Genomic DNA, 56,700 nt, shown 5'->3' on the forward strand with positions numbered 1-56,700 from the left:
GATCGGTGTCAGGCGGGCGTTCGGGTGTGTATGCATGGGGGGTGAGGTCTGGGGCTGTTGGGTCGCACCACAACCCTGTCGGCCTCACACCCCTTTGTCAGCCGGAACAACCTGGTGGCACTGCACATCTAGGTCATGCTCCAGCCCGTGGCGATGGCACCAGGCCACCACAGTGTTGACCAGCAGCATGGCCACGGTCATCGGTCCGACCCCACCCGGCACCGGCGTGATGGCGGCCGCCAGGGGCTCGACCGACTCGTAATCCACATCGCCGCAGAGCTTTCCGTCCAGCCGGTGGATGCCCACATCCACCACCACGGCCCCAGGTTTCACATGCATCGCGCCGATCAGTTGGGGGCGGCCGGCCGCCACCACCAGCAGATCGGCCTGGCGGGTTACCTCGCCAAGGTGATGGGTGCGCGAATGGGCCATGGTGACGGTGGCATCGGCCGCCTGGAGCATCAGGGCCATCGGCTTGCCCACCAGGATGCTGCGGCCGACCACCACCGCCTGGGCACCGGCGATGGCCACATCGGCGCTGTGCAGCAGGGCCATCACCCCGGCCGGCGTGCAGCTGCGTGGGCCCCGCTCCCCCTTCAGCAGCCGACCCAGGTTGAGCGTGTGCAGACCATCGGCATCCTTGTCCGGGTCGATGGCCGCCAGCAGCGGTTCCTCAGACAAGCCTTCCGGCAGCGGCAGCTGCAGCAGGATGCCGTCCACCGTCGGGTCAGCATTGAGGCGCCGGATCAGGGCCAGCACCTCTTCGGCCGGGGTGTCCGCCACCAGATGGGCGCCGTGGCTGCTGATGCCGACGCGGCCACAGGCCTTTTCCTTGTTGGCGACATAGACGCCGCTGGCGGGATCATCCCCTACCCGCAGCACCGCAAGGCCAGGGGCCCGTCCCGCCACCGCCAGGCCTTCGCTGACCACGGCGCTCAGGCGCCGTTCAATCTCCGCCGCCAGTCGCCGGCCGTCGAGAAGGGTGGCCATGGGAGAACGCGCTGCCGACCCCCAGCATGCACGCAGCAACTCCCTGATGGAGGTTCCGCGCCTATTGGCTAGCGTGAATGGATGAAATCGGGGCTGCGGCGGATCAGGGGACTCTGGCGCCAGTTGCTGCGGCTCGAGCGTCCTCGCCAGGCCCTGGTGGCCTGGCGGAGTGGGGGTTCGCTGCTCGTCCTGCTGCTTTGCCTCCTGGTCGCCCTGCTCTCGAGTTGGCCCTGGTTGGTGGAGCCGAGCCTGCGGCCCGGAATGGCCGCCCCTTTCACCGTGCGTGCGCCGGCCGATGCCACGGTCATCGACAGCACCGATCTCGAGCAACGCCGCAGCCAGATGCTGCCCCGCAGCCAGGTGCAGGTGGTCGACCCCCAGGTCAGCGAGGCCCTGGTGCAGGGGCTGGAGCAGCGGCTGCAGAATGTGCGCGAGAAGGTGGCCGACGACCAGCCCCGCCCCGATTCGCTCAACCTCACCGAAGACGAACGTCTCTGGCTGACGGGGCTCACCCCGCCCCAGCTGGTGGCCTGGAAGGTTTCCCTGCGCCAGGCCCAGAGGCGCATGCTCAGCCAGGGGGTCGTAGCGAGTCTTTCGGAGGGCCAGCTGCTGCAGGCCGCGGAGCTCCAGCTCAACAACCTCCAACCACCGGCCCGCAGCCTGGGCAGCCGCCTGCTGGCCAGCAGCCTGCAGGGACGCACCAACCTGCGCGGTGACAGCTTCCTCAGCCAGCGGCGGATCGAAGACCTGCTCACCCGCCAGGGGCTGCCGACGATCCGGGTTCGCAAGAACGACCTGATCACCCGTCAGGGGGAGGCGATCAGCCCCCAGTCCTTCGATGTGCTGGAACATTTCGACCTGGTCAATCACCGCCCCCGCCCCGTGGCCTGGCTGGTCCGCTTCAGTGAAGCCCTCGCCGCCTGCGGCGTGATGCTGCTGGTGATGCGCCGCTGGCGGGCCAGCCTCGAACCGCGTCAGGCCCTGCTGGCGCTGGCGATGCTGGTGCTCGTGCAGGGCTGCAAGCTCTGGTTGGGTAACCAGGTGAGCCCCCTGGCCCTGCTGGTCCCCCCCACCCTGCTCCTTTCCCAGGGCCTGGGCACGGCGGCCGGCCTGGCCTGGCTGGCCGTGGCCGCCATGCTCTGGCCGGTGCCGGTGCAGGGCCTGCTGGTGCCCCAGCTGGGGGTGGCGGCCCTGGTGGCGGCGATCGCGGCCGTGCTTGCCGGGCGCCAACGCAACCGGGCCCAGCTGCTGCAGCTGGCCCTGTTGCTCCCGGTCGGTGCCGTGCTGCTGCAGTGGCTGTTGATCCAGATATTCAACCTCCGCGCCCTCGACACCATCCCGGGACCGTTCAGCGGCAGTGATCTGCTCCAGGAAGCCCTGCTGGTGACGGGGCTGCTGATGGCGGGTCTGCTGCTGGCGCCCTTGGTGGAAAGCTTCTTCGGCCTGCTCACCCGGGCCCGGCTGATGGAACTGGCCGACCTGGAACGTCCCCTGCTGCGGCGACTGTCGATGGAGGCGCCGGGCACCTTCGAACACACCCTGATGATCTGCGGCCTGGCGGAGGAGGGGGCCCGCGCCATCCAGGCCGATGTCGATCTGATCCGCACCGGCGCCCTCTATCACGATGTCGGCAAGCTGCATGGCCCCCATTGGTTCATCGAGAACCAGGAGCACGGCGCCAACCCCCATGACGAACTCGACGACCCCTTCGCCAGCGCCGCCATCCTCCAGGCCCATGTCGACGAGGGCCTCAAGCTGGCCCGTCGCTACCGGCTTCCCCGTCCCCTGGCGGATTTCATCCCCGAGCACCAGGGCAGGCTCAAGATGGGGTACTTCCTCTACCAGGCCAAGGAGCGGGATCCAACGGTCAGGGAAGAGCAGTTTCGCTACCGCGGCCCTGCCCCCCGCAGCCGCGAGACGGCGATCCTGATGCTGGCCGATGGCTGCGAGGCCGCCCTGCGCTCCCTGCCGCCGGGCACCAGTGAGGCGGAGGCCCAGGCGATGGTGCGACGCCTCGTCGAAGCCAGGCAGAACGATGGCCAGCTCGATGGCAGCGGCATCTCCCGGGCCGAGCTGGAACTGGTGATCAGGGCTTTTGTGCGGGTCTGGCGGCGCATGCGCCACCGGCGCATTCCCTACCCCATCTCGCCCCGCAAGGCCTTCAGCGCCTGAACCAGCGGCCTGCCACCAGACCGACGCTCACCGCCACCATCCCCCCCAGCAGGCTGATCAGCACCACAGCCAGGGCTTCATCGGGGCGCCCGCGGCGCAGGGCCAGGCTGATCTGCAGCATCCAGCTGCTGAAGGTGGTGAGCGATCCGCAGAAGCCGATGCCCCCCAGCAGCATCAGCCTGGGGCGGGGGGCCGGCTGCGCCGCGATCACGCCGATCAGGAACGTGCCGAGCAGGTTGGCGATCAGATCGAACGCGATCAGCCCGGCGTGACCCCCCACCAGGCCCTTGCCCAGGTCCTCTAGGTGCCAGCGCAGCAGGGCTCCGGGCACGGCTCCGGTGGCCACCAGCAGCAGGTCCCGTGCCTCGCGGCGCAGGGCTGCAGGACCTCCGTTCGGGGACGTTGCCATGGCCTGTCCTAAGAGCTGCCCAGGGCCAGGCCGGCCCCCACGGCCAGCAGTCCCCCCAGCACCGAACCGCCACAGAGCAGGACGGCCTCCCTGCGTTGGTGCCGCTCCAGGGTGTCGTGCAGTTCGGCGATCCAGGTGGAGAAGGTGCTGAAGCTGCCAAGGAATCCCGTGCCCAGCAGCAGCAGGGGGCGCTCGGCCGCCACCCCGCAGCTGGCCTCCAGACTCACCAGCAAACCGATGGAAAAACAGGCGATCAGATTCACGCCGAAGGTGCCCCAGTGTTTGCGGGGCAGCATCGGCTCGAAATGGTTGACGACCCGGAAGCGCAACCAGGCCCCCGGCACCGCTCCGATCGCGACGAACAGGGCGTCATTGCCCACGGCCGTTGCCATCTCAGCCCTGTCCCCGCGGACCACGGCCCCAGCGCTCTCGTCCGTCCAGCAGGGCCCGCAGCTTGCGCTCCAGCACCACCGACGCGGGCACCAGGGTGATCAGGTTGGCGACGATCACCGGTCCATCGGCCTTGAGCAGTCCGTAGGCGGCCCAACCCAGTATTCCCAGGGTGAACAGGCCATACATCCGCAGCGAGATGGCGCTGGTGTCGCCGCTGCGCACGGTCTTCACGGCCTGGGGAAAAAGGCTGAGGGTGGTCAACGAGGCGGCCCCGTAACCGAGGGCACTCACCGCGAAGGACTCCATTGGCGCTGGCCGCTGTTGCGTGCAGCATGACGACATTCCGCCCGTTCCGCCGTGGTCTTGAGCTTCCGCGAACTGCAGGGGCAACTGCAGGCCCCCTGGGGCCGGGAGCATGGCGACGCCTGTGCCGGCGGGACCGGTGCGGACTTCGATCTGCTCATGGTGCCGTCGCTCACCATGGATCCCTCCCAGCTGGCCCTGGTGACGGGCGCCCACCACTACGAGGAGCGTCAGCTGTTCTCACTGATGCGGCTCCGCAATCCCGGGGTCCAGGTGGTCTACGTGACCAGCAAGCTCCTGCCGGAGTTGGTGGTGGACGCCGTCCTGGAGCTGATGCCCGGGGTCCCCACCTCCCATGCCCGCCGCCGGCTGCACCTGTTCGACACCGACGACGGCTCAGCCCGACCGCTCACCCAGAAGCTGCTGGAGCGTCCGGCCCTGCTGGGGCGGATCCGGGAGCGGCTACGGCCTGGCCGCAGCTTCATCAACTGCTACGTGGTGACGGAGCTGGAGAAGACGCTCTCTGAACGCCTGCAGGTGCCTTTGCTGGGCACCGATCCGGCCCTGGGCTACTGGGGCACCAAGGCCGGCAGCCGGGAACTGTTCGCCCGCTGTGGCGTTCCCCATCCCCCCGGCAGCGGGCTGGCCCATAGCCCCGGGGATCTGGCGGAAGCGGTGGCTGATCTCTGGGACTCCCACCCCGAGCTGGGCAGTTGCGTCGTCAAGCTGAACGAGGGCTTCAGCGGCGAAGGCAATGCCCGGCTGGCTTTCACCCCCCTGGCCCTGGCCAGTCTCTCCAGGCGGGAGCGGGTCGCCCGACTCGCCGAGGCCCTGGAGGCCCTGCCGATGCCGGCGGCCGCCTGGAAAGAGCTGCTGGCCCAGCAGGGGGCCCTGGCCGAGGCCTGGCTGGAGGGTGGCGAGGTGCTGCGTTCGCCGAGCGTGCAGGGCACCATCCATCCAGGGGGGATGGTGGAGGTGCTTTCCACCCATGAGCAGATCCTCGGTGGCGCCGGCGGCCAGACGTATCTCGGCTGCTGCTTCCCCGCCGACGAGCCCTACCGGGTGGCGTTGATGCAGCACGGCCAGGCCGTCGGGCAGGCTCTTGCTGCTGAAGGGGCCCTGGAGCGCTACGGGGTCGACTTCATCGCCCGTCGCTTCGGGGAGGTCTGGGATCTGCAGGCCATCGAGGTCAATCTGCGCCACGGCGGCACCACCCATCCCTTCATGGCCCTGCGGGCGATCACCGCCGGCAGCCTCGAACCCGCCACGGGTCGTTTCCTTTCCCCCACCGGCCAACCGTTGCACTACCGCGCCACCGACAACTTCAGCGACCCCCGCCTGCGGGGCCTGATGCCCCTCGACCTGATCGACATCGTGGCCGAGGCCGGCCTGCACTACGACCCCGCCCGCTTGCAGGGCAGCGTCTTCCATCTGCTGGGCTGCCTCTCGGAGTTCGGCAAGCTGGGCATGACCTGCATCGGCCGGGATCCGGAGCAGGCCTCGGCCGTCTACCGGTCCACCGTGGCGGAACTGCTGGCCGGCGCCAGCGTCCGCAGCGGGGCTCCCCTTCCCCTCTCTGTCGGCTGACGGCCAGGCCCGCGCAGGGCAGGATGGGTCAGCACAGGGGGCGCATGGTCTCGATCACCGACCGCGACGACGACGGCGAACGGCTTCAACCGCCGGCGCCCTCCGGCCCGCCGATCTGGACCGGCTGGTTGCAGATCGGACTGAGCACCATGCTGACGGTGCTGTTTCTGGTGATCCTGAGCAAGGCGCAGGAGCAGAGCCAGCGGCTGATGCGGCTGGAGCAGCGCCTGCAGGGATTGGAGAACAGCCGGGCCCTCGATCGCACCTCCGTGCTGGAGGAGCAGCAGCGGGCGATGGTGGGACGCCTGCAGACGCTCGAGACCAGCGCCCAGCGGCTCGAGGCCCTGGAGCGGCAGCAGGAGCAATGGCGGTCCGCCCTGGCTGACATGCAGGGCCGGGCCGTGCGGCGCCCCCAGGCGGATCCGGACTTTTTTCCCGCTGTGCCGCTGCCGTCCTCAGGCCCCGCCGGCCGCCCCAGCCCTCCGGCCGCCGACCGCGGCGATGGTGGCGTTCTGCGCCCCCCAGCGCCTGGAAGCCCCTGAGGGACCAAGCCTCAGCCCTTCACCGCATCACCACTGGCACTGGGCAGGATGTAGCGCTGCAGCAGCACGAACAGCAGCAGCACCGGCAGAATCGAGACCACCGAGCCTGCGGCGACCAGGCGCCAGTCAAGGGAGAAACTGCTGGCCAGCTGCTGCAGGCCCAGGGGCAGGGTGTAGAGATTGGGGTCGTCGAGAATGATCAGCGGCCAGAGGAAATCACTCCAGGTGCCGATGAACACGAACATCGCCAGGGTGATCAGGTCGGCCCGGGCCGCCGGCAGCATCACGTTCCACCATTCACCGATGGGGGTGCAGCCGTCGATCCGGGCCGCCTCCTCCAGTTCCACCGGCACCGCCAGGAAGCTCTGGCGTAGCAGAAAGATGCCGAAGGCCGTGGCGGCCTGGGGCACGATCAGGGCCCAGAGCGTATTGCGCAGACCGATCTGCACCATCAGCAGGTACAGCGGGATCATCACCACCTGGAAGGGGATCAGGATCGTGGCCACCACCAGGGCCAGCACCAGGCCCCTGCCGCGGAAGCGCATCCGCGCCAGGGGGTAGGCCGCCAGGGAGCAGAACAGCAGGTTGGCCAGCACCGCCAGGGCGCTGACGATCGTGCTGTTGAGCAGGTAAGTGCCCATGGGATTGGCGGCAAACAGGCGCCCGTAGGCCTCCAGACTCGGCTGACTCGGCAGCAAGGCCGGGGGGCTGGTGAAGATGTTCTCCGCCGGCCCCTTGAGGGAGGTGCTCACCAGCCAGAGCAGGGGCAACAGCAGCAGCACAGCCACCAGCAGCAGCAGGGCGAGCTGCAGGCCCGTGGCCAGCGAGGAGCGGTTGGGGGCGTTCACAGACGCGGCAGTTCCGCCACCGGAAGTGGGGTCCTCTGGGGGTGAAGCGGGGAGCGCTGGCTGCCGGAGACGAGCCGGTTGAGGGCGTTGACGAAGGCCTGGGCTGCCGCCACGACGATGTCGGTGTCGGCGGCATGGCCCGAATAGAGCACCCCCTGGTGGCGCAGCCGGATGGTCACCTCGCCCATGGCATCGATGCCTTCCGTGACGGACTTGATGCTGAACTCCACCAGTTCATTCGGCACCTGGGCCAGGTGGTTGAGGGCCTGGCAGACCGCATCCACCGGTCCGGTGCCGATGGCCGCCTCGGTCAGGTCGATGCCGTCCCCATCCCGCAGGGTGACGGTGGCGGTGGGCTGCAGGTTGGTGCCGCAACTCACCTGGACCGATTGCAGGACGTAGCGGGGGCCGTCCTGTTGCTGCACCTGCTCGCTGACGATCGCTTCGAGATCCCGGTCGGTGATCTCCCGCTTGCGGTCGGCCAGCTCCTTGAAGCGGGTGAAGGCGTCGTCGAGATCGTGGCGCTCCAGGGTGTAGCCGAGCTCCTCCAGCCGGGCCCGGAAGGCGCTGCGGCCTGAAAGCTTGCCGAGGGAAATCCGGTTGTCGGCCAGGCCAACCGTGCGGGCATCGATGATCTCGTAGGTGAGCCGGTTCTTGAGCACGCCGTCCTGGTGGATGCCGGACTCATGCGCGAAGGCATTGGCACCCACGATCGCCTTGTTGGGCTGCACGGCCATGCCGGTGAGATTGGAGACCAGGCGGGAGGTCTTGGTGATCTCCTCGGTGCGCACGTTGGTGAGGGAATCGCGCTGCTCGGCCGGCCGGCCCAGGAACGGGTTGAAGTAGCTGCGGCGCACGTGCAGGGCCATGACCAGCTCCTCCAGGGAGGCGTTGCCGGCCCGTTCGCCGATGCCGTTGATGGTGCACTCCAGCTGGCGGGCGCCGTTCTTGACGGCTTCGAGGAAATTGGCGACGGCAAGGCCCAGATCGTTGTGCCCATGCACGGAGATCACCGCCTGGTCGATGTTGGGCACCGAGCGGTTGATGCCGGCGATGATCTCGCCGAATTCCGATGGGGTGGTGTAGCCCACCGTGTCGGGGATGTTGATGGTGGTGGCCCCCGCCTTGATTGCCGCCTCGATCACCTCATGCATGAAGGCGGGATCACTGCGGCCGGCGTCCTCACAGGAGAACTCCACGTCCTCCACCAGGGAGCGGGCGTAGGCCACCATCTCCGCGGTGATGGCGATCACCTCGGCGCGGCTCTTGCGCAGCTTGTGCTCCAGGTGGATGTCGCTGGTGGCAATGAAGGTGTGGATGCGCCGGTGGGCCGCCGGGGCCACGGCCTCGGCGCAGGCCTTGATGTCGCCGCTGGCGGCGCGGGCCAGGCCGCAGATCACGGGCCCATCCGGGGTGCCCACGGTGGCGGCGATCCGCTGGACGGCGTGAAAATCGCCGCTGCTGGCGAACGGGAAGCCGGCCTCGATGATGTCCACCCCCAGGCGGGCCAGCTGCTGGGCGATCGCGAGCTTCTCCTCAAGGTTGAGGCTGGCGCCAGGGGACTGCTCCCCGTCGCGGAGGGTGGTATCGAAGATCAATACCCGGCCGGGATCGCGGGCCATGGAGTTAAGCGGAACAGCTATGAGTTAGGGCCACTCTAGGGGCCGGACGGCCCCGTTCAAAGAGCGGAACGTACAGTGGCCGCACAGAGGTTTCCCCATGGCCGCAGGCGATCTGGCCCTGGTGTTGCATGCCCATCTCCCCTACGTGCGATCGGGAGAACCCGGCTCACTGGAGGAGGACTGGTACTTCCAGGCGCTGCAGGAATGCTACCTGCCGCTCCTGGCCGTGCTGGAGCGGGCCGCCGCCGATCCAGAGCAGCGGCCGAAACTCACCCTCGGCCTCTCCCCCACCCTCCTGTCGCTGTTGAGCGACAGGGCCCTGAACGGCCGTTTCCCAGCCTGGCTGGCCCTGCGCCGCACCCTCCTCGACCAGGTGGATCCGGACCTGGCGCTGCCGGCCCGCCAGCTCCAGGTGACGCTCGCGGCCATCGAAGCCCAGTGGCGGGAGCTGGGGGGGAGCCTGCTGCCCGGGTTCCGGCGCCTGCAGGAGCAGGGCGTCCTCGACCTGATCACCTGCGGCGCCACCCACGGCTATCTGCCCCTGTTGCGGGAGTCGCCGGAGGCGGTACGGGCCCAGCTGCTCACCGCCGTGCGCGAGCATCAGCGGCTGCTCGGTGTGCGCCCCTTGGGGATCTGGCTGCCGGAGTGTGCCTATTACGAGGACCTCGATCGGCTGCTGGCGGAGTGCGGCCTGCGCTATTCCCTGCTCGACGGCCACGGCCTGCTCCATGGTCTGCCCCGTCCCCGCTACGGGGTCTATGCCCCGATCTGTTCCACCGCCGGGGTGGCCTTCTTCGCCCGCGACAGCGAGTCGACCCTGCCCGTCTGGAGCGCCAGCCAGGGGTATCCCGGCGACGGTGCCTACCGGGAGTTTCACCGCGACCTGGGCTGGGATCTGCCGGAAGAGGCGCTGGGCGCCCAGGGCATCCACGACCGGCGCCCCCTGGGGCTCAAGCTGCACCGGGTCAGCGCCCAGGGCTGTCCCCTGGAGTTGAAGCAGCCCTACGATCCGGAACGGGCAGCCCAGAAGGTCAAGGAGCACGCCGCGGCCTTTCTGCGGGGCCGCTCCGAGCAGATCGCCCGCCTGGCCGCCACGATCGAGCCGCCACCGCTGCTGGTGGCGCCCTTCGATGCCGAACTGTTCGGCCACTGGTGGTTTGAAGGGCCCCAGTTCCTGGCCGAGCTGTTTCGCCAGGGCCCGGCGATGGACGTGGGCTTCACCCACCTGCGCGATGTGCTCAGCGAGAACCGGAGCCTGCAGGTCTGCCGCCCGGCTCCCTCCAGCTGGGGCCAGGGGGGCTATCACGACTACTGGCTGAACGACACCAACGCCTGGGTCGTGGCCGAGTGGCAGCGCGCCTCCCGCGCCATGGTGCACCGGGTCAACCGGGGGGTGGGCAGCACGGAGCAGCGCGCCCTGCTCACCCAGGCGGGGCGCGAACTGCTGCTGGCCCAAAGCTCCGACTGGAGCTTCATCCTGCGGGCCGGCACCACCACCGGCTTGGCCCGCGAGCGGATCCGCCGCCACCTGGATCGTTTCTGGCGCCTGATCGATGCCCTTGAGCACGGCACCGCACTGCCCCGGGAATGGCTGGTGGGGGTGCAGCGGGAAGATGGGCTGTTCCCACAGCTGAATGCAGCCGACTGGGCGACGCGGGCGTAGGAGCCCTTTAGGCGTTGCAGAATCGCTCTCGATGAGAGAATTTCCGCGGTCTTGGAATCATCGATGAATGCCGACGGGGCGAATGTCCAGATGCTTACCTTTGTGCCGCTTTCGAATGGAGTCAATCAATAGAAAGTCAGCAAAGTAGATCCTTCTCCAACCACCAACCTCTCCGCAGGCCTTGCGACGGATCATGAAGTTGAGCGTGTCTATCTCTCCCAGCGCAAAGTTAGGTGAGGGAGAAAGGACGCTGTGGTCATCCATTTCGCTTGGGCCTACGACGTAGTCAACATCTGGAGCTTCGAAGCCGGCCAGCATGGCCCCCAAGGCATGGGGGTAAAGGATATTGTCATCATCAAGAAAATAGACATACTTAGCCTTTGATGCGGCGAGGGCGACGTTTCTCTGGTGGTTGCCAGAGCAATGAAATGGCTTGGTCGAAATATAGACGAGTCGCTTGTCAGCGTAGCTGGAAACCAGTCTTTCAACGTCTGGATCATGGCCGTCAGCCACGATAAGGTGCTCCCAGTCCTGAAACTCCTGAGCGCGAACGGAGGCAATCGCTTCTGCTAATGCATCCAGGCGTTTGAAGGTTGGCGTGATGACGGTGATTGCACAGGATTGATGAGCAAGTAGGTTATTCAGCCTCAACTTGAGCATGCAGAGAGTGCGACCGGTCCAAAAGGCTGCCCTGGGTCTGTGGGTCCGGATATGGGCCGGTACCATGGCAATGGCTATCACAAGCCCAGTCGCGAGCTTGTGAAACTGCGTCTTGCGAAACTGCATTGATTTAAAGACTTGCCGTGGGCAGATTATGGCACCGTAGGTACGGCGGTAACGCCATTGATCCCTGGCGGTCCGATCCAATCAGAGGATCTGATCCAGGAAGCGCCGGGTGCGCTGGTGGGAAGGGTTGGTGAAGAAGACCTCCGGTTCGGCCTCCTCCACCACTTCGCCATCGGCCATCAGCACCACCCGGTGGGCCACATGGCGCGCAAACTTCACCTCGTGGGTGACCACCACCATGGTGATCTCCTCGGCGGCAAGGTTCTGCATCACCTCCAGCACTTCCCGCACCATCTCCGGGTCGAGGGAACTGGTGGGTTCATCGAACAGCAGGATGCGAGGCTCCATGCAGAGGGCCCGGGCGATCGCCACCCGCTGCTGCTGGCCGCCCGAGAGCTGGCCGGGATACTTGCCCGCCTGTTCGGCGATGCCCACCCGCTCCAGCAGGGCCCAGGCCTGCTGCTCCACTTCGGCCTTCGGGCGCTTGCGGACCAGCACCGGCGCCAGGGTGAGGTTGTCGAGCACGGAGAGGTGCGGAAACAGGTTGAACTGCTGGAACACCATCCCCACTTCGCGGCGGACGGCGTCGATGTTGCGCAGGTCGTTGGAGAGCACGATCCCATCGACGGTGATGCTGCCCTTCTGGAAATCCTCCAGGGCATTGAAGGTGCGGATGAAGGTGCTCTTGCCCGAACCCGAAGGGCCCATGATCACCACCACCTCGCCGCGTCGCACCGTCAGGTTGGCTCCCCGAAGGGCCTGGAATCCGTTGGGGTACCACTTCTCGACGGCTCGCGCCTCGATCATCAGTTCGCTGCTGGGTTGGCTCATGGGGCGGGATGCGGGATCAAAGCGGGGGAGGTGGAAAAGGGGGAACGCTGCTCAGGTGGCGGAGGGCAGCGCGTGGGGATCGAGGCGACGCTCCAGGGCCCGGCTGCCCAGTCCGAGGGCAGCGCAGCAGCCCCAGAACAGCAACGCCAGGGTGAGGTACACCTCACCGTTCCGGCCCAGGAAAGCCGGGTTGGCCATCACGGTGCGGGCCGTGCCGAGCAGTTCCAGCAATCCGATCAGCGACAGCAGGGTGGTGTCCTGAAGGAGTGAGATGAACTGGCCCACGATGGCCGGCAGGGCCACCCGCAGGGCCTGGGGCAGCACCACGTGCTGGAGCGCCTTCGGATAGGACAGGCCGAGGGAGCGGGCGGCTTCCAGTTGGCCCCGCGGCACGGCGGCCAGGCCGGAGCGCACCGCCTCCGCCAGGTAGGCGGCGGCGAAGAAGGTGAGCACCCAGGCGGCCCGCCAGATCCGGTCGGGCGCCAGGCCGCCGGGCAGCAGGAAACCGAGGATGTTCTGGCCCAGGAACAGCAGGGTGATCAGGGGGGCACCGCGGATGAACTCGATGTAGAGCACGGAGCCCCAGCGCAGCAGGGGGAGGTCGCTGCGGCGCCCCAGCGCCAGCAGCACACCGATCGGGAAGCACAGCAGGATGGCGAAGCTGGAGGCCAGCAGGGTGAGCATCAGGCCGCCCCATTCGGAAGGGGAGACGGTCACCAGGCCCAGGCCGCCACTGATCAGCACCATGCCCACCAGGTAGAGCACCGGCCACACCAGGGCCGCCAGCCGTTGTCCTGCGGGCGAGAGCCTGGCTCCGAAGCGACCGGCCAGCCAGCGGCAGACCACCAGCAGCACGGTGAGCCCCCACCAGCGGCCGGCGATGGCGAGGCTCAGATCCAGGGCTAAGGGCAAAGCCAGGGCGATCAGGCTGAGCAGCACCACGGCCAGTCGGTCGTTGCGGGGCCAGAGCACGCCGGTGCGGTCGGGCCTGGGGTGGGCCCTGATCAGGCCCCAGGTGGCGCCGCTGGCCGCGATCAGCAGGGCGGTAAGCAGCCAGAGGCGCCACTGTTGCTCCACCGGGTAGCGGCCCACGGCGAACAGGGTGCTGTTCACCTTCACCACGGCCCACTGGGCCTGGGTGAAGGCCCAACGCAGAAATCCGATGGCCCCCAGGCTGATCAGGCTGATCAACACCAGGCTCAGCGCCGCGTCGGCGCGGGTGGCGAACAGTTCGGCGCGAAGGCGCCGCAACAGGTGCTTCATCTCAGCGCTCCCGGATCTGCACAAGCCGGTTCAAACCGTTCATCAACGCTGAGATCAGCAGGTCAAGGGTGAGGTAGGCCGCCAGCAGCACGAGGATCACCTCCACCGCCCGGCCGGTCTGGTTGAGGGTGGTTTCGGCCACCGAATAGAGATCGCTGTAGCCCACGGCCACCGCCAGCGACGAGTTCTTGGCCAGGGAGATGTATTGGGTGTTCAGGCCCGGCACGATCACCCGCAGGGACTGGGGCAGCACGATGCGGCGCAAGGTGGCGAACCAGTTCAGGCCCAGGGAGGAGGCCGCCTCCCACTGTCCCTTGGGCACCGCCGCGATGCCGCCCCGCACCACTTCGGCGATGAAGGCTCCCGAGTAGACGATCAGGCCGGTGAGCAGGGAACCGAACTCGACGCTCAGGCGCACCGGCGCCTGCCACACCCCGTTGACGAGGCTGGGGCCCATCCAGCGCAGTCCCTCGCCCAGCCCGGCGATGTAAAGCCCCGACTTGGCCAGCACCACCCCGGGGAGCTGGATCGCCGCCACGCCGTTCGGCAGGGTGAGGAACACCACGAAGTACCAGAACACCAGCTGCAGCAGCAGCGGGATGTTGCGCACCACCTCCACGTAGACCCGGGCCAGCCGCCGCAGCAGGCCGTTGTGGCTGAAGGAGGCCATCCCCACCAGGGTTCCCAGCAGGGTGGCTCCCACCAGACCCACCAGCACCGCCCGGATCGTGTTGACCAACCCGGCCGCCAGGGCACGCCAGTAGGGCAGCTGGGCATTGAAGGGAAGCACCGATTCCGAGATGTCGAAGCCGGCTGGCTGCTGCAGCCAGCGCCAGCTCAGCAGCAGCCCGGCGGCGGTGAGGTTGCGCACCAGATTGCCCAGCAGGAAGGCGATCAGCAGCAGCACCAGCAGGCCCACCACGGCCTGCACCAGCCAGGGAACGACGCGGCGGTCGCGCCACCAGGGCGGCTTGGGGGCAGGCAGGGGCGATGGGCTCGGGTCGGCGGGGGGGACCGGCGCCATCAACGGAAGGGCGGAGAGTAGATCAGGCCGCCATCCTTCCACTGGCGGTTGAGGCCCCGGTCAAGCTTGAGGGCCGACGCGGGGCCCACATTGCGATCAAAGATCTCGCCGTAGTTGCCCGCCGCCTTCACCGCCTTGACCACGAAGTCGGGCGGCAGGCCCAGCTGCTTGCCGAAGTCACCCTCCACCCCAAGGAAGCGGCGCAGGTCGGCCTGGTTGGTGTTGGCCTTCGCCTCGGCCAGCTTGGCGTCCACATTCGCCTGGGTGATGCCGCTCTCCTCGGCCTGCATCAGGCCGTAGACGATCCAGCGCACGGCATCCGCCCAGGCAGGATCGCCGTTGATGGTGGCGGGGGTGAGGGGCTCCTTGCTCATCACCACCGGCAGCAGAATATGGGCGTCAGGGTTGGGGAAGCTGGTGCGCTTGCCGGCCAGCTGGGAGCGGTCGCTGGTCACGGCCACGCAACGGTCGCCGAGGTACGCGGCGAAGGTCTGGTCGCTGGTCTGGAACTTCAGCGGCGTGTAGGGGATGTTCTGCTCCCGCATCCGGTCGGCCAGGTTGAGCTCGGTGGTGGTGCCGCTTTCGACGCAGATCGGCTTGCCAGCGAGGCCCTTGAGGTCCTTGATGCCGCTGGCCACCGGCACCAGTACGCCCTGCCCGTCGTAGAAGGTGGTGGGGCCGAAACTCAGACCGTTGCCACCGGCTGCATCGCGGCTCAGGGTCATGGTGGTGTTCCGCGACAGCAGATCCACCTCGCCGCTGGCCAGGGCGGCGAAGCGCTCGCTGGAGTTCAGATCCCGGTACTCCACCTTCTCGGGATCCCCCAGCACCGCGGCGGCCACCGCCTTGCAGACGTCCACGTCCAGGCCCAGATACTTGCCGTCGGGGCCGACGAAGCTGAAGCCGGGCAACTTGCCCTCCACGCCGCAGATCAGCTTGCCTCGCCCCGTGATCGTGGACAGCTTCTGGCTCTGTACACCGCCATCCTCCCCAGCGCAGCCGGCCAGCAGGCCGGCTGCCAACAGGGACACACCAAGGGAGCGGGTCCGGTTCCAGAACATGCGGGCGTCTTGAAGTGGCCGCATTGTTGCAGGTGCGGGCCGGTGCAGGTAGGCCGCCCGGAACCTCCTCAGCGGAAGGGCGGCGCGATGTGCAGACCGCCGCGGTTCCAGAGCTGGTTGAGGCCCCGCTCCAGGCCCAGGGGGGTGGCGGGGCCCAGGTGGCGCTCGAACAACTCGCCATAGTTCCCCACCGCTTTCACCACCTGCACGGTGAAGTCAGCAGGCAACCCCAGCTGCCGGCCGAAATCCCCCTCAATCCCCAGGAAACGGCGCAGTTCGGCCTGGCTGCTGTCCGTCTCGGCGGCGGCATGGCGGGCCCCCACGTTGGCCTGGGTAAGGCCGCTCTCCTCAGCCTGGACGAGGGTGTGGCTGATCCAGCGCACCGCATCGGCCCAGGCCGGATCCGCCTGCACCGTCACCTTGGCGCTGGGTTCCTTGCTGAGCAGCTCTGGGAGCAGCCCATGGGCGGCAGGATTCTTGAAGCCGCTGCGCTTGGCCGCCAGCAGGGAGCTGTCGCTGGTGATGGCGGCGCAGCGGCCCTGCTCGTAGGCGGGGTAGGCCTGCTCACCGGACTGGAAGCGCAGCGGCTGCTAGGCGACCCCCAGCTCCCGCATGCGATCGGCCAGGTTGAGCTCGGTGTTGGTGCCGCTCTCGACGCAGATCGGCTTGCCGGCCAGGTCCCGCAGGCGGCGGATGCCGCTGGCCTTCGGCACCATCACCCCCTGGCCGTCATAGAAGAAGACAGGCCCGAAGCTGAGGGCATTGCCTCCCGGGGCGTCGCGGCTGAGGGTGTGGGTGGAGCTGATCGAAAGCAGGTCGACTTCGCCGCTGTTGAGGGCCACGAAGCGCTCGCCGGCCGTCACCGGCCGGAATTCCACCTTGGCGGGATCCCCGAGCACCGCGGCGGTCACCGCCCGGCAGAAGTCGGCGTCGATGCCCACGAAGGCTCCGCCGGGCCCCACCGTGCTGAACCCCGGCACCGCCCCATCGACGGCGCAGACCAGCCGCCCTCGCTCGCGGATCTTCGCCATGGTGGGGCTGCCGGGAGCCTCGTTGCCGGCGGCGCAGCCCACCAGGGCACCCAGCACCGCCAGCGCCAGCAGCCAGGTTTTGGTCATCCGGGAAGGATCACCCGGTTGATCACGTGCACGACGCCGTTGTCGCACACGATGTCGGCGGAGACAACGGTGGCGTTCTTGACCTCGAAGGGCTCGGCCCGCCGGATCGGCACCGGCGCCCCCTCCAGGCTCTCCCATTCCGGCCGCTCCACCAGTTGCTCCCGCAGGTAGGCCCCGGAGAGCACATGAAATTTGAGGATCCGGGCCAGCTGGGGGACGTTGTCCACCAGGGTCTGGACCGTGCCGGGGGGCAGGGCGGCGAAGGCGTCGTCGACGGGGGCGAAGACGGTGAAGGGGCCGGGGCTTTCCAGGGCATCCGTGAGCCCGGCCACCTCGACGGCGGTGAGCAGGGTGGCGAAGCAGCCGGCTCCCTTGGCGGTTTCGATGATGTTGGCCATGGGGGATCTCTTAGCGGTAGTCCTGGGTCTGGATCTGGGGTAGGCGGGCTTCGGGCCGCAGGAAGCGGTCCATCTGGGCCTCGAAGAATTTCCGGTTGGCCATCAGATGCACCGGGTCGGTGTCATCGAGGGGATAGAGCAGGGCGCAGCGCAACGCCTGGATCACCGCCGAGGTGACGTTGTACATGGAGCGCTGGAAGGTGATCCCCAGCTGGATGAGCTTGTCCTCATCGCCACGCTTGTGCTGCTTGTAGAGCTCCTCCAGATAGGGCGGCAGGAAATGCAGCATGTCCTGCATCAGCAGGGTGGGAGGGATGCCGGCCGAGCCCACGGGGAACACGTCGGCATAGAGGATGCCGTAGTGGAAATCGGCCTGATCGGCAGGCACTTGATAGGCCTGGGCGTTGTAGCTCTTGGTGCCGCGAAATGGCGCCGTGCGATAGAAGACCGCCTCCACGTAGGGGAGAGCCGCTTCATAGAGCCAGGTGAAGCCTTCGCTCTTGGGGATGATCTCGAAACACTCGCCCTTGATGGTCACGTGGTGATAGATGGGCCGGCCCGCCACGGCGAAGATGCCGTTGACCAGGAAGTTCATGGCGTCGGGAACACCCTTGAAACCTCCCTCGTCGTAAATGTCGCTCATCTCGAAGAACACCGGCGCCATCACCTCCCAGAACAGGCCGAGGTTGGCGTAGTAGCTCATCTTCTTCACCTGCTCCATGAACATCTCTGGGAACAGGCGATAGAGGCCGAGCATCAGCGGATTGCCGCGGAAGTAGGCCTTGATGGCGCGATCGGCGTTGGCCCTGTAAGCGTCACTGGCGAGATAGTCGTAGAAGCGGCCGCCCATGCCCTGGTGCCAGAGCATGGCCTCCATGCAGGCCTCGGCGAACTCCATGTTGATCCGGTCGTGCCAGAGGTGATGGAGCAGCTTCGGCATCTTGCCTGCCTCCCCCTTGGCCATGAACTCCAGCAGTTCGGGATGGGCCTTCTCGCCACCGCGCCAGATCCGCAGCTTCGACTGATCGCCGGCGTAGGAATTGGGGAGATCGAGGTACTCCTGGCTGATGAAGTACTTGAACGCCGGCAAGGGATCAAGGAACACTTGCTCGGCGATGTAGAGCAGATCGCGCCAGTAGAAATCCATCGGCACGGCATAGGCCTTGTAGATGCCGATGATCTGCATCAGGTTCTCCGGCGTGTCCGGCAGCATTGAGCCGCCGGCCTCCAGCCGGTGGATCACATCGGCATAGCGATGGGTGGAGGGCGGGATCAGGGGAGCGGTGACGGGCTCGGGGGCCGTGGCGGTGGGGGGCGTCATGACGTGCGCAGCTCCGAAGCGGCAGGGAGGGTGACGGCGACGGCGAGGGTGAGGGGCTGGGCGGCATCTCGGCTGAGGAACGGCTGGGTGCGCAGGGCCAGACCGGTGGATTCAGCCTCACTCCAGCCCGTGAGGGCCGTGGGCCAGAGACCAGCTGCGATCACCAGAACGGTGAGGGCCATGGCCGGCGCCCGCTCGCTCCAGCAGGTGGACGACCAGTCGGCACGCTCGTTGTCGAGGCGGCCGAAGCCCACCCTGTTGAACAGGCGGATGGCGTAGACGGCGGTGAAGCCCGAGGCGATCAGGCTCACCAAGGTGGCCCGCGGGAAGGTGGTCCAGCTGCCCTCGAACACCAGCAGCTCGGCTGGGAAGCCCGCCAGGCCGGGGATGCCGGCGGCCGCCATCATGGCCAGCAGCAGCATGCCCATGGTGAAGGGCAACCCCCGTAAAGGGTTCATCAGGCCAGAAAGCTCGGGGATGGACGTGGTGCCGGTCTTGCGCTCGATCAGCCCCACGCAGGCGAACAGCAGGGCCACGATCATGCCGTGAGCCAGCATCTGGGCCACCGCCCCCTGCAGGCTGAGGGGGGTGGCGGCGGAGAGCCCCAGCACGAGCAGGCCCATGTGTCCGAGGGAGCTGTAGGCCATCAGGCGGCGGATGTCGCTCTGGGCGATGGCGTTGAGGGCGCCGTACACCGCGCTGATGGCACCGGCTGCGGCGATCCAGGGTGACCAGGCGGCCCAGGTGTCCGGCAGGAAGCCCACACCGAAGCGCAGCAGGCCGTAGGCCCCCAGCTTGGAGACGGAGCCTGCCAGCAGCATCACCACCGGGGTGGGGGCCTGGCCGTAGGTGAAGGGCTGCCAGCCGTGCAGGGGAAAGACGGGAAGCTTCAGGCCGAAGGAAAGCAGCAGCAGGGCCAGGATCCAGCGTTGGGCCGTGGGGGAGAACTGGGCCTGGCGAAGATCCTCGAAAGCGAAGAGCGGACCGGCGGGATTGAACCAGGCGAAGGCCAGCACGGCCGCCAGCAGGGCCAGGCCGGAGACAGCGCTGTAGAGCAGGAAACGCACCGCGGCACCGGCCCGTTTCTCGCCCCCCCAGACCGCCACCAGCAGGGTGATCGGGATCAGCACCAGCTCGAAGGCCAGGAGGAACAGCAGGGCGTTGCGGGCCAGCAAACCCGTGACGACACCCAGGTTGGTGGCCAGCATCAGGGAGAAGAACAGCCGCGGCCGGGACTGGTCAGCCGCGGCCGAGAGGATCGAAACAGAGGTGATCAGCGCGGTGAGCAGCACCAGCGGCAGCGAGAGGCCATCCAGACCGAGATCGAGCCTGAGCCCGAGTTTCGGCAGCCAGGAGAGCTGCAGGTCGGCGGGGGGGTGCTGCCAACAGAGCAGGCCCACCAGCAGCTGAAGGGCGCCGAACAGGGCCGCGATGCCGCGGACCCGAACGGAAGGAACGGTTGCCGGCAGCAGGGGCAGCAGCAGGGTGCCGGCCAGGGGGGCGGCCAGGAGAAGCAGGAGCGAGGACGATCCCATCAGCGGAACGGGCGAACGAGTTCGGAGGGAACGGAAGGGGCGGAGGCCAGGAGCCAGGCAGCCATCAGCAGCACCCCGAGAACGAGGGTGAGGGCATAGGCCTGGGAGCGGCCGGAGGTGGTGAAGCTGAGGCGGCGGGCACCCTCGAGGGCGGCACTGCCGGACGCACCACTGAAGCCATCGATCAGCCGGTCATCCGACCAGGCGCTGAGCTGGGCCAGGGCCACCACCAGCCACACCACGGTGCGGTGGTAGAAGCGCTCGGTCTGCATGTCGTGGGCCAGCCAGTCCTGCAGGCCGCCGAGGGCTGCTGGCAGATGGGCCAGGGGGTGGGGCCGCAGGTAAAACGCCGCCGAGAGGCCGCCGCCCACGAGGGTGGAGATCAGCAGCGGCACCGCCAGCGGACCCCAGCCCGGCAGGGGGGACAGGGCGAAGACGCCGTTGATCACCAGCAGCTGCGGCAGGTGCAGCACCAGCCCCATGAGCACGAAGGTGGGCAGGGCCATCAGCCACAGCACCTCAGCGGAACGGGTGGTGAACACCGAGGGACGTCCGCCGAAGATCAGGCCGAACACCCGGATCAGGCCGGCGCTGATCAGGGCATTGGTGAACAGCACCAGGCAGCCGAGCAGCACCGGGTGGGAGCTCTCGGCCGTGAGGGACAGGAGCTCGCGCAGGGCGGCGAAGCCACCGAACGGCGGCAAGGCCATCAGGCCGGCGGCGCCGGTGAGGAAGGCCAGTCCCATCAGCGGACGCTTGCTCCACAGTCCCCCGAGCTGGGTGAGGTCCTGGGTGACGTTGGTGATCACGATGGCGCCGATCACCATCAACATCAGCGCCATCGGCAGGGGGTACACCAGCATCAGGTGATCGGCCACGCTGATGCCGCCCAGACCCACCGCCACGAACAGCAGGCCGAGCCAGCTGCTCACCAGGAAGGAGAGGGCGCGCTTCACATCGATCTGGGCCAGGGCGATCAGGGAGGCCACCAGGGCCGTGGTTCCGCCCACGATCACGAGCACGGTCTGCACCAGGGGGCTCAGTTCGATCAGGGGCTCGAGCCGCAGCAGGACCCAGGCGCCGCCCACCACCACCACCGAGTTACGGAGCACGGTGGAGGGCAAGGGACTCTCCATGGCCTCATTGAGCCACAGGTGCAGGGGGATCTGGGCGCACTTGCCCATCGGCCCGGCGATCAAGGCCAGCAGGATCAACGGCAGAACCTGGGGAAGGGGGTTGCCGTTGTTGACCTGATCGGCGGCCCAGGCCTGCAGCCCGTGGAAGTTCCAGGTGCCGGTGATCGGCAGCAGGGCGATCAGGCCCGCCAGCAGGATCAGGTCGCCGATCCGCTTGGTGAGGAAAGCATCGCGTGCGCCCTTGACCACCAGGGGCTGGTTGTACCAGGTGCCCACGATCAGGTAGGTCCCCAGGGTGAGCAGCTCGAGGATCACGTAGCTGAAAAACAGCGAGTCCGTGAGCACCAGGGCGCACAGACCGGCCTCGAAGAAGCTCAGGGACCCGAAGAAGCGGGGCCAGCCCCAGTCCATCTCCAGATAGCCGATGGCGTAGATCTGCACCAGCACATGCAGGCCGGTGATCACCGTCATCGCGATCAGGGCCGGCTCGGTGATCAGGCCGTCGAAGCCCACCTTGAGCCCGGCGGTCTCCAGCCAGGTCCAGCCGAAGGTGAGGGGCTTGTAGAGAGCGGCCGCACCGGCCGCGGAATTGGAATGCAGCGCCATCAGGGCGGCGGCGCTGTGGACGAAGGCCACGCTCACCAGGGTGAGGTTGAGATAGCCGCAGGGGCGGGGGCCCGTGCGTGAGATCAACCCCGGAGACCACAGCAGCGACAGCAGGGACGCCACCAGGGGGTAGAGGGGAACCAGCCAGGCCGTCTGGGCGAAGAACAGGGTCATGGCGGCAGAACGATCGGGACCTGGGAGGGCCCACGTGGTGGCGAACACTAAGATCTCAGGCGCCTTGAGGTGGCCTTTTCGATAAGGAAAGGCCTATGGGATCTGCAAGCGATTGTGATCAGTCCGCCGCTGTCTCTCCAGGCCCTAGCCCCGGCTGCCTGCCGGATAGGGATCAAGGGAAAGATGTCAGGCGTCGGCGCTGCGACGACGGCGCCACTGCCGCCATAGCTTCTCCAGTTCCAGGTACAGAAAGAACACCAGACTGAAGCCCACGCAGATGCCCAGATCACGGGCCGACAGGGGCACGGTGCCGAAGAATTGGGCCAGGACCGGGACGTAGAGCAGCGACAACTGCAGCACCGCTGTGAACACCACAGCCCCCAGAAGCCAGGGATTGCTGAAGGGATTCACCTGGATCAACGGCAGGTCGCTGCGGGCCGCCAGGGCGTGTCCCATCTGCGCCAGGCACAGCATGGTGAACACCATCGTCTTCCAGGGAGAGCCGGAGCGGGAGGCGTACAGCATCATCGTGATCGTGATCACGGCGAACACCACCCCGATGCGCAGGATGTAGCTGCCGATGCCTCGAGCGAAGATGGATTCGCCGGGCTCGGCGGGGGGGCGCTGCATCAGGCCTGCCTCCCCGGGCTCCAGCGCCAGGGCCAGGGCGGGCACGCCGTCGGTGACCAGGTTCATCCAGAGAATCTGAAGGGGGGTCATCGGCACGCCCATCAGACCCAGCAGGGGGGCGGAGCCGATGGTGATCAGCTCGCCCACATTGCTGCCGAGGATGTATTTGATGAAGCGGCGGATGTTCGCATACACAAGGCGCCCCTGCTCCACCGCATTGACGATCGTGGCGAAGTTGTCGTCGAGCAGCACCATGTCCGAGGCCTCCTTGCTCACCTCGGTGCCGGTGATGCCCATGGCCACGCCGATGTGGGCCTGCTTCAGGGCCGGGGCGTCGTTGACGCCGTCGCCGGTCATGGCCACGATCTGCCCAAGGCCCTGCAGGGCTTTGACGATGCGCAGTTTCTGCTCGGGCGGCACCCTGGCATAGATGTTGCAGCGCGCCACGATCGCAGCCAGCCCGGCGGCATCGGCCTCCTCCAGCTGCCGGCCGAGCACCACTTCGGCGCCAGGTTCCACCAGGCCGATGCTGACGCCGATGGCCCGGGCGGTGAGGGGGTGGTCGCCGGTGATCATCACCGGGCGGATGCCAGCTTCCCGGCAGCGCGCCACCGCCTCGGCCACCTCCGGGCGGGCGGGGTCCAGCTGGGCCATCAGCCCCAGCAACACCTGGTGCTCCAGTTCGTGTTCGGGGCTGGGGTGATGGGGGGCGCAGGCGAAGGCCAGCACCCGCAGGCCGGAGGCGGCCAGATCCCGGGCCTGCCCCAGCCACCACTGGCGCTGATCGTCGCTGAGGGTGGTAACGCCAGAGGCGTCGAGCCAGCGATCACAGGTGCCGAGGATCACCTCGGGGGCCCCCTTGCTGATCATCAAGGTGGTGGAGCCGGCGGCCGTCTGCCCCAGGGGGGCCTGCAGGCTGCCGTCGCGATCCAACACCCACACCGCCATCAGCTGGCGCTCGGAGCTGAAGGGGATCTCGGCGTCGCGCTTGTAATGGCTGCGCAGGGCGAAACCATCAAGGTCGGCCTTCGCTGCGGCCACCACCAGGGCGCCCTCGGTGGGATCGCCGAGGATCTCCCAGCGACCATCGGGCTCCTGCTTGAGCTCGGCGTCGCTGCACAAAACGCCAGCCTGCAGCAGCAGATTGCGGCCACCTGGGGCCACGCCGGCGGTGGCTCCGGCCGCGGGGGGCAGCTCAGAGCTGTGGAACTCGCCGTGGGGGTCGTAACCGTTGCCGCTGACCTCGAACGCCGTGGTGCCGCTGCGCAGCTCCTGCACCACCTGGCGGTTGAGGGTGAGGGTGCCGGTCTTGTCGGTGCAGATCACGGTGACCGAACCCAGGGCCTCCACCGCCGGCAGGCGGCGGATCAGGGCGGCGCGCTGCACCATGCGCTGGGTACCGATCGCCAGGGTCACGGTGATCACCGCCGGCAGTCCTTCCGGCACGATCGCCACCGCCATCGACAGGGCCACCTCAAGCAGATCAAGCAGTTTCTGGCCCATCAGCCAGCCCAGGGCCACCACCAGGGCCACCAGGGCCAGGGCGGAGACCACCAGCACGTTGGCCAGGCCGTCGAGCCTTTCCTGCAGCGGAGTGGTTTCCCCCCCCGCCGTGTTGATCATCTGGGCGATCTTGCCCAGTTCGGTGTCCATGCCGGTGGCGCTGACCACGGCCAGGCCGCGGCCGCGCACCACCTCGGTGCCCTGGAACAGGCAGTTCTGACGCTCCAGGACCGGGGTGGAGGGTTCGAGCACCAGCGCGGCCAGCTTGTTCACCGCTTCGGCCTCGCCGGTGAGGGCCGCCTCGCGCAGGCCCAGTTCGGCCACCTCCAGCAGGCGGGCGTCGGCTGGCACCCGGTCGCCCGCCTCCACCCGGATCAGGTCCCCTGGCACCAGCTGTTCGCTGGGCAGCCGTTCCCAGATCCCGTCACGGCGCACCGTCACCAGCGGTTGGGCCATGTCGCGCAGGGCCTGCAGGGCCTGCTGGGCGCGACTTTCCTGCAGGTAGCCGAGCAGGGCGTTGAGGCCCACGATCAGCACGATGGCGATCGCATCCTTGGGGAATCGCTGGGCCGCGTAGGCCACGCCAGCCGACACCGCCGCCACGGCCAGCAGCATGATCAGCATCACGTTGCTGAACTGATCCCAGAGGATGCGCAGGTTGCTGCGCCCGGCCTTGAGCTCCAGCCGGTTGAGTCCCACCTTGGCCAGCCGTTTGGCGCACTGGGCTGTGCTCAGACCCTCAGGGCTGGCCTCCAGCGCTTCAAGGCACGCCTCAGGATCCAGGGCGTGCCAGGAGGGGCTCGCGGTGGGGACGGTGTTCAACGTGGCGATACAGGAATCGCCCGAACACTAGTCACACCCTGCGGCGGCTTTCGTCAGCTGTGCGCTCTTTCCGGGACGGCCGCGCCGCGCTGCAATCGCCTCTCCAGCAGCAGCAGGCCCGCCACCGTGGTGACGGTCACCATCAGCACGAGGGAGGAGAACTGCAGCGGATCGATCAGGCCCTGGTTCAGTGCTGTTGTCGCAAATACAAGGCCCGGCAGGCCCCGCGGGATCAGGCCGAACACCACCAGCCAGCGGTCCACACCTGCGGCCCTGTCGTTGCGATCGATACCCAGTCCGCAGGCCAGCTTGCTGAGCACGGCCATCACGATCAGGGCCGCCGCCAGGCTCCAGGCCGCCGGCTGCAGCAGGGTGCCGGCGCTGATGCGCATCCCCACACTGATGAAATAGAGGGGCAGAAACACCTCCGAGAGCACGGTCAGCACCCGCTGCACCTCCCCCTCCACCGGCCCCAGCCGGGCCATCAGCACCCCCCCCCAGAGGGCCCCCAGCAGGCTGGTGAGGCCGCAGGCTTCCCCCACCCAGGCCGAACCGATCAGGAGCATCAGGATCGCCAGGGCGCTGGTGGGCCGACGGCTGTGGTGGCGGGCCCAGTGCGCCACCGCCAGCCAGCTGAGCAGCCCCAGCACCAGGCCGAGCAGGGGACCGGCCCAGCCGATCCCCTGGCTGCCCAGCCGCAGGCCGGCGCTGGCGGTGGCGATCGCCAGCAGGCCGATGGCCGGCAGATCATCCAGGACCGACACCCCCACCAGCAGTCGGCCGGAGGGGGTCTGCAGGGCCCCGCGCTGGGCGAGAAGCCGCAGTGTCACACCAGTGCCGGTGGCACTCAGCACCGCCAGGCACAGCAGGGTGGTGGGGGTGGAGAGGCCGAAGGCGCTTTGCAGAGGCCAGAAGGCCAGCAGCGGCGTCAGGAAACTCAGCCCCACCGTGCGCAGGATCGCGCCCCTGCGGGAGGTGAGCAGGTCGCCGCGCACCTCCAGCCCCACCTGGAAAAAGAGGGTCAGCACCCCCAGTTCCGTCAGGCCGCTCAGTGGCGCCAGGGCCGTGAAGGGCACCACGGTGTTGCCGAGCACGAAGCCCATGGCGAGCTCCAGAACGATGGCCGGCACCGCCCAGCGCGCCATCCAGCCCGCCGACAGCCGCGCCAGGAGCACGCCCATCAACAGGATCAGGAGGGTGCTCAACAGCGAGGTGGGTCCCATGGCGCGGATCAGCCCAGGCCGGAAGCCGGTGGGGTGGGACGCCAAGGACGGCCAGGCCCACGGCCCTTAGCGTCCTAGAGCATTCATCGGATGATCCGACGCTGCATGCCCCGCCTCGACACCCTGCGGCGCCGGCTCATCGGCACTCCACTGCCCACCAGTGCCCACCACGGCGAGCGTTACAGCAACGCCGAGGCGCTGGCGATTCTCAGCTCCGATGCCCTCTCCTCGGTGGCCTACGCCACCCAGGAAATCGTGCTGGTGCTGGGGATGGGCGGGGCAGCGGCCCTGCCGTTCACCCTGCCGATCACGGGCCTGATCGTGGCCCTGATGCTGGTGGTGGCCAGCAGCTACCGGCAGACGATCAAGGCCTACCCGCAGGGGGGCGGCTCCTACCGGGTCTCGCAGCAGAACCTCGGCCAGGGCGCTGGCCTGGTGGCCGGAGCCTCCCTCTCCATCGACTACGTGCTGACCGTGGCCGTGAGCGTGGCCGCCGGCATCGCCGCCCTCACCTCCTATTTTCCGGGGCTGGCTGCGGCGCGGGTGCCCCTGTGCCTGCTGGCGGTGCTGCTGGTGATGCTGGCCAACCTGCGGGGGGTGAGCTCCAGCGCCCGGTTCCTGAGCCTGCCCACCTACCTGTTCATGGGTGCCGTCGTCACCCTGCTGGTGGCGGGATTTCTCAAGCTGGGGATGGGCCAGCTCCCCCCCCTGCCGCTGGCGGAGCAGCAACGGCTCCTGGCGGCGGCCCACCATGGCAGCCAGGGCTTGCAGTCCATCGGCCCCCTGCTGCTGATGCGGGCCTTCAGCTCAGGTTGCGCCGCCCTCACCGGGATCGAGGCGATCAGCGACAGCGTCGCCGCCTTCAAGCCGGTGGAGTGGCGCAACGCCCGTCGGGTGCTGGGGGTGATGGTATTGATGCTGGCCCTGATGTTCAGCGGCATCAGCGCCCTGGCCAGCCAGGGCGGCCTGGTGGTGCAGGACAACGGACCCACGCTGCTCTATCAGCTGGGTGACCGGATCTTCGGCGACGGGCCGCTGCTGTTTCTGCTGCAGCTGGCGACGCTGCTGATCCTGCTGCTGGCTGCCAACACCGCCTACGCGGATTTTCCGCGGCTGTCGGCCTTTCTGGCCCAGGACGGATTCCTGCCGCGCCAGCTCTGTTCCCTGGGCGACCGGCTGGTGTTCAGCAACGGCATCTTTGCTCTCAGCGCTCTCGCCGGCCTGCTGCTGGTGATCGTTGAGGGCAGCGTCAGCCGCCTGATCCCGCTCTATGCGGTGGGGGTGTTCATCAGCTTCACGCTGTCCCAGGCCGGGATGGTGGTGCACTGGTGGAAGCTGCAGGATCGGGGCTGGCGCTCCCGGGCGCTGATCAACGGCATCGGAGCGGCGATCACCGCCGTGGTGGGCGTGGTGTTGCTGGTCAGCAAGTTCACCCAGGGGGCCTGGGTGGTGGTGCTGGCGATCCCGCTGCTGGTGACGCTGTACCTGCGGATCCGCTCCCATTACGACGACGTGGCCCGGCGTCTGCGCCTGGCCACCGAGGGCCCCCTGCCGCTGCCGGGGGCCCCGCCCGCCGGTGGGGGCACCCCCACGGTGGTGCTGGTGGGCCAGCTGCACCGGGGCAGCCTCGAGGCCCTCTGCTTCGCCCGCAGCATCGCCAGCGACCTGGTGGCCGTGCATGTGGATCTCGGTGGCGGCCACGCCGAGGCCATCCGCGAGCAGTGGAGTCGCCAGCTTCCGGACATCCCACTGGAGGTTCTGGAGTCCCCCTACCGCTCCCTGGTGGACCCGGTGGTCGCCTTCGTGCGGCGCTTCGAGACCCAGCACCGCAAGGATCACGAGGCCTTCTGCATGGTGGTGCTGCCGGTGTTTGTCACCCGTCACCGCTGGGAGAACCTGCTCCACAACCAGTCGACGATTCGCCTGCGGCAGGCCCTGCGCGAGCGCGGCACCCGTGTCGTCACCACCGTGGGGTTCTACCTCTGAGGGGGGATGATTCATCCGTTCGGGGCAGCGGCAGCGGGATTGACCTGCTAGATCGCTGACATCAGGCCGTTGCCATGCAGAGTTTTGTCGCCGTTGCCACCACCGGAGAGGGGCTGATCACGCTCGCCGTGTTCATCCTGGCGATCATCCTCTTCGTCACCGGCAAGCTGGCGCCCGAGGTGACAGGCCTGCTGGCGGCCGCCTTGCTCGTCACCCTGGGCGTGCTGACTCCCGAGGAGGCGGTCAAGGGTTTCGGCAGCCCTGCCCTGATCACCCTGATGGGGCTGTTCGCCGTGGCCTCCGGTCTGTTCCGCAGTGGCGGCCTCGACCGCCTGCGGGCCCTGATCGGCTCCGATGCCGTGCGCAGCCCGAAGCGGATGATCGGTTTGCTCGTGGGGGTGGTCGCCCCGCTTTCCGGCTTCATTCCCAACACGCCGATCGTGGCGACCTTCATCCCGGTTTTGGAGGGCTGGTGCCAGCGGCGTGGCATCTCCCCCTCCAGGGTGCTGCTGCCGTTGTCCTTCGCCACGATTCTGGGGGGGACGATCTCCCTGCTCGGAACCTCCACCAACCTGTTGGCCAGTGACGTCAGCCGGCAACTGGGGTATGGATCCCTCGATCTGTTCAGTTTCACGGCGATCGGTATCCCGGTCTGGCTGATCGGCAGCGCCTACATCTTTTTCTTTTCCGAGCGCCTGCTGCCGGATCGGGGCTCAAGCGACGACGACATGCTCGTCAGCCTGGCTCGGGAGGGTTACATCACCGACGTGCTGATCCCGCCGGGGTCCGAACTGATCGGCAACTCCCTGCACGACAGCCGCCTGCAGCGACGCTTCGACGTGGATGTGCTGGAACTGCATCGGGGGCCGGAAAGCTTCAGCGCCCCGCTGGCTGACCTGCAGCTCCAGGCCGGTGACCGGCTGTTGCTGCGCTGCAACCGGGACAACCTGCTGCGGCTGCAGCAGGAACACACCGTCACCCTCGCGCCCGTGGGCGATCAGGAGGACGATCTGCGCGAACTCAGTGGGGCCACCGAATCGCCCCAACGGGTGGTGGAGGTGTTGCTGCCCAACGGCTCCAGCCTGGTCGGTGCCAGCGTCCGTGACCTGCGCTTCCGCCAGCGGTACAACGCCACCATGCTGGCGGTGCGGCGTGGCAACCAGGTGCTTCGGGAGCTGCTGGGGCGGGTGGTGCTGCAGGCCGGCGACGTGCTGCTCCTGCAGGCTCCCCTCGATGCCATCCGGGGCATGCAGGCCAACAACGACCTGGTGCTGCTGGATGAACTGGAGAAGGATCTGCCCACCACCGACCGCAAGCTGACCGGCATGGTCATCGCCGCCCTGATGATCCTGCTGCCGATGCTGAAGGTGTTGCCGCTGATGGCGGCAGTGCTTCTGGCGATGGTGGCGATGGTGGCGACGGGGTGTCTGCGTCCCGGAGAGGTGCAGCGCTCGATCCGCTGGGACGTGATCCTGTTGCTGGGCTCCCTGTCCTGCTTCAGCGTGGCCATGCAGAAGACCGGCCTTGCCGAAGCTCTCGCCGAAGATCTGTTGAGGGCTCTTCAGGGTTGGCCCACCTACGCCGTGCTGCTGGTGGTGGTCGTGCTGGGGCAGGCGTTCACCGAGGCCCTCAGCAATGGCACCACCGTGGTGCTGCTGCTGCCGATTGCCGTGGAACTGGCCAAGGGATTGGGACTGCCGCCGATGGCCTTCATCTTCGCGATCACCTTCGCCGCCAGCCAGAGCTTCCTCACCCCGATCGGCTATCAGACGAACCTGATGGTGTTCGGTCCGGGTCGCTACCGCTTCCTCGACATGGCCCGCTTCGGGGCTCCCCTCTCGATCACTCTGGCGCTGACGGTGCCCTGGCTGCTCTGCCGGTATTTCGGCCTTTAGACAGCCATCGCTCTGATCAGCTCAGGCAGGTGGCTCCTTGGCCTCCTGTTCCAGCGGCGCCTCCTCGAAGCGCGCCACCAGCTTGGGTACCACCAGGACGATCACCAGCAGCACCAGGGCGCCGAGCCCAAACTCAACGACCCCCTTCACCATCTGATCGAAGGGGATCCAGCGCCCGCCGAGCCAGGCCAGGCCCACCATCGTCGAGGCCCAGAGCACGGCCCCCAGCATGTTGAACAGCAGGAAGCGGCGGTAGGGCATGTGCACCGCCCCGGCGATGGGTCCGGCCAGAACCCGCAGCACGGCCACGAACCGCCCCAGCAGCACCGACTTGCCGGCATGGCGCAGGAAGCGCTCCCGCAGGGTCTCCATCTGCTCCGGACTGCGGCCCAGCAGCCGTCCGGCCCGGAGCAGCACTCCCCAGCCCGCCCGGCGCCCCACCCAGTAGCCGAGGTTGTCCCCCAGGATCGCCCCGCCGGCGGCCGCCCCCATCACCCCGAGCACCTGCAACTGGCCGCTGCCGGCCGCATAGCCCGCCAGCAGGGTGACGGTTTCGCCGGGCAGGGGCACGCCAGCGTTCTCCAGCAGCATGGCGCCGAACACCACCCAGTATCCCCAGGCGTGCAGGAGGGATTCCAGGGTGGTGAGGCTGATGGTCCCGTCGAACACGGCCAGGGGCCAGGCCATCGCAACGTGGAAGGAAGCCAGACCCTATCTCCCTGGCCAGGCCAGTGTTCCGGTCCAGAGCCAGCGGCGGCGGCGCAGCCGGTTGGGGTGGGGCCCGGGCCAGGTGAAGCGGGGCAGGGCCAGGGCCGGTGTTGACGGGGTGAGCAGGGCCCCATCGACGGTGGCCACCTGGCGGAAATGGCGGCCGCAGATCTGGGCGTCGCCCGGCAGGTGACTGTTGAAGGGATAGGAGAACGACTGGGGCGCCTCCCCCAGCACCCGGGCGAGCACGGCGCTGGAGCGGACCAGTTCCTGCTCGAACTCCGCCGCGCTGATGTTGCAGCGGGGGACGTGGCGGTGGCCGTGGCTGCCCAGCTCGTGGCCGGCGTCCCTGGCCCGGTGCAGGTGGGCCTCACTGGGGTAAAGGAGATTGGCCGCCGCGGCCAGCTCGGCGGAGGTGTCCCAGCGCTCGGCCAGTTCCGCCAGCAGCCCCTGCACCTGGGCCACGGGGGTGGCGTCCCGCAGCCGGGCGATCAGGGGCCCGTCCCGCAGATCGGCCGGCAGTGCCAGGCGCTGCTGGGCCAGAACCGCCAGCTGGGTCACCAGGCTGGGGTGGGCCCCATACCAGTAGAGGGCATGTTCCCAGACCAGCCCCCCGCCGGCGAGCATTCCGGACGACTGGAAGAACACGGCGGGGACGCCCAGCCCTTCGAGTACCTCCAGCCCCTCCTCGTAGTTGCAGCGCAGGCCGTCATCGAAGCTGACGATCACCGCGAATTCGTTGGATGACGGGTACCGTCCCGCCCGCAGATCGGCGTAGGTGAGGAAGCGGGCGCCACGGCGCTGCAGAAAGCCCAGTTCCGCGGCCAGCTCGGCGGGGGGGATTGGAGGCACCCCGAAGCGGTCGAGGAAGGGCACCCGGCCCGGCTGGTCCACCCGGTGATACAGCAGGCAGAGCACGTTCCCCCGCAGGCGCCGGCGCCAGAGGCGATCCAGCGGTGGCAGAAACAGCAGGTCCGCCGCCCGGTTGGCGACGCGCCCCAGGCGGCTCATGGCTGCTCTCCCTGCACCACCCGGACGGCCCCATCGCGGCGCCCCTGGTCGGCCAGGTAGGTGCGCACCAGGCCCCGGGCGAGGCGGCGGTTGGCCATCAGCCTCTGCCAGGGCTCGTAGACGTAGCCGGTGCGCCGCAGGAACAGCTTGCCCTGCTCCCACTGGGGCACCCGCGGGGCGGTGCCGGCCTCCAGCCGGCGGGCCGCCTCGATCAGCAGCTCGATGCCCACCTGGAAACTGCGCACCTCGATGGTCTCGACGTCGTCATCGGGCTGCATCGGCACGTGGGCCGACAGGATGATGTCGCCGCTGTCGATGCCGGGGTCGATGTGGTGCACCGTGACCCCCACCAGCTCCGGATGCCCCTCCATGAGCATGTAGAGGTTGCAGTTGGCGCCGCGGGAGTAGGGCGACAGCCCGGTGTGCAGGTTGATGAGGCCGTGGCGAATGGCGGGGATCAGCTCCAGCACCGGCGCCCGCAGCAACTGGGTGCCGTTCACCAGGACGATGTCGGGGGCGACCTGGCGCAGGAAGTCGGCGGTGCGCGCCTCGTTGATGGCCGAAGTGACCAGCACCGGCACCCCTTCCGGCAGCTCGGGCGGGGCGCCGTTGTGGTGGAACAGTTGCCGCTGCAGGGCGGCGCCGCGGCGGTCGTGGGGCCGCAGCAGCACCCGGGCGACCAGCTGGCGCAGCAGCCGCAGCGGCCGGCGGTATTTCGCCAGCCGGGCCAGCCTGCTGTGGCTCTCGGGCGGTGACACCTGCAGCACCACCCCCACCAGGGTGAACGCCTCGGCCGCCCGCCGCACCAGGTGGCGCTGGTAGAGGCCGTCGCAGCAGAGCACGGCCACCCGCAGGGAGCTCACGGCCATGGCGTCGCCGGGCGCAGCATCATCTGCGGATGGTACGGACGGGGCGGCCGGAAGGCGGCACAGTGGGACCGATCCAGAGCCGCCCATGGCCGTCCGAGACGTGCTGACCATCGGAGATCCCCGCCTGCGCCAGGTGTGTGCGCCGGTGCAGCGCTTCGACGACCCCGCCCTGCCGGCCCTGCTCGACGACCTTCGCGACACCATGGCCGCCACCCACGGCGCCGGCCTGGCGGCCCCCCAGATCGGTGTGCCCCTGCGGGTGGTGATCTTCGGCCTCACCCACAACCCCCGCTACCCCGAGGCCGCGCCGATCCCGGAGACGGTGCTGATCAATCCGGTGCTCATCCCCCTCGGCGACGAGACGGACAACAGTGCCTGGGAGGGCTGCCTCAGCGTGCCGGGCTGGCGTGCCCTGGTGCCCCGCTGGCGCCGTCTTCGCTACCGGGGCCTCGACGCCCTTGGACAGCCGTTCGAGCGGGAGGTGGAGGGCTTCCATGCCCGGGTGGTGCAGCACGAGTGCGACCACCTCGATGGCGTGCTGTTTCCGGATCACATGCCGGCGGGGCTGCCCCGTGGCTGAGCTCACCGGAGCCTCCCCCCGCTGGTGGGTGCGCGGTGACCTCGACGGCTTCCTGGGCCTGGGCCTCGACAACCTGATCCAGATCCTGCTGATCGTGGCCCTCTGCCGCGGCGTGCTGGGGTACCCCGATGGCCTGATCTTCGGCACGATCCTGCCGGCCACCGGCATCAGCCTGGTGGTGGGCAATGGGGCCTATGCCTTGCAGGCCCACCGGCTGGGGCGACGCGAGGGCCGCGACGACCGCACCGCCCTGCCCTACGGCATCAACACGGTCAGCCTGTTCGCCTATGTGTTTCTGGTGATGCTGCCGGTGAAGCTGGCGGCCACCGGCCAGGGCCTCGATCCGCAGGCCGCTTCCCTGCTGTCCTGGCGCGCCGGACTGCTGGCCTGCCTGGGGTCGGGGCTGATCGAGGCGGGGGGCGCCTTCCTGGTGGCCCCCCTGCGGCACTGGTTGCCCCGGGCGGCCCTGCTCTCCACCCTGGCCGGCATCGCCCTCGGCTACATCGGGCTGGGTTTCCTGCTGCGCACCTACGCCGTCCCGGTGGTGGGACTGGCGGTGCTGGCGGTGATCCTGCTGGCCTACTTCGGCCAGGCCCGGCTGCCCCTGCCGGGAGGTGTGCTGGCGGTGCTGGTGGGCATCGCCCTGGCGGCGGCCACGGGCCTGCTGCGGCTGGATGGCCCCACCTGGCAGACCAACCTCGCCCAGGTGGGGCTGCACCTGCCGCTGCCACAGGTCGGCGCCCTCTGGGAGGGCCGCAACGAACTGCTGCCCTGGCTCGGAGTCACGCTGCCCATGGGCCTGTTCAACCTGCTGGGCTCCCTGCAGAACCTGGAGAGCGCCGAGGCGGCCGGCGATGCCTACCCGGTGAAGAGTTCGCTGCTGATCAACGGCATCGGCACGGTCGCCGCCGCCCTGCTCGGGTCCTGCTTTCCGACCACCATCTACATCGGTCACCCCGGCTGGAAGGGCATGGGCGCCCGCATCGGCTACTCCTGGCTCAACGGGCTGGTGATGGGCCTGGGCTGCCTGCTGGGCCTGTTCGGGGTGGTGGGCCAGCTGGTGCCGATCGAGGCCGGCATGGCGATCGTGCTCTACATCGCCCTGGTGATGGCGGCCCAGGCCTTCCAGGCCACGCCTCCGGCCCATGCCCCCGCCGTGGCCCTGGGGCTGTTGCCGGGCCTGGCCGGCTGGGGGTCCCTGATGCTGAAGGCGGGGCTGCGGGCCGGGGGCAGCGGCACCCCGGCCAATCCCTTCGGCCCCCAGCTGCTGCTGCCGCTGCAGCAGGCGGACGTGTGGGCCGCCGGCGCCTTCGCCCTCGAGCAGGGTCAGATCCTGGCGGCCATGCTGCTGGCGTCGATGCTGGTGTACGTGATCGAGCAGCGCTATCGCGCCGCCGCCCTCTGCGCCCTGGTGGCGGCGTCCGCCTCCTGGCTGGGTTTGATCCACGCCTGGAGTTTCACCCTGGCCGACACCGTCCTGAACCCTGGCTGGGGCAGCGGCACCCCCTGGGCCCTGGGTTATCTGGCGATGGCGGTCGTGTTCCTGCTGGGTCGCCCCCAGCGCTGATCAGGGCCGGTCGTGGGGTGATGCCTAGGGTTGAACGATTGCACCGCCGCGTGGTCCCAGTGAACAGACAGTGGAAACTTTTCGGCTGATGGGCACGTCTGGCATCGATCCGATCGCTCCGCCCCAGTACCTGCGGCTGCGGCGCCCCGATGACTGGCATGTGCACCTGCGGGACGGGGCCCTGCTGCAGGCGGTGGCCCCGGCCACGGCCCGCTCGTTCGCCAGGGCGATCGTGATGCCGAATCTCAGTCCGCCGATCACCACGGTGGCCGCCGCGGTGGCCTACGGCGCCCGGATCCGGGCCGCCCTGCCCGACGGCAGTGATTTCACCCCTCTGCTCACCGCCTACCTCACCGACACCATCGCGGCGGAGGAGATCGCACACGGGCACGCCGAGGGGGTCTTCACCGCCTGCAAGCTCTACCCGGCCCATGCCACCACCAATGCCGCTGCCGGCGTCACTGACCTGGCGCGGATCGAAGCGGTGCTGGCCACGATGGAGCGGATCGGCATGCCCCTGCTGATCCACGGGGAGGTGACCGACGCGGAGATCGACATCTTCGACCGCGAAGCCGTGTTCATCGAGCGTCACCTGGCGCCGCTCCTGCAGCGGCACCCGGGCTTGAAGGTGGTTCTGGAGCACATCACCACCGCCGAGTCCGTCGCCTTCGTGCGCGAGGCAGGCCCCAACCTGGCCGCCACCATCACCCCCCACCATCTGCACATCAACCGCAACGCGATGTTCCAGGGCGGGCTGCGGCCGGACTTCTACTGCCTGCCGGTGGCCAAGCGGGAACGGCACCGGCTGGCTCTGCGCCAGGCCGCCACATCGGGGGAGCCCTGCTTCTTCCTGGGCACCGATTCGGCCCCCCATCCCCGCTCGGCCAAGGAAAGCGCCTGCGGCTGCGCCGGCATCTACAACGCCCCCTATGCCCTGGAGAGCTACGCGGCGGTGTTCGAGCAGGAGGGTGCCCTGGATCGCCTGGAGGCCTTCGCCAGCCTGCACGGGCCCGCCTTCTACGGACTGCCCCTCAACGAGGGGACGATCACCCTGGTGCGGCAAGCCCACACGGTGCCGCCACGGCTGCATAAAAACGCCGCCGACGGCAGTGCCACCGAGCTGGTTCCCTTCCATGCCGGCCAGGTGCTGCAGTGGCGGCTGGAGGGAGAGGGTTGAGGCCTAGCGCACCGCGCAATGGCGGGAGCGGCGCCAGACCAGCCACGCAGGCCGAGGGGGCCCGTCACCTCCATTAAGGGATGCTGCCGCTGCTGGGCCGGGGTTCCACCACCACGGCGGTGCCGTAACAGAGCACTTCGGTGGCGGCGGCGGTGCCGCCCTGCACCTCCGAGCCGTCGTAGCGGGTGCCCACGATGGCGTTGGCGCCCAGGGTCCTGGCGTGCTGGATCATCTGCTCGTAGGCCTGCTCCCTGGCCTGCTCGCACATCTCGGTGTACGCGCCGATCCTGCCGCCCACGATCTGCTTGAGCCCTCCGAAGAAGCCCTGCACCAGGGTGGGGGAGCGCACAACGATGCCGCGCACCAGGCCTCGGTAGGCGGTGATCGCGTAGCCCTCGATCGTGAAGGTGGTGGTCACGAAGACGGGTTTCACCATCGGGGCGCTGACGCTGGTCGCCCCATCCTGGTGGGACAGAGCCCGTGCTTCAAGTGGCTGGTCCGAGGGCCGCCTCCAGCAGGGGAATCACCCGCTCCATGGCCACCCCGCGGCTGGCCTTGAGCAGCACCCGATCCCCGGGCTGCAGCCAGCCGAGCAGCACGGCAGCGGCCGCTTCGGGTGAGTCCACCCGCTGCAGCCGCTGCAGGCCGGCAGCGGCGGCTTCCATCGCCTGCGCTTCGGCGCCGGCGGCCACGATCAGCAGCCCGTCGAGGCCCAGGGCCAGGGCCCGTGCTGCCACCTGCGCATGCAGCTCAAGGCTGCGCTCCCCGAGCTCGAGCATCGTGCCCAGCACCGCGTAGCGACGGCCCCCCGCCCCGGCGTCCGTGGCGGCCAGCAGATCCAGGGCCGCCAGCACCGCTTCCGGGGAAGCGTTGTAGGTCTCATCGAGCAGCTCCACCCCGCCCAGCCGCCAGCGTCGGGCGCGGCCGCCTGGGAGTTCCACCGCCAGAGGCTCAAGAGACGTTGCCGGCACGCCCAGCTCCTGGGCCACCGCCACCGCCAGCAGCAGGTTGCGGGCGTTGTGGCGCCCCTCCAGGGGCAGCCGCAGGCTCGGCCCACCCACCAGATCGAGGCAAGCGCCCTGCAGCCGCCCCACCAGGTCCGCCGCCGGGATCCCGGACGGGAACGTCGCCAGCTCGTCCTCCAGGGCGACCCGCAGCACCCGTCCCCCCCAGACCCTCGCCAGGGAGTGCTCCAGCAGCGGATCCCCGGCCGGAATCACCAGCACCCCGTCGGGCCCCAGGCCGGCGGTGATCTCGCACTTGGCTTGCCCGATCGCCTCGCGGCTGCCCAGCCGTCCGATGTGGGCGGTGCCGATGTTGGTGATCACGGCCACATCCGGCTCGGCGCAGCGGCTGAGCCGATCGATTTCCCCCAGGCCCCGCATCCCCATCTCCACCACCAGGGCCGCCGTGGCCTCGTTGGCCTTCAGCAGGGTGAGGGGCGCCCCCACGTCGTTGTTCTCGTTGCCGCTGCTGGCCACCACCGGCCCGAGGGATGCCAGGGCGGCCTTGATCAGTTCCCGCGTCGTGGTCTTGCCCGCCGAGCCGGTCACCGCCACCACAGGCAACCCGAGCCTCCGCCGCCACAGCAGGGCCAGCTGCTGGTAGGCCACCAGGGTGTCTTCCACCAGCCAGATCGGCCCGCCGCCGCTGGCCACGAGCTGCGCCACGACGTCCCCATCCAGGCGGTCCCTCTGCACCAGGGCTGCCACCGCACCAGCGGAGAGGGCGGCGGCCACGAAGCGGTGCCCATCAAAGGTTTCGCCCACCAGGGGTACGAACAGGGCATCGGCCAGATCGCCGCGGCTGTCGGTGCTCACGCCGGCGAAGGAGTCCGGTGCGGTGCGGCCTGGGGCCATCAGGGGTTCGCCCCAGAGCTGGCGCAAGGGCTCAAACGGCAGCGACATCAGCCTGAGGCCCCGGGATCGAGCAGGATCATGCCGGATCCCACCAGGGCCCCGCGGGCCAGGAGCCGCTGCTGGCCGTCCACCAGCTCCAGCCATTCGTAGCCCAGGGCCAGGGCGCGCTGCTGCCAGCGCTCCGCCCATCGCCGCCGGCTCGCTTCGTTGAGGGCGGCGTAGCTCGGCGCCATGGTGAGCACCAGCCGGCCTTCGCTGGGCTCCGGATGGACCGAGGCGACCAGATGTTCTGGATCGTCCTGGGCCAGCAGCGCCAGGAGGGGATCGAGCTCCAATGGAGGTGGCGGTGGCGGCGGTGCTGGCTCCGGCTCCGGTATGGGCGCGCGCGCGGTCACGGGCGCTGGGGCGACACGTGCCGGCGCAGAGACGGTCGGGGCCTCCTCGGTCGCCGGGGCCAGCAGCGGCGCTGCGGGACGCGCTGCCGGGGGCGGCGACGGCGCGCGATGGGATAACACGCCCCAGGCCTTCCCCGCCAGCGCCAGGGTCAGCGTCAGCAGGGCCGCCAGCAGCAACGGCCAGAACAGGGGGGCCAGCCCCTGGGGCCAGAAGCCCGGCACCGACAGGTCCCCCTCCCGATTACGCCGCCAGAGTTCACGCAGCTTCAGGCGCAGCGAGGCCAGCACGGCCCGCAGGGCACCGCCCAGCTGGCCCCAGGGGCTGGCGTAGGGCGCCGGTAGATCGGAAGCGGGTGGAACCGGATCAGCCATGGGCGCCGGACACGGGGGGCGGGCTCAGGAGTCGTTGCGGCGACGCAGCAGGGCCAGGGGGTTGCGGGGGCGCGGGGCCGGCGGGGGCTCCTTGCTGGCCACATCCGGCCTGGGGTCGTCGTGCAACAGGCTGGGATCGGCCCCCTGGCCCTGGGAGAAGCGCTCCACCTGGGCGGCGTCGGGGGTGGGCTCCTTGACGCCACAGACCTCGCGGTACATGGCGTCGTACTCGAGCGCTGAGCGGTTCCAGCTGAAGTCGGTGGTCATGGCCCGGCGCTGCAGCTCCTGCCAGCTGGGCCCGTTGCGGTAGGCCTCCCAGGAGCGCACGATCGTGGTGTAAAAGTCGATGGCTTCGTAGCGATCGAAGCCGTAGCCCGTGCCGGTGCCGGCACTGGGATCGTTGGGGGGCACGGTGTCCACCAGGCCGCCGACGCGGCGCACCACCGGAATCGAGCCGTAGCGCATGGCCAGCATCTGGCTGATGCCGCAGGGCTCAAAGCGGCTCGGCATCAGGAAGGCATCGCTGCCCGCATAGATCAGCCGCGACAGGGCGTCGTCGTAGGTGAGGAACACGGCGAAGCGGCCGGGGTGGCGGGCCGCCATCTGCCACAGACCCGATTCGTAGCCGCGCTCACCCGTTCCCAGCACCACGAACTGGCTGTCGCTGTAGGCCAGCACCCGGTCGGCCACCTGCAGCAGCAGGTCGACCCCCTTCTGATCCACCAGCCGACTCACCATGCCCATCAGGTAGCTGCGGGGACTCACAGCCAGCCCCATGCGTTCCTGCAGCAACCGCTTGCTGGCGCTGCGGCCGGAGAGATCGTCGGCCGAGAACGGTTCCGGCAGGGTGGGATCGGTGGCGGGATTCCAGTCCTCGGTGTCGATGCCGTTGAGGATGCCGCGCAACTTGCCGCTGATGAAGTTCAGAAGGCCGTCGATGCGCTCGCCGTATTCGGGCGTACGGATCTCCATCGCGTAGGTGGGCGAGACGGCATTCACGCGGTCGGCATAAAGCAGGGCCGCCGCCATGGTGTGGTCGCCCTGCATGTACCAGGGACACCAGGTCATGCGATCCAGCTTCCAGCGCCAGGGGCCCTGATAACGCAGGTTGTGGATGGTGAACACCGTGCTGATTTCAGGGTCCTGGTGCATCCACACCGGAATCATGCCCGTGTGCCAGTCGTGGCAATGCAGGACCTGGGGCTTCCAGCCTCCGTTCCAGGCGAACTCAGCTGTGGCGTTGGCGAAGAAGGTGAAGCGCCAGTCTTCGTCTTCACCGCCGTAGATGCGCTCCGGATCGAACACCGGATGACCCACCAGATAGATGGGCAGACCGCAACTGGGGTGGCGTGTTTCGTAGATGGCGAAATCGGTGCCCATGGCGTGGCCGCGCCACATCGGCTCCGTGGGAATCTTCAGGCAACTCCACAACTTGCCGTAGCCCGGCAGGATGATGCGCACGTCGTGGCCCAGGGCCGCCAGGGCCGGTGGCAGGGAGCCCACCACATCTCCCATGCCCCCCACCTTGATCATCGGAGCGCACTCCGCAGCGGCAAACAGAACCCTCATCCGCCCTTGATCCCTGGTGCGCCAGGAACTCTACGGGCTGCCCCGGTGAGCTCCATGGCCTCAGGGCAGCACCGTCACCGGGGTGCCGACCTGAACCAGTTCGAACAGCTCCTTGACGTCCTCGTCAAAGAGCCGCACGCAGCCATGGGACACGGCGCCGCCGACACTGGCGCGGTTCGGTGTGCCGTGGAAGCCGGAGGTCACGCACCCCTTCACCTCCAGGTGCTCCTGGCCGTTGAAACCGCTCCGGCCCTTGCAGTCGCGGTGAAAACCGATCCAGCGGGAGCCGAGGGGATTGGTGGGTCCCGGGGGAATGTGCACGCCCTTGGCCGGGTGCTCCCAGATCGGATAGGCGGTCTTCTGGATCACGCTGAACGAGCCCACCGGCGTCTCCCAGCCGGGCATGCCCACACCGACGCGAAAGCGGCGCAATTCCCGCTCGCCTTCCATCACCGTCAGCAACCTCTTGCGGCGGTTCAACACCAGCTGGAGAGATGGAGCGCTGACGGCGGCTGTTTCGGATGGCGGTTCGGCGGCGAGGGAAGGCATCGACACCAACAACACGCCCATGGAGCCGAACAGGGCAACGGCCAGGGGTCGGGTGGCGCGGCGAAACACGATCGGGTGGCAGACAGCGCGGGACAGCACCCTGAGGTTAGCCAGCCAGGCGGTGCCACGGGCCCATGGCGAAGACTGGCCTGGCAGAGCGTCCAGCTACGTTTACAGAGATGGCGGCGACAGTAGGGACGGTTGCATCCAATCGCTGCCAGGACGTCTGCCGCTCTGCTCATGGGTCTGGAGATCACGGCATCATCGCTTGGATCCCTTCAACACCATCCCGGCGTTCTCTACAGCTACAAGAACGACGCCGTACCGCCAACCTGCTCAAGGAGCTTCTGGTTGCTGCACAAGAGCAAAAAAGTCTGGTTCAGGTTGGACGAGAAGCTACGGGGCCTGGCCATGGAGGCAGGCTTCTTCTACAGGGGCCGGAGAATTCTCTACCGGGGCGATTTGATGAAATTCCCCAGGCAGCAGAGACTCTCACTGGAAGCCAACAGCATCCTCTGGGGCCAGAATCTGGACAATGGATGGGGACGGGGACCGGAGGGGACCAACTACTACCTCCACCTCTGGACCCGTTGGTCGGTCTTCCAACCTGCCCGTTGCCATCCAGAGTTTTTCAGCATGACCCGCCGGCCGATTCATCGGCCGTGAGCGGATGGCTCAGGGAGAGGTCATTGGTTCCGTCATCGCGTCGGCCATGGCTGATCGTCCATCCATACTCCTTCTGAAGCTTCAGAAACATCACCAGTCCCCAATGGGCCTCTCGGGCCAGGGGATCTTGGCCACTGGCTGTGATCTCCGCTTCCACCCTGGCCAGGGCGGCATGGAAGTCGAAGGGTTCACCGTGATCGATGATCTGAAGGCGGAACAGACGGCTGGAGACGTGCAGCGAAAGCTGCACCGGTGGCGGCGCCACCAGGTGGCCATGGGCATGCCGAACGGCATTGGTGAAACCTTCCACAAGCCCCAGCTGGGCCTGCATCCAGAGATCCGTTGGTACGCCGAAGTGCCTTTGCCGCTCAAACCAGGAGAGTACGGTCTGCAGTTCATCAAGATCGCTGTTGACGGCCAGAACCCTGCCCGGCAGGCCTGAGTCCGCCGACGCGGTGGAGGTCATGCCGCCCCCGAATCCTTGCTGAGAAGCACAAGGAAGGTTCTGACAATCAGCTTGAGATCGTAGCCAAGACTCCAGTTCTGTTGGTAGCGGAGGTCGAGTCGGATCACATCTTCAAAGTCACGGATCGACGACCGGCCACTCACCTGCCATTCGCCACTCAGCCCGGGGCGGACATCAAAGCGCTGCCAACTGGGAATGGCGTAGCGACTGACTTCATCGGGTGTGGCTGGCCGCGTTCCAATCAGACTCATGTCGCCGATCAGCACATTCCAGAACTGGGGCAGCTCATCAAGACTGGTTTTGCGCAGGAAGCGACCCACCCTGGTGATCCTGGGGTCGTTGTCGTTTTTGAAGAAGGCTCCCTGGGCCTGGTTGACCACACTGCCTTTGAGCTTCTCCGCATTGCTCACCATCGAGCGAAACTTCCAGATGCGGAAGTGACGACCCATCCAGCCGCAGCGAACCTGGCTGAACAGAATCGGCCCCGGGCTGTCCAGCCGGATGGCCAGCGCCATGGGCAGGAACAGCAACGCCGTGACCCCGAGTCCGACCAGCGCCCCACAGATGTCCAGGAACCGCTTGACTCCGGACCGTACGGAAGGATGGGTCAGGGGGGGGCGTTGATCCTCGCTGCGCGAGAGCTGGGGCAGCAGGCCCTCGGAATGGGCCGCCACAGGCAACAGCTTCTCCAGTCCCGTCATCTGCAACGCCAGGAACACCTGCCGTTGCAAACTCCAGGCGCTGAGAGGAACGCCGTGCTCCTTGGCGGCCTTGATGGCGCCGACCAGGGCACCGATGCCGCTGCTGTCGATGATCGCGGTCCGGCCGAAATCCAGGATCACTTCCCGTAGTCCTTCCGCGTCGCCCAGCCAACGGGCGAAACCTTCACGGAAGGCCACCGCTTCGCGGACGGTGAGCCGAGGTGGCAGCTGAAGGATCAGGAGGCCGTTCTGTACGGTCCTGACGACAGCAGCGTTGGGGGATTGGGGAGCTGTCATGCCGGAGAAAAATGGCGCTGAAGACTGCGGCACAGGGACTGGGCGGAGCTGTCGGTCACATCACTGATCGAGGTCTTGAAAGGAGCTTGGAGAAAGCGAACCAGATCACCCGGACTCCAGGCAATCGGTACACCCATCTCCGTCAGGGCCAGGGCGAGTTCGACCTGGTGGTCGTCGGCGTGCTCCTGATAACGAACGCTGCGTGGCACAAGAATGAAAGGCTGCTGCATTTCATCAAGCAACAGCACCGTACCCTCGCCGCAATGGGCAATCACGACCCGCGCCTTCTGTACCAGCGCCCGAAAGGATTCTTCCTTCACCAAGCGGTAGACGGTGGTGCCACTGGGAAGAAACGTACAAGTGCCGTATTGAACAACAATATCCTCATCAATGAGCTCCCGTTGGATCAAGAGCTCAACCCACTGCATCAACCGGTTGAAGGGGAACTGCTCCGTGCCGACGCTGACAAGAATCATGATCTCACCTTGCCCTGGACAAGTTCGGCCCGCGGATAGCGACGCTGCAGCTGGGGCCAGTGGACGTACAAAATATCAAGATAAGGATGGACGAGTCGTGCCGAAAGACTGAGCGTCTGAATGCGGGTCACGGACTCGATGAACACGGTCTTGCATCCAAACAGTTTACCGAGCAGAAGAAAGGGAACGGCAACACCGGCGCCGGTGGAAAGGATCACGTCCGGCCGCTCGCTGCGGATCACCTGCAGCGCCAGCCCCAGGTTGCGCAGCAGATTCGGCAGGTTGCGGTTGGTGGGGCTGTGGGCCCAGAGGACCCGCTCCTGGGCCAGGGCCGTTTCCGTTGTGGCGGTTCGAAACGTGACCCAGAGATGGGGATGGCGCTGCCAGAAATCGCCCAGCTGCTGCAGTGCCTTGAAATGTCCCCCTGAAGAACAGACCAGCAGGATTTTCATGGATTGCGTTCCCCGCGCATGCGCCGTTGCTGGCTGGCTCCGGTGGAGCGCAGCATCCGGCCCTCCAACCAGCGATAGGGACCTTCCGGCAGCACCCGCAGCAGATAGGCCGCCAGCAGGGTGATCAGGGTGCGCCGGGGTTCCTCCAGCAGCACCCTCCAATCGGTGGCCAAGGATTGGTTCAGCAGTCGCACGGCGAGGGCACCATCCCGCTGGCGGGTGGCCCGGCGGGCCAGATAGCGCAACTGATAGGCGCGGGCCCTGGAGCCCCATTGGGCGATGAACTCCGGGTGGCTGGCTTCGGTCTTGAGCAGAACGCGCTCCCAGGAGGCGTATTGCTTCATCAGGTTGGCCGAGAGTCCGCCGTCACTGATGCGGTAGAGCGTCAGCGCCTCTGGGATGCCCTCGATCCGCCACTGGGTCTGGAGCACAATCCGCAGCCAGCACTCGATGTCTTCGGACTGACGGAAGCTGTCGTCAAAGAAGAAGTCTTCCACCTCGCCATAGAGATTCGCCTCAAAGCGAATGGCGGCAAACACATCCCGCCGAATGACAACAGCCGAACCATTCCCGATCGGATTGCGGCAGAAGACAATCTCCGGGGTGATGTCCTGCAGCCTCGGCATCTGGTAGATCCCGATTGGCCTGGAGCTCTCATCGATGAACTCGGAGCGGGAAAAGCTGACCCCAACCTCGGGCCGCGCTTGCAGATGGGCCACATGGTGCTCCACCTTGGTGGGCAGCCACAGGTCATCACTGTCCAGAAATCCCAGAAAATCCCCTTGGGCCTGCCGGATGCCTGTGTTCCTGGCCCCGGCCAGGCCCCGGTTCTGCTGATGCAGCACACGAACGCGTGGATCCTCGTACCCCTGGCAGATCGCCACACCATCGTCGGTGGAGCCATCGTTCACCACCAGGATCTCCAGGTTGGGGTAAGTCTGGGCGAGCACAGATTCCAGGCTTTCCCTCACCGTGGCAGCCGAGTTGTACAGCGGCATCACCACCGACACCAGGGGACATTGGCTCATGGGAGTGGGCTCACGGGCGGAAGGGGGCCAGCAGCTGGCGCGCAAAGACGGCGAGGGCTGTGAACACGGTACGGCGCGGCTGCCGCAGCAGGATCCGCCAATCGGAGCGCAAGGCCCGCAGCATGAAGTCGGTGCCGATGGCGGGCGCTCCCCCCAGACGCAGGGAGCGCCGGGCCAGGTAGCGCAGGTGGATGGCCTGGGCCGTGGCGAAGTGCTTTGCCACCAGCTCCGGCGCATAACGACGGGCTTCCTGGATTAGCCGTAGCCAGCCTCGCTCCATGCGCTGCAGGCTCGAGGACAGTCCCCCGGCCGAGGTGCGGTAGTAGGTGAGCACCTGGGGCAACCCGGCGATAGGCCAGCGGCCATCGCAAGCCACCCGAAGCAGCCATTCCAGATCCTCCGAATAGCTCATGTCGGGGACGAATCCGCCCACGGAATCGAACACCTGCCGCCGCAGCACCCAGTTGGAGGTGGTGTTGGTGGGGTTCTCACAGAGAAAATCCACCGGCCGATGCGATGGACGGGGCCGGGCCGCCAGCAGGCCGGTGGCTGTCCCCCCAGGGGACAGGAACGCGACGCGGGCGAAACTCACCCCCACATCAGGATGGTTGGCGTGGTAGTCCACATGCAGCCGCAGTTTGTCGGGATGCCAGAGATCATCGGCATCGAGGAAGGCGATCAGTGGCGCACTGCTGTGGGCCACGCCGCGATTGCGGGCCAGCGAGACCCCGGCGTTGGGCTGGCTGACCAGGTGCACCCGGGGATCATCCCCGAACAGGCGGGACACGATGCCGAGGCTGTCGTCGGTGGACCCGTCATCCACGGCGATCAGTTCCCAGTTGCTGAGGCTCTGGTTTTGAACGGAGTGCAGGGTTTGCTCGATGTGCGCTGCCGCGTTGTAGATCGGAACCACCACGGAAATTGCCGTAGTTTCCAGCTCTGTGAGGTCTGGAACAACAGCAGCGGTCTCGTGATGATCAATGTCCGCCATCGGTTCAGTTACGAGGTATGGCTGGAGCGGTGACCACCGAGCAGCCGACGCAGGAAAGCCTTGAAACGCCCCATCAGGGTGATCCGCAGCATCCGCAGGCGCTTGGCGTAGTAATCGAACTGGTTGATGGTTGGTGGCTGACCCTCCTGGAAATGGTGCAGCTGACGCGCAGGGATCAGCTTGGATGTCCAGTCGACCGAGTCGATATGGCGAAACTGTTCATGGCCGAAACGGGCCTGAAGCTTCTCCTTGATCTGGTCAGGCGTGCGGTAGGGGTAGTGGCGGTTGTAAAGACGCTGCGAGCAGGCTTTGGTGAGTCCGTTGGGCCACTGGGGGGCCAACGCTTCGTTCCAGGGTTGATGGGGCTGGTTGCGGAAGAAGCGGTACTCGCGCCAATTGGCGGAGTAGTAGCGGCGTCGTTCGGTGATGGGTCGGTTGGTTTCAAGCTTCTCGGCCGCCCAGTTCTTGTAATCGGCATCTGTGTAGTAGAACTGAAGATTCCAGGCCGTCACGAAGTCAGCTTTTTCACGGTTGGCCTTGGCCAGCACATCCCTGGGGTCCCCTTCGAGGAACTCATCCCCATCCAGCCTGAGCCACCAATCCTGATCACCCAGTTCGTGGTTGTATTTGTTGTAGACGACCGAGCGCATCCCATCGCGGAATGGCACCAGAAGTTGCTCTTCAATCACGATTGCTGGATACTGCCGAGCCAGGGTGTTCACGGTTTCCCAGGTGCCATCCGTACTGCCATTGTCAAGAACAAAGATTCGATCGCAGAACTTCAGCGCATGAACCAGACAATCCGCAATGACGTCGCCCTCATTCTTGATCAGGCAGATGGCGTAGATCTTCACGAGTGAATCAGGCGGGCGGACGTCAAGGCAGGCTCTTATGGCACCCTTGGCACCACGAACGTGACCCAGGCCTGCGGCGGTGGCAGCAGGGCTTGAAAGCTTCTATCACTTTAACTGTGCGTTGCCCGCGTCCTCAACGGTGCGATTGATGTCAAGCTTCAGGCATGAGAGAGTGTTTCACAGGCTTGCCGGCTGAGACAGCTGAATCCTTCTTAGCAATCGCTGCCCCATCAACAGGTAGATCGGCTGAAGCGTGAGATGGGCCGCTGCCACGGCCACGGCCACGCCCAGGGATCCCCAGGTCGTGCCGATCAGAATGGCCACGGTGAGTGCCACCGTGAAGGCCAGGTTCCAGAGCAGATCCACCTGGGGCAAGCCCACGGCGCGGAACAGCATGGAGGAGGCGTTGGCGAAGGGGCGGGACAGGGCCGACAGGCAGATCAGCATCAGAATCGGCACCGCCCCCTCCGACACCCACTGTCGGCCAAAGACGATCGGTACATACAGAGGCGCAAGGCTGCACTGCAGCGCCACGACGGGCACGATCACCTTGGTGATGGTGAGCAGGTTCTTGTGGAAGCGCTCCTTGAGGACGGCGGGTTGGCTGCGGACGTCACAGAAGTCGGAGTACAGGGAGACCGACAGGGCATTGATCACGCTCAGACTCAGACCCAGTCCGGCGTTGAAGGCGAAGTAGTACACCCCAAGCGCTTTGACGCCAATGAAGCGACCGATCAGGAGATAGTCCACATTCTCCCGAAAGGTGTTGAGCAATTCCACCCCGAGGATGCGACTGCCGAACTGCAGCACGGACTTCCAGCGCTTGAGCGTGAACGACAGTGCGGGCCGCCAGGGTTCGAAGCGCAGCATCATAGAAACCCAGACCGGAGCCACCAACAACTTGGGAAGCACGATCGCCCACATACCCATCCCCATCAGTGCAAAGATCCCCGTCAGCAGGTTTTCGGTGGCAACGGCAGTGAGGTTGGTCATGCTGTAGAACTTCAGCCGATTCTGCCGGCGCACCAGTGCCGACTGCACCATGGAGAGCGGGTAGATCAGATAGCTGAAACTCACCACGATGATCGGCACGATCAGTGCGTTGTCGTTGTAGATCCTGGCAAAGAGAAACGAACCAATGATCTGGATAAGAAATAGGCTGAATCCGATCAGCCAGTTCAGACTCCATGCCGTCTGACAGATCTCCTGGACCTCATCCGCATCGGCCTGCACAATCTTGTCGCCGATGCCGTTGCGTGTGAAGACCTTGACAAGCTCGCCGGACGTCAACACGATGGCCGCCAGGCCATAGTCCCTGGGGCTTAGCAGCCTGGCCAGAAGAACCGTGGCCAAGAGCCGCGAGACTCGAATCCCCACCTCACCCACACCCATCCAGCCGATGTTGCGGATGAATCGATCCTTCGGGATGAACTGTTTCAGGTTTCTGAGCAGGCCCATCAATGGCTAACCCCACGCGTCCGAGCTGTCATTGGACAGCCTCCTGCCTCTGGATAGACCATCATGGCATCAAAGCTGATAACGGCTGGCAGAGCGGGTGACTCACGATGCGGGCTGAGCTTCAGGCTGGAGCTGGCTTTTCTTCTCTTGTAGAGCCATTCCCATGATAAGCATTCCAGGCCAGAAGAGATAGACCAAGATCTCGAGATTCTCGCCAAATGTATACATAAATAGGAGAATGATGATTCCCAGCCCAGCCGAACCAAGTTGATAGCGGGGACTGGCAGCACGACGCAATAGATCAAGCGCCGTAACCAACATGGGAACAGCCAGAGCGACGAAGCCGACAATCCCTTTGACAAAAAGGACTCCGGCCCAGGTGTGATGGGAGCCAATGGCCATGTACTCAACCAGATGGGGCCCGCCCTCGACAACACCATGCCCCCAAATCGGAGCCTCTGTCTCCCAGCGATGGAACGCGATGCGCTTTAGCGCAAAGCGAACACGCGTAGAGCCAGCGCGAGCACCTTTAAATCCTTCCCAGTAGTCGTTTATAGCAGTCAGAATAGAAGTGGCAAAGATTCCACCAAGATAAGAAAGAAAGCCAAGTGAAATCAGCATAGACGGCTTGCGGAGCCTGGAAACGATCGCCGTAACAGTTGGGATCAAGATGATGGCAAGCTGGGCAAGCCGCGACTTGCAGACAAAGCACATGACGATGGATCCAATGATGCCAAGAGCCTTCCATTTCCGATCTTTTTCCAGCAGACATATCATGAAGTTGATATTGCCAACAAATCCAAGAGCAGGTCCCCATGGAGAGAACAGGCGCCAGCGAAGGTCACCAGTGCTACCGTCAATTTCGTAGAGAGGAACATCAAAGAATTCATTTCCTGGACCACCGACAGCTCTCAATGGCGAGACGTAGAGCACTTCTGGCAGACCTAGATGCGGGCTTAGCAGAAGGAGCGGCATGATGAGGAGCGTATGAAAGCCCACGATGCAAATGGCACGTGTAGGGATGCTGCTGCGAATCGGCAGAGCTCCTGCCAATGGATAGAGCGCCAGGGCGGCCCAGCCTTTGGCCCAACCAATCGTGGACTTGATGATCGCTCCAGTCCCTAGGTTGAAGTTCACATGTCCTGCAATCAAGGCAACTTCCATGATGATCATGCCGATGATCCAAAGCCAGATCACGGGTGATATGGAAATTTCTTCATTGTCTTCTGGGTGATCCATTCGGGCCAGGATCTTGATCAGCAGGCAACCCAGGAGTAGCCAGCACAGAACAGAACCCACAACATAGAGCCCACCGACTAGCCAGATAGGGTAGGTGCAAACAATCGACCACCAGACCAAACGTTCTGGCCAATTTTTCGGCTGAAGATCATCCTCAGACTGGAAGGCTCTTGAAAGAAGCGTTTTAAGTCCCAATGAACACCCCTTGTTATGTAGAAATCCAATTGGCGACCCGTTTGATCCAAGGCTTGCGGATCCATAGGATCCAAAAACCTACAGTCGTCAGGATGGAACCAAATGCTGAGCCAGCAAGCACCAACGATCGCTTGGGTGACGTAGCTTTTTCTGGAAAGGATGGCTCCACAGCTATTTGAATCAGCGGGAATGCTGCGAAAATGTTCGCCTGACCAAGATCCAATTTTGCCAATGTGGATGCAAAGACTGCTTCTGCTATCTGTTCATTCCGCTTAAGATTCTCCAAAGAAGACTGCTTCTGGGACATCAACCGGAGTCGCCCCTCCAAAGCGCTGATTTGTTGATCAAGCTTGCGAACCTGTGAGGCTGCACCTGAAGCATCTGACTGGTAGTTCACCAAGTTCTGGAAAAGTGAATCGCGGCCCGAACTGCCACCAGTTAACGCCAGTTTTGTGAGAGTCTGGGCTGATGGAGCGCGACCGAGCAACTCTTTGGCACGCTGATTCATTGCCTGTCTGGCAGCCACTTGGCGCTTGATTTCTTTGAGAATGCGAGGGTTATTGCGTCCAAACTTGGACAGTTGGACCTTGAGTATAGACGTGGCTTCGCTGTAGTCCTTCACATTCTGTTGGAAGATCTGATCAACCTGCAACTTGAACGCGTCTGTGGCCTCTGAAGGAGACAGACCCAGGCTACGACTCAACTTCTGCAATCGACTCTCAGCCTGCGATTGTAGAGCAGCAAGTTCGGCTCTTTGTTTGCGTAGCTGTTCAATATTTGCCGACAGGATTTCAACCTGTTCTGTAGAAGTGAGGCCAGACTGGCGCTTGTATGCGGAAACTTGCTTTTGAGCAGTCTCAAGCTTCTGCTGTGTTTCAAGCAGAATCTTCTGTGCTGGACCTTGCGTTGCTCGATCTCGCTGACACGCAGCTCATTAAGACGCTCTACAATGGCGTCATGCAACGCATAGGCACGCTTGCGTGCATCTACAGGAGATGGACCGGTGGCATCAATCTGCATCAGCGTCGTATTATCAATGTTCTTAATGCGAGGCTTGGCGAAATCCGCCTTAGGAATATTGGCAATCTTGGCAGCTCGTGCGATGACCTGCTCGCTAACGAAGATGTATTCATAGTTTGCACGAGGATCAAATGTAGCCAAGCCAAGGGACTCGTTTGATGCCGTGGCTTGACCAATCTCAGGCAGGCTTAAATTCACAGCGTTAGCGCTTCCAGGTAGGATTAAAGCCCAAGAACTGGTATAGACAGGCTTGGCAAGTGCAAGATACAGAATACTGGTGCCCCATATCAAACCATTCGTACATGTGGACACGAATAGGTAGCGACTCCAGCGAAGCTTGTCGGTTCGACTCAGTTTTATCCACCATCCCTTTGGATCGGGTGCCTTCAACCCAGGAATATTTCGAAACTGTTCGGCAAACAGTCGCGTCGCCTTGCCCAAGGGTTCTTGCATTGCCTGCACCTTAGGCCTGAGTCGTCTGATGATCGGTGGAAAGTCTTTCACTCGTTTCTAGGGAATACTACGATCATAGATCAACACGGATGGATTGAGAAACTGAGTTAAAATGCTAAGGACAGCCTGGAAGTTGGTCACCTTAGAGTCATAACAGGCAACACCATCGTCTGCCATGAGATAGGGGTTGTTAGCATTGTCTGTAGACGCGCGAAGAAGATCTTCAACTCCCCTTTCGTAGATAGCCGTCTTGCCCGAGGCCCTTTCTGTTCGCACCAGGATGGCACGGCGGCGTGCATTGGTGACCATGGTTCCACCAGCACAGTTGGCCGAGATAACCGCATGGGATAGGCGAGATCCATAGGGAAAATTCCTGGCCTGAGTGCCAATGCCAGCAACAGAATTTCCAGCCGCAGGAACAGTAAGATTTGAAATGTTAATCTCAACTTCAGCGGGCGTAATCTGAGAAGGGCGAACGATGAGTGGATTAACGGTACCAGTGTCCGGAACAATGACTTGATCACCCGCAATGAGTGGGATGTCGTTAAAAGGTTCTCCCGTGAAAGCACCTGACATGTCAATCACTTGCCTTTGTGAACCCCGTTTCACCTGTATCGCGGCGACATCGGCCGTGGGAGTAATGCCTCCTGCACGACGGAGTGCCGTTGTGAGCATACGATTGAGCGGGGCTTGCCCAGAAAGTTGAACAGGAGTCTGGGTCTGCTCTACATCACTTAACTCGTTGATCAATAACCGCCCAGGCTGAAAAGCAGATCCAATGACAAAGACCGGGACAGGTGCCCATTGGATGACACTCAGACTGACCCTGAGAAAAGATGGCTGAAAAAAGCCTTGTTGCACCAGGGCTTGATAGACACGCTTCTGAAGCTGTTCTGGCTCAAGACCCACAGCGTAAATTCCCTTGGAAAAGGGAATTTCAAGCTCTCCGTTCAGATTGATTTCAAAGATGCCACTGAATTCTTCCCCTTCCGGAATTGTTAACTTTACCCGATCCCCTGGTGAGATCGGTAATGCCAAGGCCGATCCTGAAGTGCCAACAAAGCAAGCGAGTCCAAGAAGCCATGATTGAAGTTTCGACATCTGTGTCGATCTGGGGGAGTTCCCTTTTGGCTTGTTGAGACAACGTTAGCGTATCCGTAGACTGCTAGCTACGGGCATTCACCCTGGGGGAGATTGGCGAGTGTTCACTCAACCGCCCGCTGATTCCCGTCACCTGGAGGCAGTTCCGGTGCCACGTATACCTGTATTGCCTCTGGCTTGCCTATCCGCCTTCGGTTGTTTCGGTGTATCGCTCTGTTCCTGATCTCCGAGACTAGTCCTGCCCCGGCGATCCGTGGGTGCCGGCGAATCTGGTGAGCAACCGCAAGGCTATTCAGAATGGCCGCTGCCGCCGCTGGTGATGTGCTCCATGCTTGGCGCAGCAGCCTGATCCCAGCTTGGCCGGAAAGTCGGGAGCCTCTGGCGTGCGACGGCAAGACACGGCGAGGTTCCCCTCTCGAGACCGAGGTTCGCAAGAACCGGTCGTTCGCCAGGCACCGGTACAGCCTGGGTCCTCGGCGCCGCCCTGGTCCACAAGGCCTTCTCAAGTGGTGCCGCCATGTCCCCCACCGGACAGCTGCCCACCACCTCAGACGTCGTTCTTCCTGGTATGGGCCTGCTGGGGCATTGGAGCTGGGGAGAAGGCCACTCTTATGAGTCTGAATCACAGTGCTGAGCTAAATTTGTATGGCAAGGTCCCTCAAGGTATGATGGTTAACATTGTAATTGTGGCAACGGCTAACTATCTTTGGGGGGCGGCGGTCACCGTTTGTTCCGCTTTGGAGGCCTGTAGTACAACCCTCAATGTTTATGCCATTTGCGTCGATCTGACCCAGGACGATAAGCAGCAACTGTCTAACTCCTGGCAAGCTTCCAACATCGGCTCAATCAGCTTTATTGATTTTGATCTTGAGCGGGTCAATAACTTTCGCACCACTCTGCTTGTCAAGAGCAAATCCCCCTATGCTCGCTTCTTTATTCCCGAGTATCTGGCGAATGTATCTCGCTGCATCTACTTAGATACGGACTTAATCGTTTGCTCGGACCTGGCTGAGCTGCAGCTTCTGGATCTGTATGGGAAATCCAGCGCTTGTGTCATTGATGGCGGCATAGACACTCCACAGCAGCAGCAGCGTCTTCGTGAAAAGCTGAAACTTGAAAACCCTCATCAGTACTTTAACTCAGGGGTGATTGTGATGGATCTGGACGCATGGAGGCATCATCAGATCCAGTCGAAAGCTCTAGTGGTTGCACAGGACAACTATGATCTGCTTGATCAGATGGATCAAGACGCCCTGAATATCGTCTTGGCAGGTGATTGGTTAGTCCTCGATCAGAAATGGAATACGTCGAAAGGCAAGGCTGATGCTGACTTTTCAGACGGCATTATCCATTTCCTCGGAAAAGTCAAGCCCTGGCACGCAGATTATGCCGCAAACTTTCAAGATCGATGGTTTGAGCTTCTGGATCGAACCGCCTTTGCTGGTCAGCGTCCGGTCAAACTATTTGGAGCAGGCGCTGCCTATCGTAGATTTGTCCGCTCTATTCCAACACTTGAGATGGTGAAGGGGAAGCTGCGACGACTCATGCGATCTGCTTGATCATGTCTTTTGCCAGGAATGAAGTGTTCTGCGCTCAAGGCCTGGCTCACCAGGGCCTGTCACACCCGTTTAGTTGAGCAGCAGCCTGGGCATGGGGATCAGGACAAGTCTTTGATTGGTCGGCGGGTCTTGCTCAGCTCGTCGCACCAGCTACCCGTCCCACCCCGTCTTTTCCTTTTAGGCTGGGCTGATACGATGAGAACCAGATGATATCTCCTGCTTCACTCCGGATTCCTGCACAACGCGTCAGACGTACCTGCAGCGTTCCGATCACTGTTCTCTTCTCCTGCCCTCTCCCGTGCGCATTGGCCTGATCAACGCCTACAGCACCCTGAATCTGGGGGATGCAGCGATCTACAGTTCCTTTCGTAAGTTGCTGCCTGATGTGGAGCTGGTGGGCTGCGTTCAGGATGAACGGCCCGATGCCAGCCTTGGGGTCACTTTCCTGCCTGATCGCCCCACGAACTGCGATGCTTACGTGAGTGTGGGGGGTGACATCTTCAACAATTCGCGTGAATGGTTTGTCACCAAGGCGTTCCTCAAAAACCTGGCCGAACTGAGGCACAGTCCGACCCGCACCATCCTGTTCGGCCAGTCGATTCCTCGCTCCTGCCACGGCCTCAGCTTTCTTCTCTTGCAGCGCTATTTCAAGCGCCTGGCGGCTGTCTGTGTACGGGATGCCGAAAGCCACCAGCGACTCTGCGCCGCAGGGGTGCCGGCCAGGTTGTCGTACGACATTGCCTTCGTGCTGGAGAGCTCCCCCCTGGCGGAGGCCACCGCGCGGCAATGCCTGGAGCAGCTAGAGATTGATCCGTCCCAGGCTGCCGTGCTGTCTGTGCGTGGTTTCGACAGCATGTATGGCCACGATAATGGGGCCTTCGTTTCCAGAATGGTCCAGCTCAGCGTTGAGCTCTCCGGGGCCGGACTCAGGCCCATCGTGTTGATCCAGTCGGGCGCCTATGGCTCTGACAATGATCTCGAAGTGGCCGCCGCCATCCAGGAACGCGCACCCGGAACCGCCATCCTAAACCCGTTTGTTGACCATCCGGCCGTGCCCAGTTGGCAGCTGGCCATGGCCCTGTTTGCCCTAGTCGATTACGTGATTGCAGTACGGTTTCACACAGCTGTTCTTTCGCTGGCAGCTGGACGAGTTCCTTACCATCTCCACTATTCCAACAAGGGCAGGGACCTCTGCCGGCGACTTGAGCTGCCCGGCTGTGATCTGGCCAGCCTGGATCCTCCGTCGGCGCTGGCAGCGATTCTGGCCACCCGCGGGCGCCCATTCGATCATCAGCCTTTGCGTGAGCAGGTACGCCGCGATTTCCGGTGGTGCCTCGATCAACTACCCGATGTGATCTGACGGTCAGTGCCAGGCCCCTTGGGACGCCTGAGCTAGATTCCCGTATCTGGCCGTTCAACGATGTACGGACTCGTCAACCGGGCCATCCAGCAGATGGTCACTACGCATCATGGTGAAGAGGCCTGGCAGCGCATTAAGGACAGGGCCGATCTCCAGGATATCGATTTCTTCTCCACGTACCAGGCCTATCCCGACGACGTGACCCATCGGCTCGTGGCGGCGGCCACGGAGGAACTGGGCCTCACGGATGATCAGATCATGCAGGCTTTTGGCGAGTACTGGATCACCTACACCGCCTCAGAAGGTTACGAGCAGCTTCTCGAGAGCACGGGAGAAACGCTGCCGGAATTCTTGGATCATCTCGACAATCTTCACGCCCGCGCCGCCGTGACTTTCCCTGATCTGCAACCGCCCTCGTTCCGCTGTGAGCACAGTGCCGACGCCTCCATGCAACTGGAGTACCGCTCCAAGCGTCGAGGCCTGGCGCCCATGGTGACGGGGCTGCTGCACGGCCTGGGGAAACGCTTTCATACCCCCCTGGAGGTCGACCAGATCGCTTTTCGCGACCGGGGCGATGCCACGGACCTGTTCCAGGTACGCCTTTGTCCCGATTCCGATTCTGTCGCTGCTCTGCCGGATGACGGCACGAAGAGCGAATGAAGGTTTGTCGTTTCTGATGGTGCCTCCCGTGCCTCTACCTGACCACCTTCTCGATCCCCTCTTTCCCTTTCATCTCGTCGTTGATCGTGAGCTGCGGATCCGTTCTGCCGGCTCTGTCCTGCGTCGCATCGTTCCTGTCCCGGATCTGGTGGGGCAGCCCCTCGACGACCACTTCCAGCTGTTGCGCCCGGATGTGCCCTTGGGCTTCACCAGTCTGCGTGACTGCTCGGATCGGCATGTGATCCTCAAGGCTGACTCGCTTCCATTGCAACTCAAGGGTCAGATCTGTTGCCTTGATGAGAAGGAAAAGTTGCTCTTTGTCGGTACACCCTGTTTACTGCAGCTGGAGGATCTCAAGTCCCTCGGCCTGAAGATCAATGACTTTCCCTTGCATGACTCTCTGGTTGACTTTCTTTTCCTCTTGCAAGCCAGGAATGTGGCACTCAGCGAAAGCCAGAAGCTCAACGATATTCTCACTGCGCAGCGGGGGGAGTTGCGGGAGTCGACCCAGCGCCTTTCCTCGCTCAATGCGGAGCTGGAGGCGGCCAAGCAGGTCGCTGAAGCGGCCAATGCTGCCAAGGATACGTTTCTGGCCACCATGAGCCATGAGATCAGAACCCCGATGAACGCCATCATCGGCATGGCTGGTCTGCTTCAGGACTCCAAGCTGGAGCCGATGGAGCGGGAGTATGTCGAGATCATCAACAGCAGCACCGATTCCCTGCTGACGATCATCAATGACATTCTTGACTTCTCGAAGATTGAATCCGGTGCCATGCAGCTGGATGAACAGCGCTTCAATCTCCGCATCTGCATCGAAGAGGCCCTCGATCTGAGCATGTCCCGCCTATTGGGCAAGCAGGTGGAAATGATCCTGGACATCGAGCCCAGCCTGCCCACGGCCGTCATCGGCGATCTCACCCGCCTGCGCCAGATCCTCTGGAATCTCCTGAGCAATGCGGTCAAATTCACCTCCAGGGGTGAGATCGTCGTCATGGTCTCCGCGGAGCCTCAGGCCGTTGAGGCCGGCCAGCCGAGCCAGAGCCAGTTCACCTTTCAGATCCGGGACACCGGTATCGGCGTGTCCGATGCGCTGATTCCCCAGCTGTTCGAGCCCTTTCGCCAGGCCGATCCCTCCACGGCCCGTCGCTACGGCGGCACGGGTCTGGGTCTGGCGATCACCCGTCGCCTGTGTGAGTTGATGGGGGGAGCCATCAGCCTGGCCAG

General features: G+C 65.5%; 52 protein-coding genes (1 of these 52 only partly in view). 13 read left to right on the top strand and 39 right to left on the bottom strand.

Features of this window, described 5'->3' with window-relative positions:
- Positions 1 to 84: 84 nt before the first annotated feature.
- A complete protein-coding gene (gene folD, locus KBY95_RS09240; protein ID WP_254964701.1) occupies positions 85 to 990 on the bottom strand; it encodes a bifunctional methylenetetrahydrofolate dehydrogenase/methenyltetrahydrofolate cyclohydrolase FolD in 906 nt (301 codons plus the stop codon).
- Between the two features lie 81 nt (positions 991 to 1,071).
- On the opposite strand from folD, the gene KBY95_RS09245 reads away from it, so the two are divergent.
- Entirely contained in the window at positions 1,072 to 3,162 is a 2,091-nt protein-coding gene (locus KBY95_RS09245) for an HDIG domain-containing metalloprotein (RefSeq protein ID WP_254964702.1), read from the top strand.
- Here KBY95_RS09245 and KBY95_RS09250 read toward each other — a convergent pair.
- Genes KBY95_RS09250 through KBY95_RS09260 form a run of 3 tightly spaced genes read right to left on the bottom strand, consistent with a single transcriptional unit; the run spans position 3,152 to position 4,270 of the window.
- Positions 3,152 to 3,571 carry a CrcB family protein gene (locus tag KBY95_RS09250; RefSeq protein WP_254964703.1) on the bottom strand — a complete coding sequence of 140 codons (420 nt, stop codon included), beginning with the start codon at positions 3,569 to 3,571 and terminating at the stop codon, positions 3,152 to 3,154. The two genes, KBY95_RS09245 and KBY95_RS09250, sit on opposite strands and share 11 nt — an antisense overlap.
- An 8-nt stretch (positions 3,572 to 3,579) precedes the next feature.
- Positions 3,580 to 3,963: a CrcB family protein gene (locus KBY95_RS09255; protein ID WP_254964704.1), complete on the bottom strand. Its 384-nt coding sequence runs from the start codon at positions 3,961 to 3,963 to the stop codon at positions 3,580 to 3,582.
- A gap of 1 nt (position 3,964) precedes the next feature.
- On the bottom strand, positions 3,965 to 4,270 hold the full coding sequence (locus tag KBY95_RS09260) for a SemiSWEET family sugar transporter (protein ID WP_254964705.1): 306 nt from the start codon (positions 4,268 to 4,270) through the stop codon (positions 3,965 to 3,967).
- Between the two features lie 51 nt (positions 4,271 to 4,321).
- Between KBY95_RS09260 and KBY95_RS09265 the strand changes: the two genes are divergently transcribed.
- On the top strand, positions 4,322 to 5,854 hold the full coding sequence (locus tag KBY95_RS09265; RefSeq protein WP_254964706.1) for a peptide ligase PGM1-related protein: 1,533 nt from the start codon (positions 4,322 to 4,324) through the stop codon (positions 5,852 to 5,854).
- A gap of 44 nt (positions 5,855 to 5,898) precedes the next feature.
- On the top strand, positions 5,899 to 6,396 hold the full coding sequence (locus tag KBY95_RS09270) for a lipase chaperone (protein ID WP_254964707.1): 498 nt from the start codon (positions 5,899 to 5,901) through the stop codon (positions 6,394 to 6,396).
- An 11-nt stretch (positions 6,397 to 6,407) separates the two neighbouring features.
- Here the strand turns inward: KBY95_RS09270 and KBY95_RS09275 are convergent, their stop codons facing one another.
- Together KBY95_RS09275 and KBY95_RS09280 are read right to left on the bottom strand one after the other, a co-directional pair.
- Positions 6,408 to 7,244 carry a carbohydrate ABC transporter permease gene (locus tag KBY95_RS09275; RefSeq protein WP_254964708.1) on the bottom strand — a complete coding sequence of 279 codons (837 nt, stop codon included), beginning with the start codon at positions 7,242 to 7,244 and terminating at the stop codon, positions 6,408 to 6,410.
- The gene (locus KBY95_RS09280; protein WP_254964709.1) at positions 7,241 to 8,866 is read right to left on the bottom strand and encodes a 2-isopropylmalate synthase; all 1,626 of its coding nucleotides are present in this window, start codon (positions 8,864 to 8,866) and stop codon (positions 7,241 to 7,243) included. The genes KBY95_RS09275 and KBY95_RS09280 overlap by 4 nt, the downstream gene beginning before the upstream one ends.
- Before the next feature lie 97 nt (positions 8,867 to 8,963).
- On the opposite strand from KBY95_RS09280, the gene KBY95_RS09285 reads away from it, so the two are divergent.
- Entirely contained in the window at positions 8,964 to 10,529 is a 1,566-nt protein-coding gene (locus KBY95_RS09285; protein ID WP_254964710.1) for a glycoside hydrolase family 57 protein, read from the top strand.
- Positions 10,530 to 10,586: 57 nt separating this feature from the next.
- On the opposite strand, the gene KBY95_RS09290 is transcribed toward KBY95_RS09285, so the two are convergent.
- The 13 genes from KBY95_RS09290 to KBY95_RS09345 all read right to left on the bottom strand — a co-directional run bounded on the left by KBY95_RS09290 (position 10,587) and on the right by KBY95_RS09345 (position 26,005).
- Positions 10,587 to 11,315: a glycosyltransferase family A protein gene (locus tag KBY95_RS09290; RefSeq protein WP_254964711.1), complete on the bottom strand. Its 729-nt coding sequence runs from the start codon at positions 11,313 to 11,315 to the stop codon at positions 10,587 to 10,589.
- Between the two features lie 81 nt (positions 11,316 to 11,396).
- Positions 11,397 to 12,146, bottom strand: coding sequence for an amino acid ABC transporter ATP-binding protein (locus KBY95_RS09295; RefSeq protein WP_315858900.1), 750 nt, complete (start codon positions 12,144 to 12,146; stop codon positions 11,397 to 11,399).
- Positions 12,147 to 12,197: 51 nt separating this feature from the next.
- On the bottom strand, positions 12,198 to 13,409 hold the full coding sequence (locus tag KBY95_RS09300) for an amino acid ABC transporter permease (RefSeq protein WP_254964712.1): 1,212 nt from the start codon (positions 13,407 to 13,409) through the stop codon (positions 12,198 to 12,200).
- Between the two features lies 1 nt (position 13,410).
- A complete protein-coding gene (locus KBY95_RS09305) occupies positions 13,411 to 14,433 on the bottom strand; it encodes an ABC transporter permease subunit (RefSeq protein WP_254964713.1) in 1,023 nt (340 codons plus the stop codon).
- A complete protein-coding gene (locus KBY95_RS09310) occupies positions 14,433 to 15,494 on the bottom strand; it encodes an amino acid ABC transporter substrate-binding protein (RefSeq protein WP_254964714.1) in 1,062 nt (353 codons plus the stop codon). The genes KBY95_RS09305 and KBY95_RS09310 overlap by 1 nt, the downstream gene beginning before the upstream one ends.
- 68 nt (positions 15,495 to 15,562) lie before the next feature.
- A complete protein-coding gene (locus tag KBY95_RS16395; protein WP_315858901.1) occupies positions 15,563 to 15,913 on the bottom strand; it encodes a hypothetical protein in 351 nt (116 codons plus the stop codon).
- A gap of 171 nt (positions 15,914 to 16,084) precedes the next feature.
- Positions 16,085 to 16,612, bottom strand: coding sequence for a transporter substrate-binding domain-containing protein (locus KBY95_RS16400; protein WP_315858902.1), 528 nt, complete (start codon positions 16,610 to 16,612; stop codon positions 16,085 to 16,087).
- Positions 16,609 to 17,010: a fasciclin domain-containing protein gene (locus tag KBY95_RS09320; RefSeq protein WP_254964715.1), complete on the bottom strand. Its 402-nt coding sequence runs from the start codon at positions 17,008 to 17,010 to the stop codon at positions 16,609 to 16,611. Before KBY95_RS09320 ends, KBY95_RS16400 begins: the two co-directional genes overlap by 4 nt.
- A gap of 10 nt (positions 17,011 to 17,020) precedes the next feature.
- Positions 17,021 to 18,331, bottom strand: coding sequence for a CO2 hydration protein (locus tag KBY95_RS09325; protein WP_254964716.1), 1,311 nt, complete (start codon positions 18,329 to 18,331; stop codon positions 17,021 to 17,023).
- A complete protein-coding gene (locus tag KBY95_RS09330; protein WP_254964717.1) occupies positions 18,328 to 19,866 on the bottom strand; it encodes an NADH-quinone oxidoreductase subunit M in 1,539 nt (512 codons plus the stop codon). The genes KBY95_RS09325 and KBY95_RS09330 overlap by 4 nt, the downstream gene beginning before the upstream one ends.
- Positions 19,866 to 21,782, bottom strand: a complete 1,917-nt coding sequence (locus KBY95_RS09335; RefSeq protein ID WP_254964718.1) for an NAD(P)H-quinone oxidoreductase subunit F — start codon at positions 21,780 to 21,782, stop codon at positions 19,866 to 19,868. The genes KBY95_RS09330 and KBY95_RS09335 overlap by 1 nt, the downstream gene beginning before the upstream one ends.
- Positions 21,783 to 21,968: 186 nt before the next feature.
- Positions 21,969 to 24,737, bottom strand: coding sequence for a cation-transporting P-type ATPase (locus tag KBY95_RS09340; protein WP_254964719.1), 2,769 nt, complete (start codon positions 24,735 to 24,737; stop codon positions 21,969 to 21,971).
- Positions 24,738 to 24,790: 53 nt separating this feature from the next.
- A complete protein-coding gene (locus KBY95_RS09345; RefSeq protein WP_254964720.1) occupies positions 24,791 to 26,005 on the bottom strand; it encodes a cation:proton antiporter in 1,215 nt (404 codons plus the stop codon).
- Between the two features lie 60 nt (positions 26,006 to 26,065).
- Here KBY95_RS09345 and KBY95_RS09350 point away from each other — a divergent pair, with 60 nt between their 5' ends.
- Positions 26,066 to 27,946: an APC family permease gene (locus tag KBY95_RS09350; RefSeq protein ID WP_254964721.1), complete on the top strand. Its 1,881-nt coding sequence runs from the start codon at positions 26,066 to 26,068 to the stop codon at positions 27,944 to 27,946.
- 74 nt (positions 27,947 to 28,020) lie between these two features.
- Positions 28,021 to 29,841, top strand: a complete 1,821-nt coding sequence (locus KBY95_RS09355) for an SLC13 family permease (RefSeq protein WP_254964722.1) — start codon at positions 28,021 to 28,023, stop codon at positions 29,839 to 29,841.
- Positions 29,842 to 29,862: 21 nt separating this feature from the next.
- Here the strand turns inward: KBY95_RS09355 and KBY95_RS09360 are convergent, their stop codons facing one another.
- Genes KBY95_RS09360 through KBY95_RS09370 form a run of 3 tightly spaced genes read right to left on the bottom strand, consistent with a single transcriptional unit; the run spans position 29,863 to position 32,429 of the window.
- Positions 29,863 to 30,528 (bottom strand): DedA family protein, encoded by a 666-nt coding sequence (locus tag KBY95_RS09360; RefSeq protein ID WP_254964723.1) that lies wholly within the window; start codon positions 30,526 to 30,528, stop codon positions 29,863 to 29,865.
- A 24-nt stretch (positions 30,529 to 30,552) separates the two neighbouring features.
- Positions 30,553 to 31,560, bottom strand: a complete 1,008-nt coding sequence (locus tag KBY95_RS09365) for a polysaccharide deacetylase family protein (protein WP_254964724.1) — start codon at positions 31,558 to 31,560, stop codon at positions 30,553 to 30,555.
- Positions 31,557 to 32,429, bottom strand: a complete 873-nt coding sequence (locus KBY95_RS09370) for a formyl transferase (RefSeq protein ID WP_254964725.1) — start codon at positions 32,427 to 32,429, stop codon at positions 31,557 to 31,559. Before KBY95_RS09370 ends, KBY95_RS09365 begins: the two co-directional genes overlap by 4 nt.
- Positions 32,430 to 32,514: 85 nt before the next feature.
- On the opposite strand from KBY95_RS09370, the gene def reads away from it, so the two are divergent.
- The 3 genes from def (at position 32,515) to pyrC (ending at position 35,753) form a co-directional block, all read left to right on the top strand.
- Positions 32,515 to 33,009: a peptide deformylase gene (def, locus tag KBY95_RS09375; protein ID WP_254964726.1), complete on the top strand. Its 495-nt coding sequence runs from the start codon at positions 32,515 to 32,517 to the stop codon at positions 33,007 to 33,009.
- The gene (locus tag KBY95_RS09380) at positions 32,960 to 34,576 is read left to right on the top strand and encodes an NCS2 family permease (protein WP_254964727.1); all 1,617 of its coding nucleotides are present in this window, start codon (positions 32,960 to 32,962) and stop codon (positions 34,574 to 34,576) included. The genes def and KBY95_RS09380 overlap by 50 nt, the downstream gene beginning before the upstream one ends.
- An 88-nt stretch (positions 34,577 to 34,664) precedes the next feature.
- Positions 34,665 to 35,753 carry a dihydroorotase gene (gene pyrC, locus KBY95_RS09385; protein WP_254964728.1) on the top strand — a complete coding sequence of 363 codons (1,089 nt, stop codon included), beginning with the start codon at positions 34,665 to 34,667 and terminating at the stop codon, positions 35,751 to 35,753.
- Positions 35,754 to 35,826: 73 nt separating this feature from the next.
- Here the strand turns inward: pyrC and KBY95_RS09390 are convergent, their stop codons facing one another.
- The 17 genes from KBY95_RS09390 to KBY95_RS09470 form a co-directional block, all read right to left on the bottom strand.
- Positions 35,827 to 36,189, bottom strand: a complete 363-nt coding sequence (locus KBY95_RS09390; RefSeq protein WP_254964729.1) for a YbjQ family protein — start codon at positions 36,187 to 36,189, stop codon at positions 35,827 to 35,829.
- A 49-nt stretch (positions 36,190 to 36,238) separates the two neighbouring features.
- On the bottom strand, positions 36,239 to 37,660 hold the full coding sequence (gene murF, locus KBY95_RS09395) for a UDP-N-acetylmuramoyl-tripeptide--D-alanyl-D-alanine ligase (RefSeq protein WP_254964730.1): 1,422 nt from the start codon (positions 37,658 to 37,660) through the stop codon (positions 36,239 to 36,241).
- A complete protein-coding gene (locus KBY95_RS09400) occupies positions 37,660 to 38,379 on the bottom strand; it encodes a hypothetical protein (protein WP_254964731.1) in 720 nt (239 codons plus the stop codon). The genes murF and KBY95_RS09400 overlap by 1 nt, the downstream gene beginning before the upstream one ends.
- Positions 38,380 to 38,403: 24 nt before the next feature.
- Positions 38,404 to 39,948 carry a glycogen synthase GlgA gene (gene glgA, locus KBY95_RS09405; protein ID WP_254964732.1) on the bottom strand — a complete coding sequence of 515 codons (1,545 nt, stop codon included), beginning with the start codon at positions 39,946 to 39,948 and terminating at the stop codon, positions 38,404 to 38,406.
- 60 nt (positions 39,949 to 40,008) lie between these two features.
- A complete protein-coding gene (locus tag KBY95_RS09410) occupies positions 40,009 to 40,596 on the bottom strand; it encodes a L,D-transpeptidase (RefSeq protein WP_254964733.1) in 588 nt (195 codons plus the stop codon).
- A gap of 532 nt (positions 40,597 to 41,128) precedes the next feature.
- Complete coding sequence (locus tag KBY95_RS09415; protein WP_254964734.1) at positions 41,129 to 41,629, bottom strand: ATP-binding protein; 501 nt, start codon at positions 41,627 to 41,629, stop codon at positions 41,129 to 41,131.
- Entirely contained in the window at positions 41,626 to 42,627 is a 1,002-nt protein-coding gene (locus KBY95_RS09420; RefSeq protein WP_254964735.1) for a sugar transferase, read from the bottom strand. The genes KBY95_RS09415 and KBY95_RS09420 overlap by 4 nt, the downstream gene beginning before the upstream one ends.
- Positions 42,624 to 43,103 (bottom strand): glycosyltransferase, encoded by a 480-nt coding sequence (locus KBY95_RS09425; RefSeq protein WP_254964736.1) that lies wholly within the window; start codon positions 43,101 to 43,103, stop codon positions 42,624 to 42,626. The genes KBY95_RS09420 and KBY95_RS09425 overlap by 4 nt, the downstream gene beginning before the upstream one ends.
- Positions 43,100 to 43,555 carry a PssD/Cps14F family polysaccharide biosynthesis glycosyltransferase gene (pssD, locus tag KBY95_RS09430; RefSeq protein WP_254964737.1) on the bottom strand — a complete coding sequence of 152 codons (456 nt, stop codon included), beginning with the start codon at positions 43,553 to 43,555 and terminating at the stop codon, positions 43,100 to 43,102. The genes KBY95_RS09425 and pssD overlap by 4 nt, the downstream gene beginning before the upstream one ends.
- Complete coding sequence (locus KBY95_RS09435; RefSeq protein ID WP_254964738.1) at positions 43,552 to 44,583, bottom strand: glycosyltransferase; 1,032 nt, start codon at positions 44,581 to 44,583, stop codon at positions 43,552 to 43,554. Before KBY95_RS09435 ends, pssD begins: the two co-directional genes overlap by 4 nt.
- Positions 44,584 to 44,593: 10 nt before the next feature.
- Positions 44,594 to 45,499 carry a glycosyltransferase gene (locus KBY95_RS09440; protein WP_254964739.1) on the bottom strand — a complete coding sequence of 302 codons (906 nt, stop codon included), beginning with the start codon at positions 45,497 to 45,499 and terminating at the stop codon, positions 44,594 to 44,596.
- Between the two features lie 83 nt (positions 45,500 to 45,582).
- Positions 45,583 to 46,428 (bottom strand): glycosyltransferase family 2 protein, encoded by an 846-nt coding sequence (locus KBY95_RS09445; protein ID WP_254964740.1) that lies wholly within the window; start codon positions 46,426 to 46,428, stop codon positions 45,583 to 45,585.
- A gap of 177 nt (positions 46,429 to 46,605) precedes the next feature.
- A complete protein-coding gene (locus tag KBY95_RS09450; protein ID WP_254964741.1) occupies positions 46,606 to 47,886 on the bottom strand; it encodes a lipopolysaccharide biosynthesis protein in 1,281 nt (426 codons plus the stop codon).
- A gap of 102 nt (positions 47,887 to 47,988) precedes the next feature.
- The gene (locus tag KBY95_RS09455; RefSeq protein WP_254964742.1) at positions 47,989 to 49,185 is read right to left on the bottom strand and encodes an O-antigen ligase domain-containing protein; all 1,197 of its coding nucleotides are present in this window, start codon (positions 49,183 to 49,185) and stop codon (positions 47,989 to 47,991) included.
- Positions 49,186 to 49,333: 148 nt separating this feature from the next.
- A complete protein-coding gene (locus KBY95_RS09460; RefSeq protein ID WP_254964743.1) occupies positions 49,334 to 49,972 on the bottom strand; it encodes a hypothetical protein in 639 nt (212 codons plus the stop codon).
- A 47-nt stretch (positions 49,973 to 50,019) separates the two neighbouring features.
- A complete protein-coding gene (locus KBY95_RS09465; RefSeq protein ID WP_254964744.1) occupies positions 50,020 to 50,781 on the bottom strand; it encodes a hypothetical protein in 762 nt (253 codons plus the stop codon).
- Positions 50,782 to 50,850: 69 nt separating this feature from the next.
- Entirely contained in the window at positions 50,851 to 51,894 is a 1,044-nt protein-coding gene (locus KBY95_RS09470) for a polysaccharide biosynthesis/export family protein (RefSeq protein ID WP_254964745.1), read from the bottom strand.
- A 611-nt stretch (positions 51,895 to 52,505) separates the two neighbouring features.
- On the opposite strand from KBY95_RS09470, the gene KBY95_RS09475 reads away from it, so the two are divergent.
- The 4 genes from KBY95_RS09475 to KBY95_RS09490 form a co-directional block, all read left to right on the top strand.
- Positions 52,506 to 53,453 carry a glycosyltransferase family 8 protein gene (locus KBY95_RS09475; RefSeq protein ID WP_254964746.1) on the top strand — a complete coding sequence of 316 codons (948 nt, stop codon included), beginning with the start codon at positions 52,506 to 52,508 and terminating at the stop codon, positions 53,451 to 53,453.
- A gap of 298 nt (positions 53,454 to 53,751) precedes the next feature.
- A complete protein-coding gene (locus KBY95_RS09480; RefSeq protein WP_254964747.1) occupies positions 53,752 to 54,813 on the top strand; it encodes a polysaccharide pyruvyl transferase family protein in 1,062 nt (353 codons plus the stop codon).
- 60 nt (positions 54,814 to 54,873) lie between these two features.
- Entirely contained in the window at positions 54,874 to 55,473 is a 600-nt protein-coding gene (locus KBY95_RS09485; RefSeq protein ID WP_254964748.1) for a heme NO-binding domain-containing protein, read from the top strand.
- A gap of 28 nt (positions 55,474 to 55,501) precedes the next feature.
- Positions 55,502 to 56,700: the 5' portion of an ATP-binding protein gene (locus KBY95_RS09490; RefSeq protein WP_254964749.1), read on the top strand. 1,312 nt of this gene lie beyond the right edge of the window; only the first 1,199 of its 2,511 coding nucleotides appear in the window; its start codon is at positions 55,502 to 55,504; its stop codon lies beyond the right edge, outside the window.

Source organism: Cyanobium sp. Aljojuca 7A6, from assembly GCF_024346455.1.
GTDB lineage: Bacteria > Cyanobacteriota > Cyanobacteriia > PCC-6307 > Cyanobiaceae > Cyanobium.

Excerpts from the sequence above, each read along its gene's own strand:
- KBY95_RS09400 (WP_254964731.1), bottom strand. The coding sequence starts at position 38,379 with ATGGCTGATCCGGTTCCACCCGCTTCCGATCTACCGGCGCCCTACGCC.
- KBY95_RS09280 (WP_254964709.1), bottom strand. The coding sequence starts at position 8,866 with ATGGCCCGCGATCCCGGCCGGGTATTGATCTTCGATACCACCCTCCGC.
- KBY95_RS09305 (WP_254964713.1), bottom strand. The coding sequence starts at position 14,433 with ATGGCGCCGGTCCCCCCCGCCGACCCGAGCCCATCGCCCCTGCCTGCC.
- KBY95_RS09380 (WP_254964727.1), top strand. The coding sequence starts at position 32,960 with ATGGCGTGCTGTTTCCGGATCACATGCCGGCGGGGCTGCCCCGTGGCT.
- KBY95_RS09290 (WP_254964711.1), bottom strand. The coding sequence starts at position 11,315 with ATGCAGTTTCGCAAGACGCAGTTTCACAAGCTCGCGACTGGGCTTGTG.
- KBY95_RS09330 (WP_254964717.1), bottom strand. The coding sequence starts at position 19,866 with ATGGGATCGTCCTCGCTCCTGCTTCTCCTGGCCGCCCCCCTGGCCGGC.
- KBY95_RS16400 (WP_315858902.1), bottom strand. The coding sequence starts at position 16,612 with ATGACCAAAACCTGGCTGCTGGCGCTGGCGGTGCTGGGTGCCCTGGTG.
- KBY95_RS09260 (WP_254964705.1), bottom strand. The coding sequence starts at position 4,270 with ATGGAGTCCTTCGCGGTGAGTGCCCTCGGTTACGGGGCCGCCTCGTTG.
- KBY95_RS09475 (WP_254964746.1), top strand. The coding sequence starts at position 52,506 with ATGAGTCTGAATCACAGTGCTGAGCTAAATTTGTATGGCAAGGTCCCT.
- KBY95_RS09295 (WP_315858900.1), bottom strand. The coding sequence starts at position 12,146 with ATGAGCCAACCCAGCAGCGAACTGATGATCGAGGCGCGAGCCGTCGAG.
- KBY95_RS09420 (WP_254964735.1), bottom strand. The coding sequence starts at position 42,627 with ATGACAGCTCCCCAATCCCCCAACGCTGCTGTCGTCAGGACCGTACAG.
- KBY95_RS09320 (WP_254964715.1), bottom strand. The coding sequence starts at position 17,010 with ATGGCCAACATCATCGAAACCGCCAAGGGAGCCGGCTGCTTCGCCACC.
- KBY95_RS09285 (WP_254964710.1), top strand. The coding sequence starts at position 8,964 with ATGGCCGCAGGCGATCTGGCCCTGGTGTTGCATGCCCATCTCCCCTAC.
- KBY95_RS09355 (WP_254964722.1), top strand. The coding sequence starts at position 28,021 with ATGCAGAGTTTTGTCGCCGTTGCCACCACCGGAGAGGGGCTGATCACG.
- KBY95_RS09450 (WP_254964741.1), bottom strand. The coding sequence starts at position 47,886 with ATGGGCCTGCTCAGAAACCTGAAACAGTTCATCCCGAAGGATCGATTC.
- KBY95_RS09415 (WP_254964734.1), bottom strand. The coding sequence starts at position 41,629 with ATGACCTCCACCGCGTCGGCGGACTCAGGCCTGCCGGGCAGGGTTCTG.
- KBY95_RS09370 (WP_254964725.1), bottom strand. The coding sequence starts at position 32,429 with ATGGCCGTGAGCTCCCTGCGGGTGGCCGTGCTCTGCTGCGACGGCCTC.
- KBY95_RS09325 (WP_254964716.1), bottom strand. The coding sequence starts at position 18,331 with ATGACGCCCCCCACCGCCACGGCCCCCGAGCCCGTCACCGCTCCCCTG.
- KBY95_RS09300 (WP_254964712.1), bottom strand. The coding sequence starts at position 13,409 with ATGAAGCACCTGTTGCGGCGCCTTCGCGCCGAACTGTTCGCCACCCGC.
- KBY95_RS09250 (WP_254964703.1), bottom strand. The coding sequence starts at position 3,571 with ATGGCAACGTCCCCGAACGGAGGTCCTGCAGCCCTGCGCCGCGAGGCA.
- def (WP_254964726.1), top strand. The coding sequence starts at position 32,515 with ATGGCCGTCCGAGACGTGCTGACCATCGGAGATCCCCGCCTGCGCCAG.
- KBY95_RS09470 (WP_254964745.1), bottom strand. The coding sequence starts at position 51,894 with ATGTCGAAACTTCAATCATGGCTTCTTGGACTCGCTTGCTTTGTTGGC.
- KBY95_RS09360 (WP_254964723.1), bottom strand. The coding sequence starts at position 30,528 with ATGGCCTGGCCCCTGGCCGTGTTCGACGGGACCATCAGCCTCACCACC.
- KBY95_RS09435 (WP_254964738.1), bottom strand. The coding sequence starts at position 44,583 with ATGAGCCAATGTCCCCTGGTGTCGGTGGTGATGCCGCTGTACAACTCG.
- KBY95_RS09350 (WP_254964721.1), top strand. The coding sequence starts at position 26,066 with ATGCCCCGCCTCGACACCCTGCGGCGCCGGCTCATCGGCACTCCACTG.
- KBY95_RS09390 (WP_254964729.1), bottom strand. The coding sequence starts at position 36,189 with ATGGTGAAACCCGTCTTCGTGACCACCACCTTCACGATCGAGGGCTAC.
- folD (WP_254964701.1), bottom strand. The coding sequence starts at position 990 with ATGGCCACCCTTCTCGACGGCCGGCGACTGGCGGCGGAGATTGAACGG.
- pssD (WP_254964737.1), bottom strand. The coding sequence starts at position 43,555 with ATGAAAATCCTGCTGGTCTGTTCTTCAGGGGGACATTTCAAGGCACTG.
- KBY95_RS09310 (WP_254964714.1), bottom strand. The coding sequence starts at position 15,494 with ATGTTCTGGAACCGGACCCGCTCCCTTGGTGTGTCCCTGTTGGCAGCC.
- KBY95_RS09425 (WP_254964736.1), bottom strand. The coding sequence starts at position 43,103 with ATGATTCTTGTCAGCGTCGGCACGGAGCAGTTCCCCTTCAACCGGTTG.
- KBY95_RS09270 (WP_254964707.1), top strand. The coding sequence starts at position 5,899 with ATGGTCTCGATCACCGACCGCGACGACGACGGCGAACGGCTTCAACCG.
- KBY95_RS09485 (WP_254964748.1), top strand. The coding sequence starts at position 54,874 with ATGTACGGACTCGTCAACCGGGCCATCCAGCAGATGGTCACTACGCAT.
- KBY95_RS09365 (WP_254964724.1), bottom strand. The coding sequence starts at position 31,560 with ATGAGCCGCCTGGGGCGCGTCGCCAACCGGGCGGCGGACCTGCTGTTT.
- pyrC (WP_254964728.1), top strand. The coding sequence starts at position 34,665 with ATGGGCACGTCTGGCATCGATCCGATCGCTCCGCCCCAGTACCTGCGG.
- glgA (WP_254964732.1), bottom strand. The coding sequence starts at position 39,948 with ATGAGGGTTCTGTTTGCCGCTGCGGAGTGCGCTCCGATGATCAAGGTG.
- KBY95_RS09255 (WP_254964704.1), bottom strand. The coding sequence starts at position 3,963 with ATGGCAACGGCCGTGGGCAATGACGCCCTGTTCGTCGCGATCGGAGCG.
- murF (WP_254964730.1), bottom strand. The coding sequence starts at position 37,660 with ATGTCGCTGCCGTTTGAGCCCTTGCGCCAGCTCTGGGGCGAACCCCTG.
- KBY95_RS09245 (WP_254964702.1), top strand. The coding sequence starts at position 1,072 with ATGAAATCGGGGCTGCGGCGGATCAGGGGACTCTGGCGCCAGTTGCTG.
- KBY95_RS09335 (WP_254964718.1), bottom strand. The coding sequence starts at position 21,782 with ATGACCCTGTTCTTCGCCCAGACGGCCTGGCTGGTTCCCCTCTACCCC.